At 63.8% G+C, this 57,671-nt stretch carries 48 protein-coding genes and 1 CRISPR repeat array (2 of these 49 cut by a window edge); of the genes, 35 read left to right on the forward strand and 13 right to left on the reverse strand.

Annotation, left to right across the window (positions count from 1 at the left end):
• From AWB78_RS12850 to AWB78_RS12880, 7 genes are all read left to right on the forward strand, one after another.
• Positions 1-706, forward strand: partial view of an ABC transporter substrate-binding protein gene (locus tag AWB78_RS12850; RefSeq protein ID WP_062604963.1) — the 3' portion only. It extends 503 nt beyond the left edge of the window; the window shows 706 of its 1,209 coding nt (coding positions 504-1,209); its start codon lies off the left edge, out of view; its stop codon occupies positions 704-706.
• A gap of 82 nt (positions 707-788) precedes the next feature.
• On the forward strand, positions 789-1,649 hold the full coding sequence (locus AWB78_RS12855; protein ID WP_062604964.1) for a branched-chain amino acid ABC transporter permease: 861 nt from the start codon (positions 789-791) through the stop codon (positions 1,647-1,649).
• Entirely contained in the window at positions 1,646-2,668 is a 1,023-nt protein-coding gene (locus tag AWB78_RS12860) for a branched-chain amino acid ABC transporter permease (protein ID WP_062604965.1), read from the forward strand. Before AWB78_RS12855 ends, AWB78_RS12860 begins: the two co-directional genes overlap by 4 nt.
• Complete coding sequence (locus tag AWB78_RS12865; RefSeq protein ID WP_062604966.1) at positions 2,665-3,432, forward strand: ABC transporter ATP-binding protein; 768 nt, start codon at positions 2,665-2,667, stop codon at positions 3,430-3,432. Before AWB78_RS12860 ends, AWB78_RS12865 begins: the two co-directional genes overlap by 4 nt.
• Positions 3,429-4,130 carry an ABC transporter ATP-binding protein gene (locus AWB78_RS12870; RefSeq protein WP_062604967.1) on the forward strand — a complete coding sequence of 234 codons (702 nt, stop codon included), beginning with the start codon at positions 3,429-3,431 and terminating at the stop codon, positions 4,128-4,130. The genes AWB78_RS12865 and AWB78_RS12870 overlap by 4 nt, the downstream gene beginning before the upstream one ends.
• 36 nt (positions 4,131-4,166) lie before the next feature.
• Complete coding sequence (locus tag AWB78_RS12875; protein ID WP_062604968.1) at positions 4,167-5,426, forward strand: Zn-dependent hydrolase; 1,260 nt, start codon at positions 4,167-4,169, stop codon at positions 5,424-5,426.
• Positions 5,423-6,904, forward strand: a complete 1,482-nt coding sequence (locus AWB78_RS12880; RefSeq protein WP_062604969.1) for a M81 family metallopeptidase — start codon at positions 5,423-5,425, stop codon at positions 6,902-6,904. The genes AWB78_RS12875 and AWB78_RS12880 overlap by 4 nt, the downstream gene beginning before the upstream one ends.
• 24 nt (positions 6,905-6,928) lie before the next feature.
• On the opposite strand, the gene AWB78_RS12885 is transcribed toward AWB78_RS12880, so the two are convergent.
• Together AWB78_RS12885 and AWB78_RS12890 are read right to left on the reverse strand one after the other, a co-directional pair.
• A complete protein-coding gene (locus AWB78_RS12885; RefSeq protein ID WP_062604970.1) occupies positions 6,929-7,744 on the reverse strand; it encodes a hypothetical protein in 816 nt (271 codons plus the stop codon).
• 94 nt (positions 7,745-7,838) lie between these two features.
• Positions 7,839-9,320, reverse strand: a complete 1,482-nt coding sequence (locus tag AWB78_RS12890) for a mannitol dehydrogenase family protein (protein ID WP_062604971.1) — start codon at positions 9,318-9,320, stop codon at positions 7,839-7,841.
• Between the two features lie 106 nt (positions 9,321-9,426).
• Here AWB78_RS12890 and manD point away from each other — a divergent pair, with 106 nt between their 5' ends.
• From manD to AWB78_RS49700, 6 genes are all read left to right on the forward strand, one after another.
• Positions 9,427-10,635: a D-mannonate dehydratase ManD gene (manD, locus tag AWB78_RS12895; protein ID WP_062604972.1), complete on the forward strand. Its 1,209-nt coding sequence runs from the start codon at positions 9,427-9,429 to the stop codon at positions 10,633-10,635.
• Positions 10,636-10,682: 47 nt separating this feature from the next.
• Positions 10,683-12,053, forward strand: a complete 1,371-nt coding sequence (locus tag AWB78_RS12900; RefSeq protein WP_062604973.1) for an MFS transporter — start codon at positions 10,683-10,685, stop codon at positions 12,051-12,053.
• A 67-nt stretch (positions 12,054-12,120) separates the two neighbouring features.
• On the forward strand, positions 12,121-13,158 hold the full coding sequence (locus tag AWB78_RS12905; protein WP_062604974.1) for an L-idonate 5-dehydrogenase: 1,038 nt from the start codon (positions 12,121-12,123) through the stop codon (positions 13,156-13,158).
• A gap of 89 nt (positions 13,159-13,247) precedes the next feature.
• Complete coding sequence (locus AWB78_RS12910; RefSeq protein WP_062604975.1) at positions 13,248-14,546, forward strand: MFS transporter; 1,299 nt, start codon at positions 13,248-13,250, stop codon at positions 14,544-14,546.
• 66 nt (positions 14,547-14,612) lie between these two features.
• On the forward strand, positions 14,613-15,419 hold the full coding sequence (locus tag AWB78_RS12915; protein ID WP_062604976.1) for a GntR family transcriptional regulator: 807 nt from the start codon (positions 14,613-14,615) through the stop codon (positions 15,417-15,419).
• A gap of 357 nt (positions 15,420-15,776) precedes the next feature.
• Positions 15,777-16,253 (forward strand): glycosyltransferase family 9 protein, encoded by a 477-nt coding sequence (locus AWB78_RS49700; RefSeq protein WP_062604977.1) that lies wholly within the window; start codon positions 15,777-15,779, stop codon positions 16,251-16,253.
• Between the two features lie 65 nt (positions 16,254-16,318).
• Here the strand turns inward: AWB78_RS49700 and AWB78_RS12925 are convergent, their stop codons facing one another.
• Entirely contained in the window at positions 16,319-17,404 is a 1,086-nt protein-coding gene (locus tag AWB78_RS12925; protein WP_062604978.1) for a tartrate dehydrogenase, read from the reverse strand.
• A gap of 251 nt (positions 17,405-17,655) precedes the next feature.
• Here AWB78_RS12925 and AWB78_RS12930 point away from each other — a divergent pair, with 251 nt between their 5' ends.
• The 8 genes from AWB78_RS12930 (at position 17,656) to AWB78_RS12965 (ending at position 24,820) form a co-directional block, all read left to right on the forward strand.
• Positions 17,656-18,864, forward strand: a complete 1,209-nt coding sequence (locus AWB78_RS12930) for an efflux RND transporter periplasmic adaptor subunit (RefSeq protein WP_062604979.1) — start codon at positions 17,656-17,658, stop codon at positions 18,862-18,864.
• Between the two features lies 1 nt (position 18,865).
• On the forward strand, positions 18,866-19,558 hold the full coding sequence (locus tag AWB78_RS12935) for an ABC transporter ATP-binding protein (RefSeq protein ID WP_062604980.1): 693 nt from the start codon (positions 18,866-18,868) through the stop codon (positions 19,556-19,558).
• 6 nt (positions 19,559-19,564) lie between these two features.
• The gene (locus AWB78_RS12940) at positions 19,565-20,719 is read left to right on the forward strand and encodes an ABC transporter permease (RefSeq protein ID WP_062604981.1); all 1,155 of its coding nucleotides are present in this window, start codon (positions 19,565-19,567) and stop codon (positions 20,717-20,719) included.
• A gap of 9 nt (positions 20,720-20,728) precedes the next feature.
• Positions 20,729-21,895 carry an ABC transporter permease gene (locus tag AWB78_RS12945; RefSeq protein WP_062604982.1) on the forward strand — a complete coding sequence of 389 codons (1,167 nt, stop codon included), beginning with the start codon at positions 20,729-20,731 and terminating at the stop codon, positions 21,893-21,895.
• Between the two features lie 123 nt (positions 21,896-22,018).
• Positions 22,019-22,411 (forward strand): tautomerase family protein, encoded by a 393-nt coding sequence (locus AWB78_RS12950; RefSeq protein WP_062604983.1) that lies wholly within the window; start codon positions 22,019-22,021, stop codon positions 22,409-22,411.
• A gap of 22 nt (positions 22,412-22,433) precedes the next feature.
• Positions 22,434-22,805: a GFA family protein gene (locus AWB78_RS12955; protein WP_062604984.1), complete on the forward strand. Its 372-nt coding sequence runs from the start codon at positions 22,434-22,436 to the stop codon at positions 22,803-22,805.
• Positions 22,806-22,948: 143 nt separating this feature from the next.
• Positions 22,949-24,415, forward strand: coding sequence for an alkaline phosphatase family protein (locus tag AWB78_RS12960; RefSeq protein ID WP_062604985.1), 1,467 nt, complete (start codon positions 22,949-22,951; stop codon positions 24,413-24,415).
• Positions 24,416-24,424: 9 nt separating this feature from the next.
• Positions 24,425-24,820, forward strand: a complete 396-nt coding sequence (locus tag AWB78_RS12965) for a hypothetical protein (RefSeq protein ID WP_232477687.1) — start codon at positions 24,425-24,427, stop codon at positions 24,818-24,820.
• 9 nt (positions 24,821-24,829) lie between these two features.
• Here the strand turns inward: AWB78_RS12965 and AWB78_RS12970 are convergent, their stop codons facing one another.
• A complete protein-coding gene (locus tag AWB78_RS12970; RefSeq protein WP_062605067.1) occupies positions 24,830-25,339 on the reverse strand; it encodes a GNAT family N-acetyltransferase in 510 nt (169 codons plus the stop codon).
• Between the two features lie 302 nt (positions 25,340-25,641).
• Here AWB78_RS12970 and AWB78_RS12975 point away from each other — a divergent pair, with 302 nt between their 5' ends.
• The gene (locus AWB78_RS12975) at positions 25,642-26,589 is read left to right on the forward strand and encodes a SphA family protein (protein WP_062605068.1); all 948 of its coding nucleotides are present in this window, start codon (positions 25,642-25,644) and stop codon (positions 26,587-26,589) included.
• Positions 26,590-26,607: 18 nt separating this feature from the next.
• On the opposite strand, the gene AWB78_RS12980 is transcribed toward AWB78_RS12975, so the two are convergent.
• From AWB78_RS12980 to AWB78_RS12995, 4 genes are all read right to left on the reverse strand, one after another.
• Positions 26,608-29,187 carry a fused MFS/spermidine synthase gene (locus AWB78_RS12980; protein ID WP_062604987.1) on the reverse strand — a complete coding sequence of 860 codons (2,580 nt, stop codon included), beginning with the start codon at positions 29,185-29,187 and terminating at the stop codon, positions 26,608-26,610.
• Between the two features lie 75 nt (positions 29,188-29,262).
• Positions 29,263-30,936: an arylsulfatase gene (locus tag AWB78_RS12985; RefSeq protein WP_062604988.1), complete on the reverse strand. Its 1,674-nt coding sequence runs from the start codon at positions 30,934-30,936 to the stop codon at positions 29,263-29,265.
• A gap of 45 nt (positions 30,937-30,981) precedes the next feature.
• Positions 30,982-32,058: an HAD family hydrolase gene (locus AWB78_RS12990; RefSeq protein WP_062605069.1), complete on the reverse strand. Its 1,077-nt coding sequence runs from the start codon at positions 32,056-32,058 to the stop codon at positions 30,982-30,984.
• Positions 32,059-32,101: 43 nt separating this feature from the next.
• Positions 32,102-33,328, reverse strand: coding sequence for a formylglycine-generating enzyme family protein (locus tag AWB78_RS12995; protein ID WP_374729463.1), 1,227 nt, complete (start codon positions 33,326-33,328; stop codon positions 32,102-32,104).
• Positions 33,329-33,600: 272 nt separating this feature from the next.
• On the opposite strand from AWB78_RS12995, the gene AWB78_RS13000 reads away from it, so the two are divergent.
• The 11 genes from AWB78_RS13000 to AWB78_RS13050 all read left to right on the forward strand — a co-directional run bounded on the left by AWB78_RS13000 (position 33,601) and on the right by AWB78_RS13050 (position 45,543).
• Entirely contained in the window at positions 33,601-34,560 is a 960-nt protein-coding gene (locus AWB78_RS13000) for an AAA family ATPase (RefSeq protein WP_062604989.1), read from the forward strand.
• A gap of 18 nt (positions 34,561-34,578) precedes the next feature.
• Positions 34,579-35,541, forward strand: a complete 963-nt coding sequence (locus AWB78_RS13005; protein WP_062604990.1) for a DUF58 domain-containing protein — start codon at positions 34,579-34,581, stop codon at positions 35,539-35,541.
• Positions 35,538-36,053 carry a DUF4381 domain-containing protein gene (locus AWB78_RS13010; protein ID WP_062604991.1) on the forward strand — a complete coding sequence of 172 codons (516 nt, stop codon included), beginning with the start codon at positions 35,538-35,540 and terminating at the stop codon, positions 36,051-36,053. Before AWB78_RS13005 ends, AWB78_RS13010 begins: the two co-directional genes overlap by 4 nt.
• Positions 36,040-37,059 (forward strand): vWA domain-containing protein, encoded by a 1,020-nt coding sequence (locus tag AWB78_RS13015; protein ID WP_062604992.1) that lies wholly within the window; start codon positions 36,040-36,042, stop codon positions 37,057-37,059. The genes AWB78_RS13010 and AWB78_RS13015 overlap by 14 nt, the downstream gene beginning before the upstream one ends.
• A gap of 1 nt (position 37,060) precedes the next feature.
• Positions 37,061-38,641, forward strand: a complete 1,581-nt coding sequence (locus AWB78_RS13020) for a vWA domain-containing protein (protein WP_062604993.1) — start codon at positions 37,061-37,063, stop codon at positions 38,639-38,641.
• On the forward strand, positions 38,638-39,951 hold the full coding sequence (locus AWB78_RS13025; RefSeq protein ID WP_074173435.1) for a BatD family protein: 1,314 nt from the start codon (positions 38,638-38,640) through the stop codon (positions 39,949-39,951). The genes AWB78_RS13020 and AWB78_RS13025 overlap by 4 nt, the downstream gene beginning before the upstream one ends.
• Before the next feature lie 38 nt (positions 39,952-39,989).
• Positions 39,990-41,075, forward strand: a complete 1,086-nt coding sequence (locus AWB78_RS13030; protein ID WP_062604995.1) for a linear amide C-N hydrolase — start codon at positions 39,990-39,992, stop codon at positions 41,073-41,075.
• Positions 41,076-41,195: 120 nt separating this feature from the next.
• On the forward strand, positions 41,196-41,882 hold the full coding sequence (locus AWB78_RS13035) for a DUF3348 domain-containing protein (protein WP_062604996.1): 687 nt from the start codon (positions 41,196-41,198) through the stop codon (positions 41,880-41,882).
• Between the two features lie 10 nt (positions 41,883-41,892).
• Entirely contained in the window at positions 41,893-44,292 is a 2,400-nt protein-coding gene (locus AWB78_RS13040) for a DUF802 domain-containing protein (protein WP_062604997.1), read from the forward strand.
• A complete protein-coding gene (locus AWB78_RS13045; RefSeq protein ID WP_062604998.1) occupies positions 44,289-44,936 on the forward strand; it encodes an OmpA family protein in 648 nt (215 codons plus the stop codon). Before AWB78_RS13040 ends, AWB78_RS13045 begins: the two co-directional genes overlap by 4 nt.
• Positions 44,929-45,543, forward strand: coding sequence for a DUF2894 domain-containing protein (locus AWB78_RS13050; RefSeq protein ID WP_062604999.1), 615 nt, complete (start codon positions 44,929-44,931; stop codon positions 45,541-45,543). Before AWB78_RS13045 ends, AWB78_RS13050 begins: the two co-directional genes overlap by 8 nt.
• Here AWB78_RS13050 and AWB78_RS13055 read toward each other — a convergent pair.
• From AWB78_RS13055 to AWB78_RS13075, 5 genes are all read right to left on the reverse strand, one after another.
• Positions 45,536-46,903 carry a DUF1996 domain-containing protein gene (locus tag AWB78_RS13055; RefSeq protein ID WP_062605000.1) on the reverse strand — a complete coding sequence of 456 codons (1,368 nt, stop codon included), beginning with the start codon at positions 46,901-46,903 and terminating at the stop codon, positions 45,536-45,538. The genes AWB78_RS13050 and AWB78_RS13055 overlap by 8 nt on opposite strands.
• Positions 46,904-47,145: 242 nt before the next feature.
• A complete protein-coding gene (locus AWB78_RS13060; protein ID WP_062605001.1) occupies positions 47,146-48,144 on the reverse strand; it encodes a transketolase family protein in 999 nt (332 codons plus the stop codon).
• On the reverse strand, positions 48,141-48,983 hold the full coding sequence (locus AWB78_RS13065; protein WP_062605002.1) for a transketolase: 843 nt from the start codon (positions 48,981-48,983) through the stop codon (positions 48,141-48,143). The genes AWB78_RS13060 and AWB78_RS13065 overlap by 4 nt, the downstream gene beginning before the upstream one ends.
• Positions 48,984-49,009: 26 nt before the next feature.
• A complete protein-coding gene (locus AWB78_RS13070) occupies positions 49,010-50,338 on the reverse strand; it encodes an MFS transporter (protein ID WP_062605003.1) in 1,329 nt (442 codons plus the stop codon).
• A 64-nt stretch (positions 50,339-50,402) separates the two neighbouring features.
• Positions 50,403-51,152, reverse strand: a complete 750-nt coding sequence (locus tag AWB78_RS13075; RefSeq protein ID WP_062605004.1) for an SDR family NAD(P)-dependent oxidoreductase — start codon at positions 51,150-51,152, stop codon at positions 50,403-50,405.
• A 365-nt stretch (positions 51,153-51,517) separates the two neighbouring features.
• A CRISPR array of direct repeats spans positions 51,518-53,107; the repeat unit is 28 nt; unit sequence GTTCGCTGCCGCGTAGGCAGCTTAGAAA.
• Positions 53,108-53,396: 289 nt separating this feature from the next.
• On the opposite strand from AWB78_RS13075, the gene cas1f reads away from it, so the two are divergent.
• Both cas1f and cas3f read left to right on the forward strand, forming a co-directional pair.
• Complete coding sequence (cas1f, locus tag AWB78_RS13080; RefSeq protein WP_062605005.1) at positions 53,397-54,389, forward strand: type I-F CRISPR-associated endonuclease Cas1f; 993 nt, start codon at positions 53,397-53,399, stop codon at positions 54,387-54,389.
• Positions 54,386-57,671 carry the 5' portion of a type I-F CRISPR-associated helicase Cas3f gene (gene cas3f, locus AWB78_RS13085; RefSeq protein WP_062605006.1) on the forward strand. It continues 266 nt past the right edge of the window, so only the first 3,286 of its 3,552 coding nucleotides appear in the window; the start codon lies at positions 54,386-54,388; the stop codon falls past the right edge of the window. Before cas1f ends, cas3f begins: the two co-directional genes overlap by 4 nt.

Here is a 57,671-nt window from a genome sequence, read left to right on the forward strand (position 1 = left end):
GAAGCGCTGGTACACGATCACGCCGCAATACGTGTTCGGCGACGGCCTCCTGTCCGCGGCGAAGAACATCTTCAAGGAGAAGGGCATCGAGCATGTGGGCAACAGCTATCACTCGCTCAATGAAAAGGAGTTCAGCGGTTATCTGACCAATGCGGTCGCCGCGAAGCCGGATGTCCTTCTCATCCTCAACTTCGGCTCGCAATCGTCAGACACCTTGCGTCAGGCCGTGAGCTTCGGTATGAAGAACAACTGCACGATCCTGATGGCATGGGCGTCGGGTCTGGAGCAATTCGAAGCGCTCGGTCCGGATATCTGCGAGGGCGTGTATTTCGGCGCGCAGTACTGGCATGCGATCGACACGCCGCTCAATCACGATCTCGTCAAGCGCGTGAATGCGGCCTATAAGTCGAACCCGAACTACAGCCTCGCGGGTTCGTATATCTGCACGAAGATTCTTCTCGATGGCATCGTGAAGGCGGGCACCGCCGATACGAAGAAGGTTATCGCCGCGCTTCAGGGCATGAAGTACGCGGGCCTGACCGGTCCCGAAGAGATTCGCGCCGGCGATCATCAGGTGCTGAAAAACTACTACCTGTTGAAGGGCAAGCCGAAGAGCAAGATGAAAGACAAGGACGATTACGCCGATATCGTGAGCTCGGGTCAATCGTTCCTGCCGCTCGACAAGACGCAGTGCAAGCTGGCCTGATCGGCTGATGTCCTGACGCGTCGCTCTCATGCGAATGCAGGCAAGGCCCGCATTCGCGCCGCCACTCTTCTGATGCAAGGCCATGAACGTTTATCTGTTGCAGGTCGTGAACGGCATCGGCGTGGGCATGTTGTATTTTCTGCTCGCGGTCGGTTTGTCGATCGTGTTCGGGTTGCTGCGCTTCGTGAACTTCGCGCACGGCGCGTTCTATCTGTTGGGCGCCTATTTCTGCTATCAGGCGATGCAGTGGTCGATGAGCTTCTGGGCCGCGCTCGTCGTCGTGCCCATCGTCGTCGGCGCGTGCGCGTGGATCGTCGAAAAGGCCGTGCTGCGGCACGTCTATGCGCAACAGCACGAGTTCCATATTCTCGCGACGGTCGGTCTCGCACTCGTGATACAGGAATGCGCGATCATCGCGTGGGGGCCGCTCGGCGATAACGTGGCCGTGCCCGACATCCTGAACGGCGTCGTGATGTGGGGCAGCTTCATCTACCCGAAATACCGCCTCTTCGTGATCGCGTTCACGGCCGTGCTGGCAGGCATCCTATGGTGGGTGCTCGAAGGCACGCGCCTCGGCAGCGCGGTGCGCGCGGGCAGCGAATCGAGCGAGATGGTCTCGTTGCTCGGCATCAACGTGACGCGCATCTTCAGTCTCGTGTTCGCGCTCGGCGCAGGCACCGCGGCGCTCGCGGGCGTGCTCGCCGCGCCGATACGCGGCGTCGATCCGTTCATGGGCATCGAAGCGCTCGGCGTTGCGTTCGTCGTCGTCGTGGTGGGCGGCATGGGCAACTTTCTCGGCGCGCTCGTCGGCGGATTGCTCGTCGGCATCGTGCAAAGCGTGATGAGCACGCTATGGCCCGAAGGCGCGCGTCTCATGATCTATGTCGCGATGGCGGCAGTGCTGCTGCTGCGTCCGAACGGATTGCTCGGGAGGACCGCGTGAATTCCAAACTCGATTCGAAAGCATTGGACGTGAGCGTGCCCCAACGATCCCTCAGGCATTCGCTGCATCGATATCGGTTCCTGCTGCTCGCGGCGATCGTCGTGTGCATTCTGCCGATGACGATGCGTTCCGGATCGCTCGCAACGGAAGTGCTCGTCTATGCGCTCGCCGCGCTCGGCTGCAATCTGCTGCTCGGGCATACGGGCTTGCTGTCTTTCGGGCAAGGCATCTTCTTTGGACTCGGCAGTTATAGCGCCGGCCTGATACTCACGAAGTCGGGATTGCAAGTCCCTGCTGCGTTGCTCGGTGCCATCGTGGTGGGCGCCGTCGCGGCGGCCATCGTCGGATGGTTCTCGATCCGTCAGCGCGGCGCGTACTTCGTGATGCTCACGCTCGCATTCGGGCAGATGTTCTACTTTCTCGCCTACACGACGCCCGATCTCACCGGCGGCGACAACGGTCTGCTCGATATCCCGCGTCCGGCCTTGTCGATCTTCGGTCAGCCGCTCGTATCGATCGCATCGCCGTGGCAGTACTACGCGTTCGTCGCGATACTGTTCCTGATCGCGTTCTGGCTGATGCTGCGCGTGTCCCATTCGGTCTTCGGCCGCACATTGCTCGCGATCCGCGACAACGAAGCGCGCGCCGCTGCCGTCGGCTACGACGTCAAGCGCTTCAAGCTCGCGGCGTTCGTCGTATCGGGCGCGGTCACCGGCCTGGCCGGCGCACTGCACGCGATGATGACGGGCATCGCGCCGCTATCGAACATCGACTATCACACGAGCGAGATGATTCTCGTGATGACGGTGATCGGCGGCACGGGCAACCTCTTTTCCTCCGTGCTCGGCGCGGCGTTCTATGTGTTGTTCGCCGACTGGCTTTCGACGCTCTGGCCGCGCTGGCTCCTGCTGCTCGGGCTCGTGCTGATCGCCGTGAGCCTGTTCATGCAGCGTGGCCTGTGGGGACTGGGTGAACGCATCTGGCGCGCGGTGAGGCGCAACGAAGGAGAGCCGGCATGAGCGCGTCGATACTGGAAGCGAAGGGCGTCGCGAAACGCTATGGCAAGTTCTCGGCGCTGACCGATGTGAATCTGCGCATCGTGAAGAATACGGTGCATTCGGTGATCGGCCCGAACGGCGCGGGCAAGACCACGCTCTTTCACGTGCTGACGGGCACGGTGCCGATCACGGCGGGCAACATCGTGTTCGATGGTCACGACGTAACGCATGAGCCCGATCACCGTCGCGTGAAGCGCGGCATCGCGCGCTCGTTTCAGGTGACGAGCCTCTTCACGAATCTCAGCGTGCGCGAAAACCTGCGGCTCGCCGCGCAAGGCGTCGACTCGAAGCGCGCGCTCAACGCATGGACGCCGCCGCGTGGCGCGCTCGAACATCGCGATACGGTCGATGGCGTTCTGGAGCGTCTTGCGTTGCAGCGCTTCGCATCGACGCAGGCGAGCGCGCTGTCGCATGGTCAGCAACGACGCCTCGAAGTAGGTATGGCGCTCGCCGCGCGGCCCAAGGCGATCTTTCTCGACGAGCCGACTTCCGGCATGGGCATCGACGATCTCGACGACATGAAGCATCTGATCCGCAGCCTGCGCGACGACTATACGGTCGTGCTGATCGAGCACAACATGGATATCGTCATGGATATCTCCGACACGATCACGGTGATGCAACAAGGCCGCGTGCTGGTCGAAGGCAAGCCGGCGGACATTCGCGGCGACGAACGCGTGCGCAGCGCCTATCTCGGCAACATGATCACCGGAGGCCGCGCATGATGCTCGATGTCGATAACATTCACGGCTATTACGGCAAGAGCCATATTCTTCAGGGGGTATCGCTCAAGATCGGTGAAGGCGAGACCGTTACATTGCTCGGCCGCAATGGGGCGGGCAAATCGACGACGCTCAAGAGCATCGCGGGCGTCGTGACAGCGCAGCGAGGCAGTGTGAAATTCAAGGGCGCCGAGCTCGCGAAGCTGCCGCCTCACAAGATCGCGGCGCGCGGCGTGTGCTTCGTGCCGGAGCATCGCGGCATCTTCAAGTTGCTGTCGGTGGAAGAGAATCTTCGGCTCGGCGCGCGCAAGGATTCGCCGTGGCAACTGGCCGATATCTATCGCATCTTTCCGCGCCTGAAAGAGCGGCGCACGAATGGCGGCGGCCAGCTTTCCGGTGGCGAACAACAGATGCTCGCAATCGGCCGCGCGCTGATGAATCATCCACGCCTGCTCATGCTCGATGAACCGGTGGAAGGGCTCGCGCCTGTGATCGTCGAAGAGATCGTCGCGCAATTGAAGCTGATTCGCAAAGCGGGCGTGACGATCCTGCTCGTCGAACAGAATCTCGAAGTCTGCACGCAGCTCGCGGATCGTCATTACATCATCGAGCAAGGGCGCATCGTGTACGAAGGTGCGAACGATGCGTTCATTGCCGATGAATCCATCAAGGACCGTTATCTCGGTGTCGGCGTCGTCTGACGCCGCGCTCGCCATTACCTAGCGAAGGAACCTCGAATGCAAGCTCACGATATGCCGGCGCAGGCCGGCTTGCGCATCGACGGTGCGCGTCTCTGGAACAGTCTGATGGAGCTCGCTCGAATCGGCGCGACGGAGAAAGGCGGCGTGTGCCGCCTCGCGCTCACCGAACTCGACAAGCAAGGCCGCGATCTCTTCGTCGCGTGGGCGAAGGAAATCGGCTGCACGGTGCGCGTCGATGCCATCGGCAATATCTTCGCGCGGCGCGCGGGTACGCGTGACGATCTTCCGCCAGTCGTGACGGGCAGCCATATCGACACGCAGCCGACGGGCGGCAAGTTCGACGGCAACTACGGTGTACTGGCCGGCCTCGAAGTATTGCGCACGCTGAACGACAACAATGTGCGCACCGCTGCGCCGCTCGAAGTCGCCGTATGGACCAACGAGGAAGGCTCGCGCTTCGTGCCGGTGATGATGGGCTCGGGCGTGTTCGCGGGCGCGTTCACGCTCGAGCATGCGCTCGCGCAAGTGGATCGAGAAGACGTGTCCGTGCGCGATGCACTCGCGTCGATCGGCTATGCGGGCGAGCGCGTTCCGGCACATGACGTGGGCGCTTATTTCGAGGCGCACATCGAGCAGGGGCCGGTGCTCGAAGCGAACGACAAGGTGATCGGTGTGGTGCAGGGCGCGCTCGGCCAGCGCTGGTACGACGTGACCATCGAGGGCATGGAAGCGCATGCAGGCCCGACGCCGATGGAGCTGCGCCGCGATGCGCTGCTCGTCGCGGCGGACCTGATTCGCACGGTCAATCGCATCGCGCTCGATCATGCGCCGCATGGACGTGGCACGGTCGGCTGGGTGAACGTGCATCCCAACTCGCGCAATGTGATTCCGGGACGCGTGAAACTGACCGTCGATCTGCGCGCCGCCGACGATGCCACGCTGCTCGAGATGGATCGCGCATTGCGCGACGCATGCGCGCAAGCGGGCTTGCCGGTGACGGTAGACGAAGTGGTCTACTTCGCGCCGCAACCGTTCGCGGACACGCTGGTGGCTTCGGTGCGCGAGAGCGCCGATGCGCTCGGCTTCACGTCGATGGATGTCGTGAGCGGCGCGGGACATGACGCCGTGTACCTCGCGCGCGTGGCGCCGGCGGCGATGATCTTCGTTCCGTGCAAGGACGGCATCAGCCATAACGAAATCGAGGATGCGCACGCCGATCATCTCGAAGCAGGCTGTAACGTGCTTTTGCGCGTGATGCTGCGCGCGGCGAATGCATCCGAAGGAGAGGCCGCATGAAGATTCTCATCGCGCGCATGAATCACGAGACCAACACGTTCTCGCCGGTAGCGACGCCGCTCGAAGCGTTCGGGCGCGACGGTCCCTGCTATGGCGACGATGCGTATCGTGAGAATGCGGGGATGCGCACAGCGATGTCCGCGTTCATCGATGCGGCGAAGCGCGAAGGGGCTGAGATCGTCACGCCGATATCGGCGTCGGCGAATCCGAGCGGACGTGTTGCCGCTGCCGCTTATGACGCGATCTGCCAGGCAATCGTCGAGGCAGCCGAAGGTTGCGATGCGGTGATGCTCGATCTGCACGGCGCGATGGTCGCGGAGAATTCGCCCGATGGCGAAGGCGATCTGCTCGAACGTGTACGGCGTGTGCTGCCGCATGCGCCCATCGCGGTATCGCTCGATCTGCACGCGAACGTCACGCAGAAGATGATCGACAACGCAAATGTAATCACGAGCTTCAAGACCTATCCGCACGTCGATATGGTTGAAAGCGGCGAGCATGCGGCGCGGCTGTTGCTCGATCTCATTCACGGCAAGGCCAAGCCCGTGATCGCATGGGCGCAGCCGCCGCTGCTCACGCACACGCTCAGGAGTTCGACCGCCGAGGGCGCGATGAAGCGCGCCGTCGATGCGGCGCGAGCCGCTGAGGGCGAGGACGGCGTGCTGGCCGTGTCGGTGCTGTCGGGCTTCTCGCTTGCCGATATCGCCGCGCCTTGCATCAGCGTCGTCGTCGTCGCGGATGGTGTGCGCGAGAAAGCGCAGGAGGTTGCGGATCGCATCGCGCGGCAGATCTGGGACGCGCGCGACGACTTCGTCTATCGCAGCGCGCCGCTCGCGCAGTCGATCGGCGAAGGTGCCGCACTCGCGCGCGAAACCGACAAGCCCGTGCTGCTGCTCGATCACGGCGACAACTGCATGTCGGGCGGAACGTGCGACACAACCGATGCATTCGAGGAAGCGTTGAAGCAAGGACTCGATGGCATCGTCGTCGGGCCGTTGTGCGATTCCGAAGCGGTGGCGAAGCTCTTTGAAGCAGGCGAGGGCGCGACCGTCACGGTTGGCATCGGCAACAAGCTTGCAAGCGTGGATGCGCGCGACAAGCAGCCGCTCGAAGTGACGGGCGTCGTGCGCGCGTTGACCGATGGCGAATACATCATCAGCGGCCCGACCTACACGGGACAACGCGCGTATATGGGGCGCGCGGCGGTGCTCGAAACGCCGGCGGCGCGCATTCTGGTGACGGAGCGCACGCACGAACCGTGGGATCTGGGCGTGTTCGAAAGCGTCGGTATCGATCCGCGTGGCGCGCGGTTTCTGATCCTCAAGTCGCGCATGTATTGCCGCCCGGTGTTCGTGCCGACTTCGGGCGGCCTCGTCGAATGCGATAGTCGTGGCGTCACGAGCTCCGACTATGGTCTCTTCTCGTTCGAGAACCTGAAGCGGCCTGTCTATCCGCTGGATTCGAGTATCGAGTATTGATCGAACCGGGACGCGGCGCGCCTGTCATTTCACGAGGCGCAGCCGCTTCGTCACGATCGTGCCTTCCTTGCGATCGATGAGCCACGCCGCATCGACGCTTCCATTCAGTGTCGATGTTCTGCGCGTGATGTCCGTGGGTTCTTCGTCGGTGGGCGCGCTGTGCTCGACGTCGTCCAGCAGATAGGGCGGCGCAAGGGTGCAGATGAGAACGATCGCGAAGTCGTCGTTGTCGTGCTCGTGATCGAACTTCGGCAGGAGCGTGCGGCCTCGTACCGTGGTCTTCATGCCGCCTTGCGGCCTCAACTGGATGATGTCGAAGGTCTGAACGAATCCCTTCGCTTTCGCCTCCGGCGCGACGACGAGCTTGCGGCCGCTTTGGCCCTTTACGGTCTCCTTGAGCAGAATCGCGTCCGGATTCTCCGGCGCCGCCAGCGACACGTTCACGGTGAGCACCTTCTTCTTCGACAGGTAGCGCACGCCGTAGGAAACCGGGATCACGAACGTGAACGTGCGATCCGCCCGCGCGTTCGTCTGCGTTTTCGATTGACTCGCACCGTCCGCCGCCGAAGCGCCTTGCTGCGATTTGCGGAACGGATGCGAAAGAAACGCCCGCACACGGTTCGTGATCGATGGCGCCTGGCCAGGCGCCGGGTGGCCCGCGAGCGCATCGCGAACGTGCTCGGGATCGTCACCGGTAAAGTTGGGCGGAAGCGCATCGGCGGACATGATCGCCGGCGCCGATGCGTCGCTCGCCGGGACCGCGAACGTGGACACCGGCCCGCACAGCAGCGCGCAGGCCACACATAGAGCGGCGCAACGTCGACATTTCAATAGAGACACCTGCCACTCCTGGCGCAAGAAGCCGAGGTCATGATGAAGTGGCTATCTTAAAACGAAGCGCACGGATCGGCATCTTGCATGCGTGATTATGAATTCAATCCATGCGGGCATACTCATCGATCGTCGCGAGCGCGCCGCCGCGCAGCTTCGTCGCGGCGCGCAGGAGCGCTTCGCGTAGCGCCGGATTACGCGCGAGCGATGCGGGGAAGACATCGCTCACGGCGAGCAGCGCATCGACGAGGTGCTCGGGCGTATCCGCGCGTTCGGCGGCTTGCGTGAGGCGTTCGGCGAGCGGATCGCTGATTGCATAGCGAGCGCCATCGTCGGCACGTCCGCGCAGAAATGCGAACCACGCCGCGACCGCGAGCGCGAGCCGTTCGATCGGCTGGCCCGCATCGAGCCGTGCCGCAATGGTCGACAGAATGCGCGGCGGCATCTTCTGGCTGCCGTCCATCGCGATCTGAGCGCAACGGTGCTTCAGCGCGGGGTTCGCATAGCGATCGAGCAGCGCGTCGCGGTATCCGGCGAGATCGAACGACGCGGGAACGGCGAGCGTCGGCGCGATCTCGCGCGTCATCATCGCGTGGATCAGGGTTCTGAGGGGCGCGTGGCCGACCGCGTCGCTGATGGTTTCGAAGCCCGTCAGCATCGACAGATACGCGAGCGTCGAGTGCGTCGCGTTCAGCATGCGCAGCTTCGCGATTTCGAACGGCGCGACATCGTCGACGAGCTGCGCACCCGCCGTTTCCCACGCCGGGCGTCCGGCCGGAAAACGATCCTCGATCACCCACTGGCGAAACGGCTCGCACGGCACGGGTATTTCGTCGCGCATGCCGAGGGCCGCTTGCGCGGCTTCGCGGTCGGCGTCGGTCGTGGCGGGGACGATGCGGTCCACCATCGTCGACGGAAAGGCAACCTCCGTCTCGATCCACGTGGCGAGCGCCGGATCGAGCCTGCGCGCGAACGAGCATACGGCCTGGCGGAGCGCGTCGCCATTGTGCGAGAGGTTGTCGCACGAGAGCACGGTGAACGGCGGCTTGCCCGCGTCGCGGCGCGCCTTCAGCGCGGCACAGAGAATGCCCGGCACAGTGGAAGGCGCGTCCGGATGCGCGAGATCGTGCGCGACGCCCGGATGGGCGAAGTCGGCGTCGCCCGTGCGCGGGTCGAGGCAATAGCCTTTCTCGGTGACCGTCAGCGACACGATGCGTACGCGCTCATCGGCGAAGCGTTCGAAGAGACGCGCACGATCGAACGGCATCGCCAGCACTTCACGCAATGCGCGCACGACCGTCACGCGCACGCCTTCGGGACCACGCTCGACGACGCTGTAGAGGCCGTCCTGTGCCATCAATGCATCGCGTTTGCTCACGTCGCCTTGCAGCGTGACGCCGCAGATGCCCCAGTCGCCGGCCTGCGCGAGCATCGCCTCTTCCGTATAGAGCGCTTCGTGTGCGCGATGAAAATTGCCGATGCCCAAATGCACGATGCCGATGGCGGGCTCATGCCACCCGGACGACAGGCAATGCGCTTCGAGCGCAGAAAGGGAAGAACGGGAAAGCGTTGATTTGTCAGTCATGTTCGATGGCATTTTGAATTCAGAATGGGGAAAACCCGTAATTGACGATGTAACATACTGGTATGGTAGTATCCGCCACATCGAATGCCCATTCAAGGAAATCCCTATGAAAATCATCCGCGCCGACGTGATCGTGACGTGCCCCGGCCGCAATTTCGTCACGTTGAAGGTGGAGACGGACGAGGGCATCCACGGTATCGGCGATGCAACGCTCAATGGCCGCGAACTGGCCGTCGCATCGTATCTGAAGGACCATGTGTGCCCATTGCTGATTGGGCGCGATGCGGGACGCATCGAGGATACGTGGCAGTTTCTCTATAAGGGCGCGTACTGGCGGCGCGGTCCCGTGACGATGACGGCGATCGCGGCTGTCGACATGGCGCTCTGGGATATTCTCGGCAAGGCCGCGAACATGCCGCTCTACAAGCTGCTCGGCGGTGCGTCGCGCGAAGGCGTGATGGTCTATGGGCACGCTACGGGCCGCGATATTCCCGAAGCACTCGACCGCTACGCCGAGCACGTCGAAGAGGGTTACAAGGCGGTTCGCATTCAATGCGGCGTGCCGAACATGCGTTCGGTCTATGGCGTCGCGAAGGGCAACGGCATGTACGAGCCTGCGACCAAGGGCTCGGTGGAAGAACAGAGCTGGTCCTCCGAAAAGTACCTCGATTTCGTGCCGAAACTCTTCGAGGCCGTGCGGGACAAGTTCGGCTTCGATACTCATCTCCTGCACGACGTGCATCACCGTCTCACGCCGATCGAAGCCGCGCGGCTCGGCAAATCCGTCGAGCCGTATCGACTGTTCTGGATGGAAGATCCGACGCCTGCCGAGAACCAGGCGGGGTTCCGCCTGATCCGCGAGCACACCGTGACGCCGATCGCGGTGGGCGAAGTGTTCAACAGCATCTGGGATTGCAAGCAGTTGATCGAGGAACAGCTGATCGACTATATCCGCGCGACGCTCACGCATGCGGGCGGCATCACGCATCTGAAGCGCATTGCGGATTTCGCGTCTCTGTATCAGGTGCGCACGGGTTGTCACGGTCCGTCCGATCTCTCGCCGGTCTGCATGGGTGCGGCGCTGCACTTCGATCTGTGGGTGCCGAACTTCGGCGTGCAGGAATACATGGGCTTCCCGAAAGAAGCGCTCGACGTGTTCCCGCATGCATGGTCGTTCGATCGCGGAATGATGCATCCGGGCGAAGCGCCGGGGCACGGCGTGGACATCGACGAGAAGCTGGCCGCGAAGTATCCGTACGACCCGGCGTATCTGCCCGTGGCGCGCCTCGAGGACGGCACGCTCTGGAACTGGTGAGCGCGCCTGGTTTTACGCATCCAAAACACAAGATTCCGGAGAGAGACATGGCAGACAGAGAAACCAGCGCGATGCTGCGCCGGGTGGCGGCGGCATCGACTATCGGCACGGCGGCGGAGTATTACGACTTCTTCGTGTATGGCACGGCGGCGGTGCTCGTGTTCGGCGCGAAATTCTTCCCGAGCCACGATCCGCTGATCGGCACGCTCGCCGCGTTCGCCACCTATGCGGTCGGCTTCGTCGCACGGCCTATCGGCGGGATCGTCTTCGGGCATTTCGGAGACAGGATCGGACGCAAGAAGGCGTTGATCGTCACGATTCTGATAGTGGGACTCGGCACGTTCGCCATCGGTCTGTTGCCGGATTATTCGCAGATCGGTATCTGGGCGCCGGCGGCGCTCGTGCTGATCCGCGTGCTTCAGGGTTTCGGCGTCGGCGGCGAGCAGGCCGGCGCGGTATTGCTCACCGCCGAATACGCGCCGCCGCGTGAACGCGGTTTCTTCGCGAGCCTCGTGCAACTCGGCGCGCCCGCGGGCTTTCTGATTCCGTCGGGCATCTTCGCCGTGCTCACCGCCGTGCTTACCCACGAGCAGCTGATGAGCTGGGGCTGGCGTCTGCCGTTCCTCGGCAGCATCGTGCTGGTCGTCGTGGGGCTCTATATTCGCTTGCGCACCGAGGAATCACCCGTATTCGCGGCGATCCGCGAGACCAAGGCCGTCGAGTCGCGCCCTGTCGTGGAAGTGGTGAAGCAGCACGGCGCGACGATCGCGAAGGGCGTCGGCGCGAAGCTGATCGAGGCGTGCACGTTCGCGATGTACACGATGATCGTGCTCGCCTACGGCCGCGCGCACGGCATCGCTGACGCGTTGCTCCTTCAGACGATCATCGTCGCGGTGCTGCTCGAACTCATCGCGATTCCGCTCGCCGGCGCGCTGTCGGATCGCATCGGCAGGCGCGCGACTTTTATTGCGGGCGCGGTCCTGCATGTGCTGCTCGTGGTGCCGCTCTTTCATGCGATCGACAGTGGCAGCCGCCTCGCGATTCAAACCGTGATGATCCTCGCGATCTCGGTCGGCCACAGCCTTTGCTATGCGCCGCAGGCGTCGCTCTTTCCTGAACTGTTCCCGGCGCGTGTGCGCTGCAGCGGTATCGCGCTCATCTGGCAGATCGGCTCGCTCATCGGCAGCGGCGTGCTCGGGCTCGTCGCGGTCAAGCTGATCCAGGCGACGGGCGGCAGCTCGATCGGGCTCATCGCTTATGTGGCGGTGCTCGGCATCATCTCGACGATTTCGCTCCTGCTGCTGCCCGAAACCGCGCCGGTGCGGCTCGGCGGCGATCTGCACGACTGGGGCGCGCCGCAGCATGACACCGTGACCGTCGAATCTCACGCAGCACCGGCGCTCGCCGCGCGCCGCTGAGTGCATGCAAAACGCTTCATACAAAACGCAATCCGCATATCCCAGCGCACAACCCAGGACACCGATCATGCTCGCAGCCGTTCTCCACGAACCGAAGAAACTCGTTATCGACGAGATCGACACGCCCGAGCCGCAGCCCGGCCAGGTGCAGATTCGCGTGCGCGCGGGCGGGATCTGCGGCTCGGATCTCTCGTATTACTTCAAGGGCAAGAGCGGCGACTTCGCGGTGCGCGAGCCGTTCGTGCTCGGTCATGAAGTGGCAGGCGAGATCGCCGCACTGGGCGAGGGCGTGACCGGCCTGCAGGTCGGCCAGCGCGTCGCGGTCAATCCCGGCCTGAACTGCGGCACGTGCCGCTTCTGCGTGAAGGGCATGCCGAACCATTGCCTGAACATGCGCTTCATGGGCAGCGCGTCGACGTTTCCGCACATGCAGGGGATGTTCCGGCAGTACATCACGGCCGCCGCGCGCCAATGCGTGCCGGTGCCGGACACGCTCGATTTCGCGCAGGCGTCGATGGCCGAACCGCTCGCCGTCGCGCTGCACGCGTTGAAGCTCGCCGGGTCGCTCGTCGGCGCGAAGATGCTGCTGGTCGGCTGCGGGCCGATCGGCTGCATTGTGCTGGCGGCGGCGCGTCGCGCGGGTGCGCATCGCATCGTCGCGCTCGATCTGGCCGAGAAGGCGCTCGCGATGGCCGCGTCGCTCGGCGCGGACGAAACCGTGCTCGCGAACGATCAGGCGCGCATCGACGGCTGGTCGCGCGAGCGCGGCACCTTCGACGTGGTGATCGAGGCATCGGGCAGCCCGGCCGGGCTCGACACCGCTCTGCGTTCGGTGCGCGCGGGCGGCACCGTGATCCAGCTCGGCAACCTGCCTGCCGGCCAGTCGCCTGTCGCCGCGAATCTCGTGATGGCGAAGGAACTGCGTTATCAGGGCTCGTTCCGCTTCACGGACGAATACGTGACCGCCGCCGACGAGATCGCCTCGCAGCGCATCGATCTTCGCCCCTTGATGACGCACGCGTTTCCGCTCGCGGAAGCGAACCGCGCATTCGAAGTCGCTTTGGATCGCAACCAGTCGATGAAAGTGCATCTGCAATTCGACTGATACCGGCGCCGTAAGGTGCATTCAAAATTCAACATTCATAAAACCGCCGGGCCGAAAGGACAGAAGAAGCGGTGCATCGGAGACTCGACATGATCAAAAGTCAGCGATGGTTCGTCGTCGGCCTGCTGTTCCTCGCGGGCGTCGTCAACTATCTCGACCGTGCGGCGCTATCCATCGCCGCGCCGCTCATCCAGAAGGATCTGCATTTCACGCACGCGCAGATGGGCGTCGTGTTCAGCAGTTTTTTCATCGGGTATGCATTATTCAATTTCGTCGGCGGCGTGCTGTCGGACAAGATCGGCGCCAAGAAAGTGTTCGGCGGCGCGATGGGCATCTGGTCGCTGTTTTGCGGCGCGACCGCGCTCGCGAGCAGCCTCGTCTCGTTGATCGTGCTGCGCGTGCTCTTCGGCATGGGTGAGGGGCCGTTCAGCTCGTCGAACAGCAAGATGGTGAACAACTGGTTTCCGCGCCGCGAAGTGGCGAGCGCGATCGGCGTCATCAGTTCGGGAACGCCGCTTGGCGGCGCGCTCGCCGGTCCGATCGTCGGCTATATGGCGATCCAGTTCGGCTGGCGCTGGGCATTCGTCATCATCATGCTGATCGGTTTCGCGTGGCTCGTGCTGTGGGTCCTGTCGACGACCGAGCATCCGCAGCAGAACAAGCGCGTCACGCAGGCCGAACTCGATCTGATCGTCGCGGGCCAGCAGGAAGGTGCGTCGATGGAGCACGGCGCGCACGGCAAACAGGCAAATCTCGGCTTCTATCTGCGTCAGCCGATCATCCTCGCCACGGCGTTCGCGTTCTTCGCGTACAACTACGTGCTCTTCTTTTTTCTCTCGTGGTTCCCGACCTATCTCACCGAAGCGCATCACATGTCCTTGCGCGACATGAGCTTCGCGACCGTCATTCCGTGGCTGCTCGGCAGCATCGGGCTCGCGGCGGGCGGCTTCATCACCGATGCGATCCTGCGCATCACAGGCAAGCCGCTGATGTCGCGCCGCATCGTGCTGACGGTGTGTCTCGGCATGGCCGCGCTGAGCGTCGCGTTCGCGGGGCGCGTGGAGAGCACGCAGAGCGCGGTGGCGTTGATGTCGGTCACGATCTTCTTCCTCTATGTGACGGGCTCGGTCTATTGGGCCGTGATTCAGGACACGGTGCGGCGCGAGAACGTCGGCGGCGTGGGCGGCTTCGTGCATCTGCTCGCGAACCTGGCTGGCGTGATCGGACCGGCGGTGACGGGCTTCATCGTCGAGGCGACGCACGGCGCTTATGGCAGCGCGTTCGTTCTGGCCGGCGCGATCGCGGTGCTCGGTGCGCTATGTTCGCTGATGTGGATCCGCGAGCCGAGAACGCGCAATAAACCCGAAAGCGCTGCAAGTGCTGCGTGATAGTATCGGGAAGCGGGGCACGCACAGGTGCCTCGCACTCTTCTCATAAGCGTTCAGGTTTCAATCATGCAAGACGGTATCGTGTCGAATGGTTCAGCAGCGGTGCGGCGTGCGCGTGCGCGCAGGCCGGTCGCATCGCAGAAGATCGAGCTGCCCGATCTGACGGCGCTGATTTCGCATGACTCGCACGAGCCCATCGGCAAGCAGATTTTTCGCGCGCTGCGTCAGGCCATCTTCGCGGGACAACTCGCGCCCGGCACGCCGCTCTCGGAGAAGGAAGTATCGGAAATGTTCCAGGTCTCGCGGCAGCCGGTGCGCGAGACCTTCATCAAGCTCGTCGAGGCGGGCGTGCTGCAAGTGCTGCCGCAGCGCGGTACCTTCGTAAAGAAGATCTCGCCTCGGCAGGTGCGGGAAGGGCGCTTCATTCGCGAGGCGATCGAAACGGCGGTGGCGCGCAAGGCTGCCGTCGCCATCACCGATTCCCAGCTCGACGATCTCGCCGCGAACCTGCGCGAGCAGAAGACCGCATCGAAGGTGAACGACACCAGCGCGTTCCTCGCGCTCGACGAGCAGTTCCACATGCAGATCGCGCAATCGATCGATTGCGTGGCCGCATGGGACACGATCCAGGATATCAAGGCGCAAATGGATCGCGTGCGCTATCTGAGCTTGCCCGATGTATCGCCGCTCGATCTGCTCATCAAGCAGCACGCGCGCATCGTGAGCGCGCTGAAGGCGCATGATCCCGATGGCGCCGAAGAAGCGATGCGCGCGCATCTGCGGGAGATTCTCGTGTCGCTGCATCCGATCGCGGAGCGCAATCCTGACTGGTTCGAGCCTGACGAGCCGGAACGCGTGGCATTGGGTTCGTGAAAAGGAGCGGCGCGGGCCGCTCTTTTTTACATGCGGGCATTGCAGGATGCATCGAAGCGAAACACTGAATCATTCATTTGCCTGAATCGAATACGGCTGTCGATCGCCAGAATTTTTTATCGCACGTGGTGACACGGATAACGAAACACCTCGATGCGTTTCACTGAGCAATCGGAACAGCAAGCACGATGCAGGAACAGCTTCCATCGATATACCGTCAGGCGGCCGACGCCTACAACGCGGATCAATGGCAAGCGGCTTTGCACTGGACCGAGCAGTGCATGAGCATCGCGCCGGATCACGCGGACGTCGTTCATTTGCGCGGTTTGGTTGCGTTAGTGCGGGAGGACGCCGCCGATGCCGAGCGCTGGCACCGGCCGCTCGAGGGCCACGCCTCCAGACCTGTCGATTCCGCAATGGAAAGGGGCGCCTGCTCGCGCCGACCGCGATCGTCTGCTGATTCTGAATGAGCAGGGCTTTGGCGATTCGCTGCAAAAGCCGGTGGACGATGCAAAGCATCTTCAGCCGCAACAGCGGGCGCTTGTCGTCGACTGGATGGATGAAATCGCGGATTTCGCCGATACCGCGGCGCTCGTCGCAGCGCTGGATCTCGTCATCTGCGTCGATACTTCCGTGGCGCATCTGGCGGGCGCGATGGGCAGGCGCGTATGGCTGCTCAATCGGCATCTGGGCTGCTGGCGCCGGCTGCGCGACCGTGAAGACACGCCGTGGTATCCGAACATGCGCATCTTCAATCAGAAAGCGCCCGGCGACTGGGACGAAGTGCTCGGGCGCGTGCTCGCGGAACTCGAATGGGGCGCGTGGCGGTCGTGAAGCGTGCCACGTAGCGTGCATCCGGCGCGCGGCCGGCCGGATTCCCCGATTCAAATGAAGTACCTTCAGGCAGCGGCCGCTTCCACCCGTTCGACGAACGCGCACACGGCGGCCGTCACTTGCGCGGTCGTCGCCTTGCCGCCCAGGTCGCCGGTATGCAGCGACGGGTCCGCGGTGACCGCTTCGACCGCGGCCATCACACGCTTGGCCGCCTCGAATTCGCCGAGATGCTCGAGCAGCATCACGACCGACCAGAACGTGCCGATGGGGTTCGCGAGACCCTTGCCCATGATGTCGAAGGCTGAGCCGTGGATCGGCTCGAACATCGACGGATAACGGCGCTCCGGATCGATGTTGCCCGTCGGCGCGATGCCGAGGCTGCCCGCGAGCGCGGCGGCGAGATCGCTGAGAATGTCCGCATGCAGATTGGTCGCGACGATGGTATCGAGCGTCGCGGGACGGTTGACCATGCGCGCGGTCGATGCATCCACCAGTTCCTTGTCCCACTTCACGTCCGGGAATTCCTTCGAGACCTGCAGCGCGACTTCGTCCCACATGACCATCGCGTGACGCTGCGCATTGCTCTTCGTGATGACGGTCAGCAGCTTGCGCGGCCGCGACTGAGCGAGTTTGAATGCAAAACGCATAATGCGTTCGACACCGGCGCGCGTCAGGATCGATACATCAGTCGCGGCTTCGATCGGATGCCCCTGATGCACACGGCCGCCCACGCCCGAGTATTCGCCTTCCGAGTTCTCGCGCACGATCACCCAGTTCAGGTCTTCGGGCTTGCAGCGCTTGAGCGGGGCATCGATGCCGGGCAGGATGCGCGTCGGGCGCACGTTCGCGTACTGATCGAAGCCCTGACAGATCTTCAGACGCAGGCCCCACAGCGTGATGTGGTCGGGCACGTCCGGGTCGCCGGCCGAGCCGAAGAGAATCGCGTCCTTGTCGCGGATCGCATCCAGGCCATCGGCGGGCATCATCACGCCGTGCTGGCGGTAGTAGTCCGCGCCCCAGTCGAAATTCTCGAATTTGAATTCAAAATTTTGCGTGCTGCGTGCCAACGCTTCGAGCACCTGCTGGCCGGCGGGCACGACCTCCTTGCCGATGCCGTCGCCGGGAATGGTCGCGATGCGGTACGTCTTCATGTCTCGTCTCCGTCTTCGATGTGTCGGGTGTATCTCGATGTGAGGCCACTCTACACAACTTCCAGCGCCGGAACCGCCAACGGACTCAAAGCATCTTTAACTTCGATTCACAAGTGGGCGGGATGCGCGAGGCCGTTTCAGCTGGCGGATGCACGGGAGTTTGCGGGCAGGAAGCAGGGAACGCGGCGCTATACTGACCATCCTTTCACCGCATCCCGACCGCGGGCTCATCCGAGGCGCAAGTCCACAAATTGGCTGAACACGACCTAGAAAAACTCAAAATCGACCGGGGACCGTCCGCCGCGATGCCGCGGCGCCGGCGCCACTGGTTGCGTTATGCGGTCATCGCCGCGATCCTGCTCGCGCTCGCCGCCGTGGCATTGCGCCTGACCGGCCCGCAGGCCGTGGAAACCGCCACCGTCACATCGGTTTATCCGTCGCAAAGCTATACGCTCCTGAACGCCACCGGTTATGTCGTGCCGCAGCGCAAGGCGGCGGTCGCGTCGAAGGGACAAGGGCGCGTCGAATGGCTCGGCGTGCTCGAAGGCACGCCGGTGAAGGAAGGCCAGATCATCGCGCGGCTCGAAAGCAACGACGTCACCGCGTCGCTCGCGCAGGCGCAGGCGCAGGTGAAGGTCGCGCGGGCCAATCTCGAACTGCAGCGCGCCGAACTGAAGAACGCGGAAGTCGATCTCAGGCGCTTCAGGATTCTCGCTCCGCAAGGCGCGATTCCGGCGACGCAGTATGACGCCGCGCTCGCCCGCTACGACAAGGCCAAGGCATCCATCAACAGCGACGAAGCCGCGATCGTGTCCGCGCAGGCCAATGCGCAGGCCGCGCAAGTGGCCGTCGATCAGACCGTGATCCGCGCGCCCTTCGATGGCGTCGTGCTCGAAAAGCACGCGAATGTCGGCGACAACATCACGCCGTTCTCGTCGGCGTCGGACAGCAAGGGCGCGGTCGTCACCATCGCCGACATGAAAACGCTCGAAGTCGAAGCCGATGTCGCCGAGTCGAACATCTCGCGCATCGCCGTCGACCAGCCGTGCGAGGTTCAGCTCGACGCGCTGCCCGACGCGCGCTTCGCGGGCCGCGTGTCGCGCATCGTGCCGACGGTCGATCGCTCGAAAGCCACCGTGCTCGTGAAGATTCGTTTCGTCGAGCGCGATGCACGCGTGCTGCCCGAGATGTCCGCGAAAGTCGCGTTCCTCTCGAAGCCCGTGCCGCCCGAAGAAAAGAAGGCGCTCGTCGCGGTGCAGCCGGCGGCGGTCGTCACGCGCAACGGCAAGCACGTGGTCTACCGGATCGAGCACGACACGGCGCGCGAAGTGCCGGTGTCGACGGGCGAGCGCATCGGCGAACTGATCGCGGTGCAGGGCGTGAAACCCGGCGACGTGGTCGTGCTGTCGCCCGGCGACAAGATCAAGGACGGCGCCAGAGTCACTCTGGCGAAGAAATAGCGTGAGCGCGCCGCCTCTGGTCCAAATCAGTCACGTCGTGAAGTCGTATCGGCGCGGCGTGCAGACGGTGCCGGTCCTGACCGACATCACGCTTTCCATCGGACAGGGCGATTTCGTCGCGCTGATGGGCCCGTCCGGTTCCGGCAAGAGCACGCTGCTCAATCTGATCGCGGGCATCGACAGGCCCGACAGCGGCGAGCTGCTGGTCGGCGGGCTCGACATCACGCGTCTGCCCGAAGCCGCGCTCGCGGACTGGCGCGCGGCGAACGTCGGCTTCATCTTCCAGTTCTATAACCTGATGCCGGTGCTTTCCGCGTTCGAGAACGTCGAATTGCCGCTGATGTTGACGCGCCTCACGCGCCACGAGCGGAAGGAGCGTGTCGCGATGGTGCTCGACATGGTCAACATGGCCGACCGCATGAGCCACTATCCGTCGGAGCTGTCGGGCGGGCAGCAACAGCGCGTCGCGATCGCGCGGGCGCTGATCACGGACCCGAAGCTGATCGTCGCCGATGAACCCACCGGCGATCTCGACCGCAACTCCGCCGCCGATGTCCTCGCGATGCTGCAACGCCTCAACGACAAGCTCGGCAAGACCATCATCATGGTGACGCACGATGCCCACGCCGCGAGCGCGGCGAAGGCGCTCGTGCATCTGGAGAAGGGCGAACTGATCGATGGAACGCCGCGCTAAGCCATCATGTACGTGCTCAAGCTGATCCTGCGCAACGCGCTGCGCCACAAGCTGCGCACCACGCTGACGGTGCTCGGGTTGACCATCGCCGTGCTCGCGTACGGCCTGCTGCATACGGTCGTGGATGCGTGGTACGCGGGCGCGGCGGCGGCATCGAATGCGCGGCTCGTCACGCGCAATGCGATCTCGCTCGTGTTTCCCTTGCCGCTCGCCTACGAGAACCGCATTCGCGGCGTCGATGGCGTGACGATCGTCGCGCGCTCGAACTGGTTCGGCGGGGTCTATCGCGATCCGAAGAACTTCTTCGCGCAGTTCGCGGTGTCCGAGAACTATCTCGATCTCTATCCCGAGTTCATCGTTTCCCAGCAGGCGCGCGCCGATTTTCGACGCGATCGCAAGGGCGCGCTCATCGGCCGGCAACTCGCGGATCAATACGGCTTCAAGGTCGGCGACGTGATTCCGCTCAAAGGCACGATCTATCCGGGCACATGGGATTTCGTCGTGCGCGGCATCATGGAAGGACGCGACGAATCGACCATCACGCGGCAACTGATCTTTCACTGGGAGTATCTGAACGAGACGATCCGCAAGACGACCAAGCGCAACGTCGATCAGGTCGGCGTGTATGTGGTCGGCATCGAGGACCCGGACGAGGCCGCGGCCGTCTCGCGCAATATCGACGATGTCTTCAAGAACTCGCTCGCCGAAACGCTGACCGAAACCGAGCAGGCGTTTCAACTCGGCTTCGTCGCGATGTCGAATCAGATCATCGCGGCGATACGCGTCGTGTCATATGTGGTGATTCTGATCATCATGGCGGTAATGGCGAACGCGATGGCGATGAGCGCGCGCGAGCGCATCACCGAGTACGCGACGCTGAAGGCGCTCGGCTTCGGCCCGGTGTTTCTCTCCGTGCTCGTGTTCGGCGAATCGATGGCGATCTGCGCGATCGGCGGCGGCATCGGCATACTCGCGACGCCGCCGATGGCCGAAGTCTTCAAGCACGCGACGGGCGGCGTGTTCCCGGTCTTCATGGTCTCGCACGAGACGATGCTTTTGCAGGCCGCGTGCGCGTTCGTCGTGGCGCTCGCCGCGGCGATCGTGCCGGCGGTGCAGGCGAGCCGCGTGCGGATCGTCGAAGGCCTGCGGGCGATCGGCTGAGGACGCGCAATGGCGATTCCCGTTTCCTACGTCGCACGCAATCTCTGGGCGCGCCGTCTCACGACGATGCTCACCGCGGGCGGTCTCGCGCTCGTCGTGTTCGTGTTCGCGACCGTGCTGATGCTCGACGCGGGCCTGAAGAAAACGCTCGTGTCCACCGGCGAGCGCGATAACGTCGTCCTGATCCGCAAGGGCGCGGAGACGGAGATCCAGAGCGCGATCGACCGCGCGCAGGCCAATGTGATGGAGATGCATCCATCGGTCGCGATGAACGGCGACGGCGCGCCGCTCGCATCGAAGGAAACCGTGGTGCTGATCTCGCTCACCAAGCTCGGCGCGAACACGCCCGCGAACGTCGTGATTCGCGGCGTCTCGCCGATGGGCGTGCAACTGCGTCCGCAAGTGACGCTCACGGAGGGACGCATGTTCAGACGCGGATCGTCGGAGATCATCGTCGGGAGCAGCATCGCGAAGGGCTTCGGCGGCACGCGCATCGGCGATCACTTGCGATTCGCGCAGCGCGACTGGACCGTGGTCGGCCACTTCGACGCGGGCGGCAGCGGCTTCGATTCGGAAATCTGGGGCGATGTGGATCAACTGATGCAATCGTTCCGTCGCACGAGCTTTTCGTCGATGGTCGTGCGTCTCGCGCGCAGCGATGCGTTCGAGCGCTTCAAGGCGGACATCGACGTGGACCCGCGCCTCGCCGACGAAGCCAAGCGCGAGCAGGTGTTCTATGGCGATCAGTCGAAGGCGCTGTCGACGTTCATCAATATTCTCGGCTTCACGCTGTCGACCATCTTCTCGATCGCGGCTATGATCGGCGCGATGATCACGATGTACGCGTCGGTGGCGAATCGCGTCGCGGAGATCGGCACGCTGCGGGCGCTCGGGTTCAAGCGCTTCGATGTGCTCGGCGCGTTCCTGCTCGAAGCATTGTTGCTCGGGCTGGTCGGTGGTGTCGCCGGGCTCGGCTGTGCCGCGCTCATGCAGTTCGCTTCGTTTTCCACGACCAATTTCCAGACCTTCGCGGACCTGTCGTTTCGCTTCCTTCTGACGCCTTCGGTCATTGCGCAGACGCTCGGCTTCTCGCTCCTCATGGGTTTGATCGGCGGATTTCTGCCGGCGTTGCGGGCTTCGCGGATGAATATCGTCGACGCCTTGCGGGCGCGATGATTCGATTTCATCGAACGATCGATGCAGAACTATTCGATATTCAGCACCGATAGCGCGGCGTAGAGTGGACTCACCCGGCGATTTACTTATCGCTTTCGATTCCGCTTCGAAGGAGCATCCATCATGCCGCTCGTCCGCATCTCACTCGTGAAAGGCAAGCCGCGCGACCACATCCGCGCGATCTCGAACAGCGTGCACGATGCGCTCGTGGAAGCGTTCAAGGTTCCCGCCGACGATCGCTTTCAACTGATCGAGCAGCACGACCGCGAAGACTTCATCTACGATCCAGGCTATCTTGGCGTCGAACGAAGCGATGACCTCGTGTTCATCCACATCACCGCGAGCGACTGGCGCGACACCGCCACGAAGAAGGCGTTCTACAGGACGCTCGCCGCGAAGCTCGCGGCATCGCCGGGCTTGCGGCCCGAGGATGTGCTGATCGCGCTCGCGCCGAATCGCCGCGAAGACTGGTCGTTCGGCCACGGGCTCGCCCAATATGTGGAGGACGCGGCCTGAAAAACGAAAGGAGAGACGCACGATGAGCCCCACGACCCTGAAAGGCGCGTGTCATTGCGGCACGGTCACGTTCGAAGTCGATACGCCGATCGAACCCGCCGTGCGCTGCAATTGCAGCCTTTGCCGGCGGCGCGGCGCGGTGATGTCGCCGCCGTTTGCGGCGGACAGACTGCGCATCCTTTCAGGCGAGGGCGAACTCGCGATGTATCGGTTCAACACGCACGTCGCGAAGCATTTCTTTTGCAAGCGCTGTGGGATTTACACGTTCCATCAAACGCGGACGAATCCGGCGGAGTGGCGCGTGAACCTCGGCTGCATCGAAGGCGTCGATGCCTATTCGCTCGATGCGCCCGTCGCGGACGGCGCGAGCAGCTCCGTCGTGACGAGTCCATAGCCTGCTGCCGTGTGAGTGAAAGGTGTTAGGAATGGCAAATGCTATATCCCGGCACCCACAAGCCGTTCGCCTCCGAGGTCCTGTAGCGCAACCGCGTTTCAGACGAGCGGCGTCCGATAACTACACTCACACGGAGCGCCGTCATGGCCCAGAAACCTTCGAACGAACCCGATGCGGTACGCCGCCGTCTGCTTGCCGCGCTCGCCAGCACGGCCATGCTGTCCGCATGCGGCGGCGGTGGCAGCGACGACAAATCGGGCACGGTCACGCCGACGAGCCCCATCGGCAACATTCCGCCCGATCGCGCGAACCTGCCGCGGCCTGCGCTGCCGGCACCGGCGACATCGGGCATCGATCACATCGTGCTGGTCACGATGGAGAACCGTTCGTTCGATCATATGCTCGGCTGGGTGCCGGGCGCGGAAGGTCAGCAGGCGGGCAGGCAGTTCACCGACGCCTTCGGTGAAACGCATCCCACGTTCGCGCTGTCGGCCAACGCGGCCTATGGTTTCCAGGGTTGCCAGTTCGCGGACCCGGATCATGAATACGACGCGGGCCGCACGCATCTCGCCAATGGCGCGATGAACGGCTTCCTGCTCACGCCGGGCACGAACAAGACGCGCGGCGATCTGCTGCCGATCGGTTATTTCACGGGCAGCGATCTCGAGTTCTATCGTCAGGCGGCCGCGCAATACACCGTCTGCGACTACTACATGAGCGGCATTCTCGCCGATACGTTTCCGAACCGCGTCTATCTGCACAGCGGCGAGACGGACCGGCTGAGCGACACGCTCGATACCTCGTCGCTCTCGACGATCTGGGACCGTCTCGACGCAAAGAACGTGTCGTCGACGTACTATTACAACGACGTGCCGTTCACGGCGCTCTACGGCACGCGTTATGTCGGGCGCTCGAAGCGCTTTTCCGATTTCGTTTCCGATGCGGCCGGGGGCAATCTGCCGTCGTTCTGCATGGTCGATCCGAGCTTCGGCGGCGAGGCGAACGGCACCTCCAACGACGATCATCCGCACGCCGATGTGCGCAACGGTCAGGCGCTGCTCGGGCAGATCTACGAGGCATTGCGCACGGGCCCGAACTGGAGCAGCACGCTCATGATCATCGTCTACGATGAATGGGGCGGCTTCTTCGATCATGTCGCGCCGCCGGTGAGGCCGCTGACATCGGCTGAGCAGAAGCTCGGCAACGACGGCCGCCTCGGTTTTCGCGTGCCCTGCATGTTGCTCGGGCCGCGCGTGCGCGCGAACAACGTGGCGCGCTATCCGTTCGATCCGAGCTCGATCCATCAACTGCTGGCCTGGCGCTTCGGGCTCGATCCGCTGGGCGTGCGCGCGAGCGATCCCAGCACGTTCAACATGGCCTATGCGCTCGATCTGAACGCCGCGCCGCGCACCGATGCGCCCGCACTCGCGGTGCCGCAAGGGCCGTTCGGACTCGAATGTTCGAACACGCCGGCGATCGGCACGGGCCTCGGCACCGTCGACAAATCGCAGATCGCGAAGGCGGCAGAGGGCGCATCGCAAACGCCGACACCCGGCGGACGTTTCGCCGACCTGCGCGCCAAGGCGACGGCGCTCGGCTTTCCCTCCTGACGCACAGGCGTGGCACGCGCCGGTCGAGTCGCAACAAGCGGCTCGGCCGGAAAGATATCGAAAGTTTTCTCTTGCCCTTGTGACGCACGCGCTGCGGGCGCCGAATGCTATCGTGCCTTCACATACGATTCTTACAAGGGCGCCATGCGCAGCACATGGATCAGAGGCACGGTCAGATCGCAGCTCGACGCGCAGATCATGGCGTTCTTATCGAAGCATGCGCGCGCGACGAAGCCGCTCATCGACATGCGGGTGGCCATCAGAAATGAAAACGGAGAGATTTACCGGCTGATCATCGCGGACGGCGTGATCGAAATGATTCGCGCGGACAAGTTTCTCGTCAGCATTGGCTGCATCGAAGAAAGCACGGACGAATTCGATAGTCTCTTTCGCGTGCCTCTTTGAACGGACGGATCATTCGAAACGCAGCGTCATGAACACCGAATCGTGATACGTACCGCCGATCTTCAGCGCGCGCGGCTCCCGCGCGTATTCGACGAATCCCGCCGCGGCGTATAGCTTGATCGCCGCGAAGTTATCGGGTGCCACTTCGAGCTTGATTTCACCGACGACACCGCGCGCGTGCGCGAGCACGCAATCGAGCAGCGCTTGCGCAAGTCCCGTGCCGCGCGCGCTTTCGCGCACATACATGCCCCACAGCATGCCTTTGTGCCTGAGCTTCGCGCCCGGCGGCACGAGAAGTCCGGCTACACCGGCAAGCGTTCCGTCGCTCGCATAGCCGCCGAATACCGCGTGATCCGCGATACGTGCGCGAAACCATTCGAGCGCTTGCGTGTGTTCATCGTCGTAGGAAGCGCCGAACGACGCGGGATAGCGTTGCAGGCCTTCGAGACGGATGGCGCGAAATGCTTCGGCATCGGCGGGTGTGAGGCGGCGAAACAATGGCGCTAATGTTTTCGGCATGATGCGCTGTGGGCGAAGCGGAATTGAAACGTCCATCATAGCCGAGCTTCGAAATCTCACTGAGGCAATGATCTCCATCGACGATTACTAATAAAACCTTGAACCATGAGTCGATGAATTTCGTTGAGTAATGCTGACCGCGCAGATCAACATAGCGCACGCCGTACCGCGCTTTACAAAGCCGATGAATTCCAATATTGATAAGAAGCGGCTTTCTGACCTTCGGGTCGATCGGATTCGGGCTTCCACCGCGCGGAGGTGAAGACATGGCAACGCGGACAAACGCGCGACGGCATCGCTCGATCAAGCGCGCACAGGCGACGCTGCTCGCGCTGGCTTCGATATTCGTCGCGGGCAACGCTTCTGCGACGGAAGGCGCGTTGGGACGCCCTGTCGCGGGGACGAGCGTGCTGTCCGGCGTCGGCATCGTGCCGACCGAACCGGTGTGGATCGCGAGCCTGCAGACCGTCTATCTCGATGGCTCCATCGGTGCCAGCCGTCCGGTGCCCATCGGGGGACAGACTTCGCTGGGCCTGAACGGCGAGCTGTCGCTCACGCTCGCGAGCCTCCTGAAAGTATGGGGAAGCTACGGCGGCTGGGCGTTCGCATCGGGCATCACGCTGCCCTACATCTGGGAGAAGGTGACGGGCAGCTTCGCCACCGGCCAGTTCATCAGTACGACGAGCGATCGCGCGTCGAATCTCTATGACATGCTCTTCACGCCGATCGAAGCGGGCTACCAGATTTCGGAGACCGATCACATCGCGCTGTCCTTCAACATCTGGGCGCCGACGGGCAATTACGAAGCGGGCGCGCTCGCGAACCCGAGCCTCAACAACTGGACCTTCGTGCCGACCGTCGCCTATACGAAGCTCGTGCCGAAGTACGGCCTCGAGTTCGACGCGGTGATGGGCTTCCAGTTCTACACGCGCAATACCGCGACGAACTACCAGAACGCGCCGCTCTTCACGCTCGACGTGATGGGCCTCAAGAAGTTCGCGAACGGCTTCGGCATGGGCGTGGTGATGGGCACCGTGCAGCAGCTCGGCAACGACACCGGCCCGACCGCCGATCGCCTCAACGGCTTCGTCGGGCATGACTTCACGGTCGGCCCGATCGTCACCTACGAGACGAAGATCGGCGGCAAGGCGCCGCTGTCCGCGAGCGTGCGCTGGGTGCCCTCGGTCACGAGCACCAACCGGCTGAAGAGCACGAAGACCTTCATGGCGACGGCCACGCTCGTGTTCTGACGCACTTCCACTTCTGTTTCATTCCGCCTTGCCGATCACCCAGCGATAGTACGGATTCGCGCGATCCGCCTGCAGCACCGCGCCGATATCGCTCGTCCATGCCTCACGATCGCCGCGATACGCATCGAGCCCAGCGCGATAAAACGCGTGCAGCGTGCGGCGCTCGGCGGCGAGCGTGTCGATGAAGGCCGGGTCCGCGTTCGTGAGCGGCGGCGCGCTTTGCAACGCGAGCATGTGCGAGAGCGTCGCGGGAAAATCGCCGCGACGCACCCACGGCGCATATTCGATGCGCGGATCGTCGTCCGTGACGGGGCGCGCGTCTTCTGCGTAATAGGCGAGGGCGGAGCGGTCCGCGATCCACGTCGCCGCCAACGCTTCCGGCGACGCGATGCCGACTTCGCGCAACGCACGCGCGACGTCGGGCTGCGCGAAACGCGCGCGCAGGCGCGGCACGTCGAGCGGCATCGGCTGCATCGAGCCGACGAGCATCATCTCGTGAAACTCGGTCGTCCAGAGGGCCGCATGCGGAAACACCTGCAGGAAGCTCTGGATGAGCGAGCGCGTCTGATCCTCGTTCTGCGTCGCGAGCGGCAGCCATTGCGCGACGATGCCGCCTTCGTTCAGACGTGCCGCCGCGAGGCGATAGAAGTCCGTCGAATACAGATTGACGACGCCCGCCGCGGACGGCGGCGGCGGCTCCAGCGTGACGAGATCGTAACGTTCGCCGCGCGACAGCAGTTCGCGGCGGCCATCGGCGACACGCACATCGATGCGCGGATCGGCGCTCATGCCGAAATTGCCGTCGAAGCGCGACGACGCGCGCACGACCGCGGGCAACAACTCCGCGACGACGCGCTTCTCCAGTGTCGGCCACGTGAGCAGCGCGCCGCCGGTGATGCCGGTGCCAAGGCCGATGACCAACGCAGAACGCGGCGTGCCGGCATGCACCATGAGCGGCGCGAGCGCCTGCAGACGCATGTAGCGGCGCGAGGTCATCGCATCGCCGGAATTCGACACGCCTTGTATGTAGAGCCGGCGAAAGCGTTGCGCGCCATCGCCCTGATCGAGCACCGCGACCGTGCCGCCCGCGCTTTCCTCGTAATACGCGAGACTGCCGCCGTGCGAAGTCGCCAGCAGCGCGCCGAGGCGATCGGCGGGCGTGACGATCGCGACGATCGACGAGAGCGCAGCGATCGACGCGCACACGACGATGCCCGCACGCCGCGCGATGCCGCCGCTCAGCGCCGCCGACAAGCCGATCAGACCCGCCGCGACCGCAAGCACGCCGAGCGAGCGGATGAGCCCGAGCGACGGCACCAGCTCGAAGCCCGCGAACAGCGTGCCCGCGATGCCGCCCGCCGTGTTGAGCGCGAGCACGCGCCCGACATCCGCGCCGATGCCCGAGTTCGTATCGCCCGCGCGGCCGTTCGCGGCCATGCGCAGCGCGAAGGGGAAGGCGGCGCCGAGCAGCAGCGTCGGCACGAGCACGATCGCGCAGGCGGCCACCGCGAAGCTCGCGCACATCGACGTGAGCAGATTGCCGGTCGCGGCGAGCGCGAGCGCCGATGCATGCCGTTGCGCGTCCATGAGCCAGCCGCCCGCGCCCGCGACGCCGCCGAGCGCGCAAAGACCCGCCATGCCGACGAGCACGCCGAACGCGCTCCACGGATCGCGCACGCGGTCCGCGTGGCGCGCGGCGATCGCGCTGCCGAGCGCGAGCCCGAGGAGGTAGGTCGCGAGCACGATCGAGAACGCGAAGCTGCGCGTGCTGATGAACTGCGCGATCGCTTGCGACCACACGACTTCATAGCCGAGCGCGATGCCGCCCGCGACCGCATACAGCGCGACCGCGATGCGCGCGTGCGCCGCATCGGGCGACGATTGCGCCCGCGGCGCATCGGCGGCGATGGATGCGGCCAGACCCGGCCGTGGCTGACGCGAGATCGCCACGGCGCCGAGCGCCGCGACGGCGTTCAACGCGCCTGCGGCGAGTGCGCTGCCTTGCACGCCGAGCAAGGGAATCAGCACGAAGGCGGGCAGCAGCGCGCCCGTGATCGCGCCCGCGGTGTTCGCGGCATAGAGCCGTCCGCCCGTGCCGCCGACGCCCTGTCGCGATGGCGCGAGCGCGCGCGTGAGCACCGGCACCGTACCGCCCATCGCGATGGCGGGCACGCCGACGAGCGCGAAGGGCAGCGCCCACGCGAGCGGACCGGCGCTCGCCTGAAACGCGGCGAACAGCGCGGCGCTGTGCGCGAGTGCCTGCGTCGCGCCGATGCCGAGCAGAAGTGCCGCGATCTCCAGGGCCGCATAGAACAGGAAGGGCCGTCCGGCGCGATCGGCGAGCTTGCCGAAAAGCCATCCGCCGAGCGCGAGGCCCGCGAAGAACGCGCTGATCGCGATCGTCACCGCCTGAACTTCGATGCCCACGACGAGCGTGAGCTGCTTCACCCACAACACCTGATAGATGAGCGCCGCCGTGCCGGATGCGAAGAGCAGCAGCGCGGGCCACGTGAGACGCATGGCCGGCGCGGCATGACGTGCCTGGCGGCCTGCACGGTGACGGATCGGTTTCGTATGCCCGGCGCTGAGATGGCTCATCGCTTGCAAGTTCCGAGGAGAACCCGCTGCGTCTTCCGATGCAGCGGGCATGGTCATCGAACGATCGTGGGCGGCCTAGTTGCCGGTCGTGTTGAGGCTCTTCATCAGCGAGTCGGTCATCTGGTCGATGCTGAAGCTCGCGGGACGCTGGCTCGGCGGGTACTGCTTGAAGGTCGCAAGGAACGGCGCGACCTTGGTCACCGCGTATTGCGCGAGATAGACGTTCTTCGTGCTCCAGTCGTAATACTGGTCGGACACGATATCCGCGCGTTCATACGGGTCCATGCGCAGATTGAAGATCTTCGGCACGCGCAGACACGTGAACGGATTGGCCCAGACCTGGAACCCGCCCGGCGCGCGCTGCTCGCAGAAGACGAACTTCCAGTTGTCCTGGCGCATCGCGACGAGCAGGCCGTCGTCGTCGAAATAGAAGAACTCGTGGCGCGGGCCTTCCTTCGCCTGGCCGGTCAGATAGGGCATGAAGTTATAGCCGTCCAGATGCACCTTGAAATTCTTGCCGCCGACCGCCGCGCCTTTCAGCAGGCGTTCGCCGATGTTCGCGTCGCCCGCGGCGGCGAGCAGCGTCGGGAACCAGTCGAGGCCGGACATCATTTGCGTCGATACGGAGTTGGCCTTGATGTGTCCCGGCCATCGGACCATCGCGGGCACGCGGAACGCGCCTTCCCAGTTGGTGTCTTTCTCGCTGCGGAACGGGGTCGTCGCCGCATCGGGCCAGGAGAACTGGTTCGGGCCGTTGTCCGTCGTGTAGACGACGATCGTGTTGTCCGTGATCTTGAGATCGTCCAGTGTCTTGAGCAGCTTGCCGACATCGCCGTCGTGCTCGATCATGCCGTCCGCATATTCGTTGCCCGGCATGCCGCTTTGCCCTTGCATCGAAGGCCGCACGTGCGTGAAGAGGTGCATGCGCGTGGTGTTCATCCACACGAAGAAGGGCTTGTCCGCCTTCGCCTGCTTTTGAATGAAGTCGATCGCGGCTTGCGTCGTTTCGTCGTCGATCGTTTCCATGCGCTTGCTCGTGAGCGGGCCGGTGTCCTGAATCTTGCCGTCCGCGAAGGAATGAATCACGCCGCGCGGTGCGTTGGCTTTCACATAGGCCGCATCGTTCTTCGGATAGTACGGACGCTCCGGCTCTTCCTCCGCGTTCAGGTGATACAGGTTGCCGAAGAACTCGTCGAAGCCGTGCGCGGTGGGCAGATATTCGTTGCGGTCGCCGAGGTGATTCTTCCCGAACTGGCCCGTTGCGTAGCCGAGCGGCTTCAGCGCCTGCGCAATCGTGATGTTCGCCGCCTGCAGTCCGACCGGCGCGCCCGGCACGCCGACCTTCGACAAGCCCGTGCGCAGCGTCACTTCACCCGTGATGAACGTCGAGCGGCCCGCCGTGCAGCTGTTCTCCGCGTAGTAATCGGTGAAGATCATGCCTTCGTTGGCGATGCGGTCGATATTCGGCGTCGTATAACCGACCACGCCCTTGCTATACGCGCTGATATTGGTCTGCCCGATATCGTCGCCGAAGATCACGAGGATGTTCGGCTTCTTCGAGCTCTGATTGCCGGCGGGCTTCGCATTGTTCTGCGCGGGCGCGGGCGGCTTCGCGGGCGCGGCGGGCTTCGCGTTGTTCTGCGTCTGCGCGGTCGAGACCATCGGCGGCACGATGAGCACGCAGATGGCCGCGATCGCGGCGAGTGCGCCGGTGAGATACCGGACGCGTCGAAGATTCGGCTTTGTCATTGTCGTTCTCCTTTCGCGATGCACCCGCACGCCTCAGAGAAACCGCTATTGCTTCGCGTCGCGCGGATAGATGGTGCTCCACTCGTCCTTCATGCTCACGACGATCCAGCCTTTCGCGAGTGCTTCGTCCCATGCGTGATCGAGCTTGCCGACCTTCGATTGCCGGTCATAGGCGAACTCGCGCGCGGCATCGTCGTGATGCACGATGAGCGCGAGATGCGGACCGGGCTGCGCGGCGGTGTATTCGAGCATCTGCTGGTCGCCGTCCGAGTTGCCGAATGCGAGCACCGGCTTGCGCCCGATTTGTCGATAGATACCGACGGGCTTGCCCGGTCCGTCATCGACGAAATCGAGCTTCGGCTGGCGCACGAGCGCGGGCTTGCCGTCGCGCATTTCGTAACTCACGGCCTGGCTCGAGCCGATCACCTGCTCGGGCGGAATGCCGTAGACACGATCGGCGAATGCGCGCATGAATTCGATCGTCCCGCCCGACACGATGAACGTCTTGAAGCCGTTGGCGCGCAGATACGCGAGCAACTCCAGTTGCGGCTGATAGACGAGCTCGGTATAAGGCCGATGGAACTTCGGATGCCTGGCCGTGGCGAGCCATGCGCGGATCGTGCTGTCGTATTCATCGACGGTCATGCCGCTGTTCGCAATGCCGATGAGCTTCATCAACGCCTTCTGCTGACCCGCGAGCGCTGCCTGATCGTGCGCGGCGAGCGCGCGGAACGCCGGATCGTTGCGCCACTCGGGATGCTTCGGCGCCGCGGCCTTCACCTGGTCCAGCAGGAACATGAACTGAAAGTACAGCGGCTGTTCGCTCCAGAGCGTGCCGTCGTTGTCGAACACCGCGATGCGATCGGCGGGCGGCAGGAACGAGGGCGAGCCTTCGCGCGTCACGTCGTCGACGAACTTGATGATCGCCTCGCGCGCACGGCCATCGCGCCACGAGGGCAGTACCGCGGCGGCGGCCGGTGCCGTGGCTGTTGCCTGCGCGCCGGCGGTGGGCTGAACGCTCGTGCTATCGACATGACTCGCACATCCGGCGACGAACGCCGCGGCAAGCAGCGTCGCCGTACAGCCGCGCAGACGTTCGAACGGCCTGCGCGCCCCGTGCATGGTTTTTTGTTCTTCGAATTTCAAGGTATTGCTTCCTTTCTGCTCAACGAGCGGTTGTTACAAAATCGTCGTGCGTCCGGTTCCAGACGTCCTTGTCCATCACGAGCCGGAATCCCAGATGCGACATGCTGTTGTACGGGTCGGTGCCGCGCCGCGCGCTCGGGCGATAGCTCAGGCAATAGGCTTCGTTGCATAGAAAAGAGCCGCCGCGCGTGACGCGCTTGGGCGCCTGCACGGGCACGCCGGGATCGGCGGGGTCCCATGAATCGGACGGGCCCTTGGGTTCGTCGACCACGCCGCCGATCGACGCCTCGCGTCTGAACTGGTCCGCGCGATACCAGTCCGCGGTCCATTGCCAGGCGTTGCCGGTCATGTCGGAGAGACCGTAGCCGTTGGCCGGAAAGCTGCCGACAGAGCTCGTGCCCGCCGCGCCGCCCGCCTTTGCATTGACGACGGGGAACGGCTGCGCCTGTTGCCCTTGCCAGACGTTCGCCATTTGCTTGCCATCGGGCGTGAACCGATCGCCCCACGAATAGGTGGCCTGCTCGAGGCCGCCGCGCGCGGCGAATTCCCATTCGGCTTCGGTGGGCAGGCGCTTGCCGGCCCATTTCGCATAAGCCTCGGCATCTTCATAAGAGACCTGCACGACAGGATGATCGTCCTTGCCCACGATGCTGCTCGCGGGTCCGGTCGGATGCCGCCAGTCCGCGCCGGGCACGAAGCGCCACCAGCGCGAATAGTCCTGGAGCGGGACTTGCTCCGCAGTGCCGACGAACACCATCGCGCCGGGCACAAGCTTGCTGTCGGGCGGGCGCGGCGTGCCGGGCGGCAACTGCACTTCGAGGGTGTGCCAGTCGGGCTTCTTCTCGGCGGTGGTGACGTAGCCCGTCGCCTCGACGAACTTGCGGAACGCCGCGTTGGTCACGTGATGCTCGTCCATCCAGAAGCCATGCACGCGTACCGCGTGCGCGGGGCGTTCGTTGGCTTGCGCGAGCTTGCTGTCGCTGCCCATCAGGAATTCGCCGCCGGGCACCCACGCCATGCCTTTCGGACCATGCACGCCGTCGCCGAGGACGATGCGGACCGATGGCTTCGCGTGGCTGGTCATCGCCCGACTGACCGCATAGCCGACGAGCGCGGGGCACAAGAGAAGCAGCACGGCCCATAGCGCGACGCGGCGCACACGCGAGCCGCGCACGGCTGGCGGCGATACGGGTGTCGAGTTCTGCTCGCGCGTCGCGTGCTTGCGCATCGTCGACTCGTTGCTCATGCGCGTCCCTCCACTTGTGGCTCGGCGGCGTTCGGACCCACCAATATACGAACGCTTACGCGTTTTCAACCTTTTTTAAGCGGCGCCGAAAAGGAATGCAGCGCCGCTCGCGATTGAGCAATATAGCTTTCATTGCAGCGCCGAGGGTTTCAAAAAATGTAGCAATGCGATGCTTTGACGAAAACGCCGAGGTCCAGTAACTTGTCGCTCACGCGGGCCTATAGCGTCACGAGGCGGAACATAAGATAGACGACCATCGGAAAGAGCCAGTCATGCGCGATACCATCCGGCGTTTCGAAGCGAGCATCGGAGAAGCGGTCGTGGGGCAGGAAGCCGTCGTGCGGCAGATCCTGATCGCGCTGCTCGCCGATGGCCACGTGCTGCTCGAAAGCCTGCCCGGCCTCGCGAAGACGCGTACCGTGAAGGCCATCGCGGCGCGCCTCGCCGCGACGATGAAGCGCATCCAGTTCACGCCCGATCTGCTTCCTTCCGACATCACCGGCGGCGAAACGCTGCTGCAATCGGGCACCGAGCGCACGCTCACGTTCCAGCCCGGCCCGATCTTCGGCAATCTGATTCTCGCGGACGAAATCAATCGCGCGCCCGCGAAGGTGCAATCCGCGTTGCTCGAAGCCATGGAAGAGCGGCAGATTTCCGTGGCCGGCAAGACGCATGCAATGCCCGATCTCTTTCTCGTCATGGCGACGCAGAACCCCATCGAACAGGAAGGCACGTATCCGCTGCCCGAAGCGCAGATGGACCGCTTTCTGTTGAAGGTGCTGATCACGTATCCGTCGCCGCAAAGCGAATGCGAGATGCTGCGTCTCCTGCGGCGTGAGACCGAAGGCGACAGGACGCGCTTCGACACGCTCTCGCAAGAGGACATCTTCGCGGCGCGCGAGGCGGCGCGCCGTGTGAGCGTGGCGCCGGCCATCGACGAATACATCGTGTCGCTCGTGAATGCAACCCGGCATGGCGAGACCATCGACGCCGATCTCGGCAAGTGGATCGAAGTGGGCGCGAGCCCGCGCGGCGCGATCGGTCTCGATCGTGCGAGCCGCGTGCACGCATGGCTCGACGAGCGCGCGTTCGTCACCCCCGACGATGTGCGCGCGGTGATTCATCCGGTGCTGCGTCATCGGCTGCTGCTGTCCTACGATGCGAACGCGGACAACATCGGCGCGGACGCGGTGATCGACCGGCTGGTGGAGAAAGTGGCCGTGCCTGCCTGATTCCGGAGGATTGTTTCGATGGCGGCGAGCGCAGAGGATTCGATCGGAAGCGTGTATGTCGATGCCGCGCATCTCGCGCGGCTCGAATACCGTGCGCGCGGCCTGAGCTTTCTCGCGCCCGCGCCGGTGTCGAGCATTCTGTCGGGCAGACATGCATCGCGCATGCGCGGGCGCGGTCTGAACTTCGAGGAACTGCGCGGCTATTTGCCCGGCGACGATATCCGTCACCTCGACTGGCGCGTGAGTCTGCGCACCGGCAAGCCGCATGTGCGCGTGTACACCGAGGAACGCGATCGTCCCTTGCTCGTGATGGTCGATCAGCGCATGAGCATGTTCTTCGGATCGAGCCGCGCGTTCAAGTCGGTCGTCGCGGCCGAAGCGGCCGCACTCGCGGTATGGATGGGTTTCGCGGCGGGCGATCGCGTGGGCGGCGTCGTGTTCGGCGACGACGAGATGGTGCGCGTGCGGCCCTTGCGCAGCAGAACGCGCATCGAGATGCTGTTCGGCGCGATCGGCCGCATGAATCGCGCGCTCGCCGCCGACAGTCCCGCGCGCACGAACTACGCGCAACTGAACGCCGCGCTCGAAGGCGTGCTGCAGATCGCGGGGCATGATTTTCTCGTCTGCATCATGAGCGATTTCGCCGGCGCCGATGAGCGCACGCGCCAGCTCTTGCGCCAGCTCGCGGCCCATAACGATGTGATCGCCGCGCTCGTCTTCGATCCCATGTGGCAGCGCATGCCGGAGCATCGCGCGCTCGTCGTGAGCGAAGGGCGCCTGCAGGTGGAATTGCGCATCGAGAACGAACGCGTGCGCGCGCCGCTCGCGAGTCTCTTCAAGGGACGCGCCGCCGAAATCGCGGACTTGCTGCGCGCGAGCGGCGTGCCGTTGATGGCGTTATCGACGGCGGAGCCGGTTGTCGATCAGGTGCGCCGGCTGTTCGGCGAACGGCCGCGTCATGCCCTGCGAGGCGGCCTATGAGCGACGTGCTCGTTCCGCATGACACGCCGGCCGCGCTGCAAGCGCTGCGCGAGTTGCCGTTGCCCGCGCCGGTTTCGTATGCGCCGCAGACCATCGGCTGGGCGTTCGTTGCGTTGCTGCTGATCGTGATCGCGCTCGTCGTCGCGTGGTTCGCGTGGCGTCGTCATGAGAAGTCGCGTTATCGGCGCGAGGCGCTTGCCGAACTCGCGCGCATCGAAACGAAGCTGCGCGATGAATCGACGCGTGCCGCGGCGCTCGCCGACATCGCGCCGCTCATCAAACGCACGGCGCTCGCCGCCGCGCCGCGTGGAAAGGTGGCCGCATTGAGCGGCGCGTCATGGCTCGCGTATCTGAAGAAGACGCACGGCGCGTTCGACGACGAAAGCGGCGCTTTGCTCTATGCGGCCAGCTATGCGCCCGCCGGGCAGTTGGCGGCCATCACGCGCGAGAAAGCGGAGCGCGTCGCGCGAGCCGCACGCGACTGGATCGAGCATCATCATGTGGAAGCTTGAATTCCCGTGGATGTTCCTGCTCCTGCCGCTGCCCGCGCTCGTGTGGTGGCTCGTGCCCGCATACCGCACGACGGCGTCGGCCGTGCGCATGCCGTTCTTTCAGGAAATGGCGGACGCTGCGGGAGAAAAGCCCGCGCCCGGCGGCGTGCGTCTGCGCAGCAACTGGCTTCAGCGCATGCTGATGCCCTTGCTCTGGGTGCTGCTGCTGATTGCGGCGGCGCGCCCCGTGTTCGTCGAAGCGCCCGTCACGCGCGACATGCCGGCGCGCGATCTGCTGCTCGCGATCGATCTGTCGCAGTCGATGAGCGAGCGCGATTTCATCGACACCGCAACGAACGAGCGCATGGATCGCCTGAGCGCGGTGAAGCGCGTAGTCGCGGATTTCATCGCGAAACGCAAGGGCGATCGCATCGGTCTCGTCGTGTTCGGCGATGCCGCGTACCCGCAAGCGCCTCTCACGCTCGATCACGACAGCGTGCTGATGCTGCTCGACGCGATGCGCATCGGCATGGCGGGGCCGCGCACGGCGATCGGCGATGCGATCGGTCTTGCCGTCAAGCTGATGGAGAACACGCCCGCGCAGGAGAAAGTGCTCGTGCTGCTCACCGACGGCAACGACACCGCGAGCGCGATTCCGCCGGAGCAGGCGGCGCGCATCGCGAAGCGGCACGGCATCGTCGTGCATACGATCGGCATCGGCGATCCGGATACGCAAGGCGAGGACAAGGTCGATCTCGACGCGCTCGCGCGCATCGCGAAGACGACGGGCGGCAGCGCGTTTCATGCGCTCGGCCGCGAACAGGATCTCGCCGCCGTGTATGCGGACATCGACAGGATGACGCCGGAGAAGATCAAGCGCGAGATTTATCGTCCGCAGCGCGCGTTTTATTGGGTGCCGCTCGCGCTCGCCGTGTCGATGCTCACGCTGTATCACGTGCTCGCGTATCTCATCGCGATGTTGCGTGCGCCGCGCCGCGCGACGCCGATGGACGAGGCGGAGGCCTGACATGGCCATCGATCTCACCGCGTTCCATTTCTTGCGGCCGGTGTGGCTTCTTCTGCTGATTCCCGCCGTGCTGCTGCCTTTCGTCTGGCTGCGCCGCAACGATGTGCGTGCGCGCTGGCGCAATATCATCGCGCCGGACTTGCTCGATCATCTGATCGTCGGCGAAAAGACGCGGCGCCGCGTGCAGCCGGTGCATGCGCTGTCCGCGCTGATCGCGCTCGGCGCGATATCCGTTGCGGGACCGACATGGCAGCAGGAGCGTCCGCCCTTCGATCAGGACAAGGCGCCGCTCGTCGTCGTGCTCGAACTCGCGCGTTCGATGGATGCGGCCGATATCGCGCCGACGCGCATCGAGCGTGCGAAGCAGAAGGTGCTCGATCTCGCCGCGGCGAGAAAGGGCGCGCGCACGGGGCTCGTCGTGTTCGCATCGAGCGCGCATCTCGTCGTGCCGCCGACGGAAGACCCTGCCATGCTCGAACTCTATGTGCCCGCGCTCGCGCCCGAGCTGATGCCGCGCGATGGCAAGAACGCGGCGGCGGGCCTCGCGATGGCGGAGCGCATGCTGCAAAAGACCGAAGCGGCGGGCACGATCGTCTTCATGAGCGACGGCTTCGACGAAAGCGGCACCGATGCGTTCGTGCGTATCGCGAAGGCGTCGAGGCATCAGCTGCTATGGCTCGCAGTGGGCACGGAAAACGGCGGTCCGATACGCAAATCGAACGGCGAACTCGCGATGGACGATGCGGGCCATCCGCTCACCGGCACCTTCGATGCCGCCGCGATCCGCAAGATCACGCAGGCGGCATCCATTCCGCTCGCGAGCATGCGCGCCGATGACGACGATATCGAATGGGTTCAGCGCCGCGCGCAGGTCTATCTTGAGGCGGCGCAGGAAGCGAAGATCGTGCCGCGCTGGAAGGAGAGCGGCTACTGGCTCGTCCTGCCGATACTCATGGTCGCGCTCTATTGCTTCAGGCGCGGATGGACGGTGAAGTGGCTGCCGGTCATATTGATTGCGCTTGCAACGACCGGCGTGCCGACACAGGCGCGCGCGGCATCGTTCGAATGGCTCGACCTCTTCGCGACGCACGATCAACAGGGCCGATGGAGCTTCGAGCACGGCGATTACAAGCGCGCCGCGCAACGTTTCGACGATCCGATGTGGAAAGGCCGCGCGCAATATCTGGCGGGCGATTATGCGGATGCGCTCGAAACGTTCTCGCGAATGGATACGGCACAGGCGTATTTCTACATCGGCAACACGCTTGCGCATCTGAAGGACTATGAAGGCGCAGTGAAGGCATACGACAACGCGCTTGCCCGTCGCGCCGATTTCGCCGATGCGCGCGCGAACCGCGATCTGGTGCAAAAGCTCATCGAGGACGACAAGGACGAGAGCGACGAATCGACGACGCTGAAACCCGATCAGATCGACCTGCAAAAGAAGAAGGGCAAAGAAGGCAAGCGAGTGCCCGTACAGGGGCAGCGTCCTTCCGAAGAAGCATGGATGCGCAACCTGAACACATCGCCGGCGGCGTTCCTGCATCAGCGGTTCGCTCAAGAAGCGGGAGGCGGACCATGATGCGCCGCATCGTCGCGATGCTCTGCATGTGGCTCGCATGCTCGTTCGCATGGGCCGACGATGCGCCACGCACGATGCTGCGCGCGCATCTCGAACCATCGGGGCCGGTCGTGGCGGGCAGCGCGGTGAAGCTCGTCGTCGATGCGCTGACGACGACCTGGTTCACCGCCGCGCCGGACTGGCCGCTCTTCGAGATGCGCGATGCATTCGTCACGCTGCCCGATGACAACGCGCTGAATCTCAATGAGACGATAGACGGCGTGCGATGGTTCGGCGTGAGCCGTGTCTATCGCATCGTGCCGCGCGCGTCGGGCGCGTTCGATGTGCCATCGTTTTCGATTACGCTGCATCCGGGCGGCATGGACACGCTGGTCGCGCTGCAAACGCCGCCGCTCGGCTTCACCGCGACGCTGCCGCCCGGCGCCGAAGGCATGGCGTCATTCTTTCCCGCGCCCAAGGTCACGGCGACGCAGCGCATCGAGCCTGGCGACGGCGCGCTCGAAGTGGGCGGCACGGTGACGCGCATCGTCACGCAGCGCGCCGATGCGACCGAGTCGATGCTGATCGCGCCGGTTCCGTTCGGTGAGATCGAAGGCTTGCGCCGTTATCCGAAGCCGCCCGCCACGCGCAATATCTCCGACGACAGGACGGGGCTCGTCGCGGGCGAGCGGACCGATACGGTCACGTATGTCGTGAACAGGCGCGGGCGTTATGAACTGCCGCCGATCGACATCGAATGGTGGAACACGGCGGCGCATCGGCGCGAAACGATTCATCTGCCTGCGGTACATTTCACTGCACGCGCGGCTCACGAGAAGCCGCTATGGGAGATTCCTGCCGATGCGCTCGCAGGCGCGGCGCGTCACACGGTGATCTTCCTGAATGCGCGCGACATCGTGTATGCGTGCATCGTGCTGGCGTGCGTGGCGGCGGGCGTGTGGTTCTATCCGCGCATGAGAACGTGGCTCGAACGGCTGTCGCGCTGGTGGATCGCGGCGCGCAGGAAGCGGGCGGAAGGCGAGTTCGCCGCGTGGCGCGCGTTGAAGCAAGCCGTCGATTCGGGCGCGATGAAGCGCGTGATTCCGGCGCTTTATCGATGGATGGATGCGAACCCGCGCTTCGCGCATCCCGCGCGGCTCGACGAACTCGATCGCGATGCGGAGCCTGCGCTGAAGGAAGTCGCGAAGGCCGTCGAATCGTATTACGAAGGCACGGACAGCGCCCTGAGCGTGACGCTGCATCGCCGGGCGCGATGGATGCGAGCGCGTCGCACGCGCGGCCCGGCGCTGCCGCCGCTCAATGAAGGATGACGCAGGCATTTCAATCATCGACGGGAGGAGAAACGGCCATGACTCGACTGACTCGGAAGCTCGCGTGCATCGTCGCGCTCGCATTACTGTCCACGTCGCTTGCGCTGGCTTGTACGCGGGCGCTTTATGTCGGCGATAAAGGCCTCGTCATCACGGGCCGCTCGATGGACTGGTCCGAGGACATGCGCTCGAATCTCTGGGTGATGCCCGCGGGCATCGAACGCGATGGCAACGCGGGGCCGCGCTCGATCAAATGGAAATCGAAGTATGGGAGCGTCGTGGTGTCGGGCTATGAGATCGGCACGGTGGATGGCATGAACGAGCGCGGGCTCGTCGCCAATGCGCTCTATCTCGCGGAGACCGACTACGGCAAGCCCGACCCGAAGCGCGATCCGATGTCGATCAGCCTGTGGGCGCAATACGCGCTCGACAACTTCGCGACCGTCGGGCAAGCGGTCTATGTGATGTCGCGCGAGCCGTTCCAGATCATCGCGCCGCCTTTGCCCAACGGCAAACCGCTCACGATTCATCTTTCGCTTTCGGATGCGCGCGGCGATTCGGCCATTTTCGAATACATCAACGGCAAGCTCATCATTCATCAGGGCAAGAAGTACAAGGTCATGACGAATTCGCCGATCTACGACGAGCAGCTCGCGATCGACACGTACTGGAAGAGCGTCGGCGGCATGGGCTTTTTGCCGGGCACGAATCGCGCGGCGGATCGCTTCGTGCGCGCGTCGTTTCTGCTCGATGCGATCCCGAAGCAGGCCGATGCGAACTACATGGCGGGCGTGCCGCAGAAGTCGTATGCGTTTCAGGCGGTGGCGAGCGTGATGAGCGTCATGCGTTCGGTGAGCGTGCCGCTCGGCATCAGCGCGCCGGAGCAGCCGAACCTGTCATCGACGATATGGCGCACGGTCTCCGATCAGCAAAACCTCGTCTATTACTTCGATTCGGCCACGCGGCCCGATACCTTCTGGGTGTCGCTGAAGAAGCTCAACCTGAATCCGGGCGCGCCGGTGATGAAGCTCACGATCGATGCGGGACAGGTATTTTCGGGCGAGGCGGCGGGCAGCTTCGTCGCGGCGCCCGCGTTCGCTTTCATGCCCGCGAAAGCGCCTTGACGGGCGCCTCGAGGGGCGCGCTCGCCGCCGCGTCGCCATGACTCGACACGAAACGAGGCAGCGACTTCGCCGGCGAAGGTAAAATACTGTCCTTTTGCCCCCGGTGATCCTGTGCAAGGCATGAAGCGCACGGCATTCAGCGGCCCGGCGCTCGTTCGCCTGCTGGCACATTTTGCCGATCTCGACGTTCAAGAACCCGCTCAATCGCTGTCGGACCGCCTGAGCCAATGGCTCGGCTGGACCGATGCGATCGCGCTGTCCACCGCGCTCGCGACCGATCCGCCCGCCGCATTCGGCGCGCGATCCGCCGCGCCGGGCGTGGAAGAGGAGTGCGCGCGCGTGCGGTCCTCGCTCGCGGGCGCCTTCGCGCGCGAGGAAGCAGCCGCGCGCCGCAGGCATCGTGCGGCCGTGCAGCCGTCGCCGGATGAGGCGCCGCCCGACTACGCGGACTTTCGCCAGCGCTATGTGTCGCTGCAGCAGGCGATGGAGTCCGACATCGGCGCGCTGCGCGCACGGCTGCGGGCGATGCTCGCGGCGAAGTCGCAGGACATGGCGCGCCTCGCCGTCGTCGATGCCGTCATGGAACAGGCATTGAGCGCGCGCGAGCGCACGCTGCTCGCCAACGTGCCCGCATTGCTCGGCAAGCACTTCGAGCGCTTGAAGCGCGTCCACGCTTCGCAGGAAGCATCGACGCCCAACGCATGGCTCGATGTGTTTCGCAAGGACCTGCAAAGCGTGCTGCTCGCCGAACTGGATATTCGTTTTCAACCGATCGAAGGCTTGCTCGCGGCTCTTCGCACCCGCTAACTGGCTCGCTATGCCCCGAAATCTTTTGAACATCGTTGTTTTCTCGATTGGCCTCGCCGCGGTTCTCGGCATCGGCATCGCGTATATCGCGTCGAATGCAATCGCGTTCGCCGTCACGCTCGTGATCGCCGGATGCTATCTCGCGGGCGCGGCCGAACTGCGTCGCTATCAGCAGATCACCGTCACGCTCGAACAGTCCGTCGCGCAACTCGCGAGCGCACCGCGCAGCCTCGCTGCGTGGCTCGATACGCTGCATCCGAGCCTGCGCAATGCGGTGCGTCTGCGCGTCGAAGGCGAGCGCGCCGCTTTGCCCGGACCGGCACTCGCGCCGTATCTCGTCGGCCTGCTCGTGCTGCTCGGCATGCTCGGCACGCTGCTCGGCATGGTCGCGACCTTGCGCGGCACCGGCACCGCCTTGCAAAGCGCATCGGATCTGACGGCGATCCGCGCGTCGCTCGCCGCGCCGGTCACGGGCCTCGGCTTCGCGTTCGGCACGTCGATCGCGGGCGTCGCCACGTCCGCGATGCTCGGCCTTTTGTCCGCGCTATGCCGCCGCGAACGCGTGCAGGTCACGCAGCAGCTCGACATGAAGATCGCGACGACGCTGCGCGCTTTCACGCAGGCGCATCAGCGCGAGGAAACGTTCAAGCTGCTGCAGCTTCAGACGGAATTGATGCCGAAGCTCGTCGACCGTCTCCAGTCGATGACGCTCGCGATCGAGCAGCAGAGCATCGCGGCGAGCGAACGGCAGATCGCGAGTCAGGACGCGTTTCATGCGAAGGCGGAAACGTCGTACCGGCGGCTCGCGACATCGGTGGAGCTGTCGTTGAAGCAGAGCGTCGCTGACAGCGCGCGTGCTGCGAGCGCCGCGCTGCAGCCGGTCATGCAGGCGACGATGGACGGCATCGCGCGCGAAGTGACGACGTTGCACGGTAACGTCGAGCAGGCGGTCGCGCGTCAGCTCGAAGGATTGTCGAGCGGCTTCGAGACATCGTCGGCGAAAGTCGCGGAGATCTGGAGCCAGTCGCTTGCGAAGCACGCGCAGTCGAATGCGGCGCTCGTCGACGAGATGAGCGGATCGCTCGACCGCTTCGCGCTGACATTCGATCAGCGCGCGACGAACCTCGTCGATGGCGTGTCCGCGCAGATGGATCGCGTGTCGGGCGGGCTGGCGTCGTCGGTTGCGAAGCACGAGCAGTCGAGCGATGCGCTCGTCGCGCGCATGGATGCATCGCTGGAACGCTTCGCGCAGACGTTCGAAACGCGCGCGACGAACCTCGTCGATGGCGTGTCCGTGCAGATGGATCGCGTGTCGGGCGGGCTGGCGTCGTCGGTTGCGAAGCACGCGCAGTCGAGCGATGCGCTCGTCGCGCGCATGGACGCATCGCTGGAACGCTTCGCGCAGACGTTCGAAACGCGCTCGTCAAGCCTGATCCATGACGTCACCGCGCGCCTCGAAACCTCAACCGGCAACCTGTCGCAAGCCTGGAATGAAGCGCTCGCGCAGCACGCGCGCGCGAACGAACATGCAGCCGAACAGAATCAGAGCGCATTGACCGCCGCCGCAGCGAGCTTCGGGCAACACGCGGCATCGCTCGTGCAATCGGTCGACCGCTCGCACGCGGACCTGCGCGCGGAGCTCGCTCAACGCGGCGAAGAACGTCTCGCGGCATGGAGCAACGCGCTCGATACGATGACCGCTTCGCTGCGCGATCAATGGCAGGAAACGAGCACGGTGGCCGCGAATCGTCAAAAGGACATCTGCGATGCGCTCGCGCAAGCCGCGCACGACATGTCCGCGCAATCGCAGGCGCATGCGAGCGCGACCGTCGCGGAGATCGAGCGTCTCGTGCAGGCCGCATCGGAAGCACCGAAGGCCGCGGCTGAAGTGGTCGCCGAGATGCGTCAGAAGCTCTCCGATTCGATGGTCCGCGATACCGCGATGCTCGAAGAGCGCAGCCGTCTGCTCGCCACGGTCGAGACCTTGCTCGATGCCGTGAATCTCGCATCGAACGAGCAACGCGCCGCGATCGACGCACTGGTCGATACCTCGGCGACATTGCTCGAACGCGTCGGCACGCAGTTCACCGGCACGGTCGAAAGCGAGGCCGGCAAGCTCGGCGCGATGGCCGCGCAAGTGACGACGAGCGCCGTCGAAATGGCGAGCCTGTCGGACGCGTTCGGCGCGGCGGTGCAGTCCTTCGGCGCATCGAACGACAAGCTCGTCGCGCATCTCGAACGCATCGAAAGCGCGCTCGACAAATCGCTCGCGCGCAGCGATGAACAACTCGCGTACTACGTGGCGCAGGCGAAGGAAGTGATCGACCTGAGCATGATGTCGCAGAAGCAGATCGTCGAGGACTTGCAGCATATCGCGGGTCAGCGCGTGGCCGGAGCGCGGGCGGCATGAACGAGGAAATCGACGGCGGCGCGGAACACGCTGCGCCGATCTGGGCCGCGTTCGCCGATCTGATGTCGGTGCTGCTGGGCGCGTTCGTGCTGATACTCGTCGGCGTGATCGGCGTGCAGTTGCAGCTCGAAAACAAGCTCGACGAAGAAGTGAAGCATCGGCAGCAGGAAACGCAGCGCCGCAAGACGCTGGAGCAGGCGCTCGCGGGACCGCTCGCGTCGGGACGCGTGACGCTCGTGAACGGGCGCATCGGCATCAGCGGCAATGTGCTTTTCGCGCTCAACTCCGATCAGTTGCAGCCGCAGGGCCGCGACGTGCTGAAGAGCCTCGCCGGGCCGCTCGACAGCTATCTGCGCGCGCATGAGGAGATTCTCATGGTGAGCGGTTTCGCCGACGATCAGCAAGTGCACGAAGGCAACCGCCGCTTCGCGGACAACTGGGAGCTTTCCGCGAAACGCGCGTTGACGGTGACCCGCGCGTTGATCGATGCGGGCGTGCCGTCGTCGTCGGTGTTTGCCGCTGCGTTCGGCTCGGAGCAGCCCGTGAGCTCCAACGCCGACGAAGGCGGGCGCGCGAAGAACCGGCGCGTGGAAATTTCCGCGGTGCCGCGGCCATCGAACGATGCGGTGAAGGCGCATGAGTAGCGCGGCATCGGCACGCGCGTTGCTCGACGCATGGCGCGCGAGCGGCGACGATCGTGCGAATCCCGTGCGCTTCCATCTCATCGATGCATTGGACCGGCGCGCAGCCGCGTATGAAGGCGAGGCGCGACGCATGCTCGATGAACGTGTCGCGCAATTGCTCGATGCGTATCGGCGCGATATCGAACGTGCCGCTGCGAATAGCGCCGAAAGCAAGGACGCTTCCGAACGCGGACCGCTGGCGATGCTCGTCGAAGACATCGCGAAGGCGTCTTCGATGCATCAGACATCGCATGTGGAATTGCTCGATTATTTTCGCGCGGTGTGGTCGAAGGTCAGCGCGGAAAAGCAGTTGCGCGATTCGTTCGCACAGGTGCCGAAGAACGCCGGGCCGCTCAATTCGAGCAGTCTCGTGCACCGGTCGCTGTCGCTGATGCGCGAGGTATCGCCGGGCTATCTCGAGCAGTTCCTCGCCTACGCCGATGCGCTTTCGTGGATGGAAGAGATGGTGGCCGGAAGCGGCGGCACGGCCGCGAAGGACGCGCCCCGCGCCGCCGCCACGAAGAAAGGCGGGCGCGGCAAATCGCGCCCGGCCGATCGCGCTACTTGAGATACAGCGCCGGCGCGTACGTGCCTTCACGCGACGAGAACACGACGGTCTTGCCCGTGGTGTTGCGCACGCAAATACCGATCATCGCGCTGCCGGACGCGATGCTGCTGCGGATATAGTTCGTCACGTCGTTGAGGCGCGGCTGATCGACATTGTCGAGATAGATTCCGCCGATGGACTGCTGCGTGCAATCGCCAGCCTGCGGCATGGGGCTGGTTTCGGTCCAGTCCGTTTTAGCCGCGTAGAGGCTCAGCATGATCGCGCTCGAATCCGTCACGTTCTGCCCCTTCGTTTGCAGCTTCGCACCGGACCACGGATAGTCCGTCGTGTTCACAGGCGTCGGGAACTTCATCAGGATCGTATCGCCGGGACCGACCTGCAATTGCGTGTCGGTGGCCGAGACGGCGCCCGTCGAACTGATCCACGCGTCCGCCGTCGCGGGCGAGTAGTAGGTGGGAAGGTTGCCGGCGCAGCCCGTGTTCGCGTTGCTGCATTTGTCGACCGCGTACTTCATGGTGTCCTCCTTCCATGCGGAGATGAAATCCGCGTGGGCCGTATAGAGCGATCCCCATTGCGGCACCCATGCGCCATCGACAAACTGCGGGTCCATCGAGAGCTGGGCTGTCGACAGGTCCGGGTCCTGGTCGAGCGAGTACTGGATGTTCATCTGCAATTCGGGAATCTTCACCGGGAAGTCTGCCGGGCAGGTGCCGTCCTTATTCCGATAGGCCATGTAGCCGATGAACGCCATGGGTCCGGTGTGGCCGGAGCCGGTCATGCGCGGCGGCGTCGTGTCCTTGCCATTCCAGCAATCCGGAAAGTGAATCGAAATGTTGAGCTGCGCGTAGGTGCCGTTCGAATCGGTGACGACGGGACACGATGTCGGTGCGGTCGTCGTGTAGCCGCTGCCGCCGCGGCAGAGATAGTTGATCTGCGGATTCGGGCCGGTGCCCCTGTGATCGCCAGCCAGCATCTGCAGGCCGGGCGGAATCGGGCTGACCGGCATGACGGGCTGATCGTTCTTGTAGTACGTCTTCGCGAAGTCCGGCACGATGATGCCGGATGCGCGCTTGAGCTGCGGCGCCCAGTAAGCGGACACATCACCGCTCACGTCGCAGGTCGTCAACTTGTTGGCGCTCAGGGTCGAGTAGTCGCTATACGCGTCCGTGCCGGTATTGCCGAAGAAATCGTGCTGCATGGCCGTTCCCGGCAGACCGTAGCGGACGATGGAATCGTCCGGTTTCGTGTGCGAGTATTTGCAAGAGACAGAGAAAGTGCCGGCGGCGAACACGGACGGCGAATAAATCGTCAAGGCGAATAAAGCGCTAAGCAGTAAAACAAAAGAGGCCTTCGTTTTCATGATGTCCTGGGTCTCCGCACGCGCTCGATTGGGGTGCCTAGAGCAATAGATCATTCACCGGCACTTCTCAATCAGATAAGCAAAACGAAGAAACTCAGGAAGCGCATCGGAGACCGGAAGCGAGTGGCTTCACTGTTTCGGTTTCATGTGGCAGCTCGAGCGCCGCATGGAATGCCGAGGGCCGTACACGACGAAACGCCATCCGCGATACACGGATGGCGTTTCGTTTGCAGGAGATGAAACTACGCGAGCCAGCCTTTGATCGTGTTCGCCATGACATTCGTCGAGATGCCGTAGCGATCGTGCAGCGTGGGCAACGCGCCCGCATCGAGGAACGCATCGGGCAGCGCGATCTGACGATAGGTGGGCGTCACGCCCGCGGTGAGCAAGGCGGTCGCGACTGCCTCGCCCAGGCCGCCGATCACCGTATGGTTCTCGGCCACGACCACGAGACGTCCCGAACGCTGCGCCTCGCGGATGATCGTTTCGGTGTCGAGCGGCTTGATCGTCGGTACGTGCAGTACGGCCACGTCGACGTTGTCGGCTTGCAGCGCCTTCGCGGTTTCGAGCGCGCGCATCGTCATGATGCCCGACGAGATGATCAGCACGTCGCGGCCATCGCGCACGAGCTTCGCCTTGCCGAGCTCGAACTGGTAGTCATATTCATCGAGCACGGCGGGCACGTTGCCGCGCAACAGACGCGCATACACCGGACCTTTGTGCGCGGCGATCGCGGGCACCATCTGCTCGATATCGAGCGCATCGCACGGATCGATCACGGTCATGTTCGGCATCGCGCGCATCAGCGCGAGATCTTCCGCCGCCTGATGGCTCGGGCCGTAACCGGTGGTGAGCCCCGGCAGCGCGGCGACGATCTTCACATCGAGATTGTCTTCCGCGATCGTCTGATGGATGAAGTCATACGCACGGCGCGTCGCGAACACCGCATACGTCGTGACGAACGGTTGCGCGCCTTCATGCGCGAAGCCTGCCGCCGCGCCCATCAGCAGTTGCTCGGCCATCCCCATCTGATAGTAACGCTCGGGAAATTCCTTCGCGAAGATATGCAGGTCCGTGTACTTGCCGAGATCGGCCGTCATGCCGATGATGTTCGTCTTCGTGCGCGCCTCTTCCACGAGGGCGTGGCCGAACGGTGCTGAACGCGTGAGCTGGCCTTCGCCTGCAATCGACGCGATCATCGCGGATGTCTTCAGACGCGGCTTCTTCTCGATGGTGCTCATGCTTGTCTCCCTGCTTCGAGTGCTTCGAGCGCCAGTTGCCATTCATGGGCATCGACGCGGATGAAATGGTTTTTCTCGCGCTGTTCGAGGAAGGGCACGCCGCAGCCCATCTTCGTATCGCACACGATGATGCGCGGCTTCGCATCCTTCAGGTTGCGCGCATTGTCGAAGGCTTCTTTCACGGCGTCGATATCGTTGCCGTCCACGCGCTGCACATACCAGCCGAATGCTTCGAGCTTCTCGACGAGCGGCTCGAACGACATGATCTGCGTCGAAGGGCCATCGGCTTGCTGATTGTTCACGTCGACCATCGCGATGAGGTTGTCGAGCTTCCAGTGCGCGGCGGACATGAGGCCTTCCCAGATCGAGCCTTCGTCGAGCTCGCCATCGGAGAAGAGCGTGTAGACGAAGGACTTCGAGCCTTTGCGCTTGAGGCCGAGGCAACGTCCCACCGCGATGGTGAGCCCTTGACCGAGCGAGCCGCCGGACATCTCCATGCCGGGCGTGTAGCTCGCCATGCCGGACATCGGCAGGCGGCTGTCGTCGCTGCCGTAGGTTTCGAGTTCTTCCTGCGGCAGGATGCCCGCTTCGAACAGCGCGGCGTACAGCGCGATTGCATAGTGACCGTTAGACAGCAGGAAGCGGTCGCGGCCTTCCCATTCGGGATCTTCCGGGCGATAGTTCATCGCGCCGAAGTACGCGACGGCCAGCACGTCGGCGATATCGAGCGCCTGGCCGATATAACCCTGGCCTTGCACTTCGCCCATCAGAAGCGCGTTGCGGCGGATGCGGTAGGCGCGCTCGGCGAGCGTCACCTCCTCGATGACGGGAGTACTCATGCGTTGTCTCCTTGAATGAATTGGAATCAGCGATTGACGGTCCTGGCGGGCACGAAGAACACAAGTACCGCGCCCAGCACCACAGCCACAGAGATGAAGATCAGGCCCGCGGTCGATTTGCCCGTGAGGTCATTGAGCCAGCCGACGATGGCCGGCGAGAAGAAGCCCGCGAGATTGGCGAAGCAGTTCACTGCCGCGATACCCGCCGCCGCCGACATGCCGCCGAGCACGGCAGTGGGCAGCGACCAGAACTGCGACGACGACGCGAGAATGCCCGCTGCCGCGATGCTCACGCAGACGATCGAGGCGCCCACGCCGCCGAGCATCGGCAAGGTGGCGAAGCCTGCTGCGGACACGAGCATCGGAATCGCGAGATGCAGGCGGCGTTCGCGGCGCTTGTCGGCACTCGCACCGATCAGCGGCAGCGCGATGATGGCGCAGATATACGGAATCGCGGTGAGGATGCCGACCCACAGCGGGTCCGCGACGCCGGTGCGGCGGATGATCGTCGGCAGCCAGAAGGTGAGCCCGTATTGACCCAGCACGACGCAGAAGTAGATCGCGGCCATGAGCCACAGACGACGATCGCCGATGAACGCGCGGATCGACACGTGCTTGACGGTTTGGGCGTTGTCCTTTTCCACGTTGCGCTTGAGCAGCGCCTTTTCTTCGTCGCTGAGCCACTTCGCACCGGCGATGCCGTTGTCGAGATAGAACAGGATCGCGACGCCGAGGAAGAGCGAGGGCAGAGCTTCGAGCATGAAGAGCCACTTCCATCCGGCGAGCCCGTGCACGCCCTGGAACGCATGCATGATGTAGCCGGAGAGCGGTCCGCCGACGATGCCCGCGAGCGGAATCGCCATGAAGAACAGCGAGAGCGCTTTTGCGCGGCGCGCGGCGGGGAACCAGTACGTGAGATAGAGGATCACGCCCGGTGCGAAGCCCGCTTCGGCGACACCGAGCAGAAAGCGCAGCACATAGAAGGTGGTCGGCGACTTCACGAACACGAAGCTCGCGGAGATCACGGCCCACGTCAGCATGATGCGCGCGAGCCAGTTGCGCGCGCCCACTTTATGCAGGATCACGTTGCTGGGCACTTCGAACAGGAAGTAGCCGAGAAAGAAGATGCCGGCGCCGATGCCGTATACCGTTTCGCTGAAGCGCAGATCGTTGAGCATCTGCAGTTTGGCGAAGCCGACGTTGACGCGATCCAGATACGCGCCGAGATAGCACAGCATCAGGAAGGGAATGAGGCGGCGTCCGACCTTGGCATAGGTCTTGGATTCGAAGCTGCCTGCATCGTCCGACGATGCGAATACAGCGCTTGCCGCCGGTGTGGCGAGTTTGGATTTCATCTGAGTCTCCTACCATATTGCTGGCAAGGCGCCTCGGTTATGCCGAGTGCGCCGGTGCGTGCGATCAGTGAATCAACATGCCGCCGTTCACATCGAGCGTGACGCCCGTGAGATATGACGACAGATCGCTCGCAAGAAACAGGCACGCGTTCGCGATATCCGCTGCATCGCCGAGCCGGCCGAGCGGAATGCCCTTGATGATGTCGGCGCGCATATCGGGCGTGAGCTTGTCGCCGGTGATATCGGTCTGGATGAGGCCCGGCGTGATCGAATTGACGCGGATGCCGTCGCCGCCGAACTCGCGCGCCATCGCCTTCGCGAGACCGAGCACGCCGGCTTTCGCCGCGCTGTAATGCGGCCCGCCGAAGATGCCGCCGCCGCGCTGCGCCGACACCGACGACATGCACACGATGCTGCCGCTCTTCTGCTTTTTCATCTGCGGAATGACGGCTTGCGACATGTTGAGCGTGCCGCGCAGGTTCACGCCGATGACGGCATCGAAGTTATCCGCGCCGATTTCCAGCGTCTTGATCGGCTGGGTGATGCCCGCGTTGTTGATGAGCACGTCGATGCGCCCGTATTTCTCGATCGTCGCGCTGGCGGCGGCGATGCACGCGGATTTGTCGGTGACATCGCAGGCGAGGCCGAGATGACCGTTGCCCAGATCGTTCGCGGCGCTTTGGGCGTCGGCTTCCTTCAGGTCCAGCACGACGATGCGCGCGCCTTGCGCGGCGAGCGCTTTGGCGGTTGCCTTGCCGATACCGCGCGCCGAAGCCGCGCCCGTGACGATCACTACTTGGTTCTCGAGCAACATCGTTGTCTCCGTGGATTTGTTTGGGTGTGGACGCAGTTTGTGCGTCTTCGACCTGAGGATCAACGGAGTTTGGTTCAGGTATTGCTGAGAAATTTTCAGGTGTGGGGGTGTCTGGGGTGGGGCGAGCGGTGGAGGCGGGCAGGTTGGGCGGTGGGGTGCTGGGGGGCGGTGTCTGATAGAGTGCTGCGAGCCCGGGCGGGAGTTTCAGTGGCGAGGGATCGGCGGACGTGGCATTACCCTTTTTTCGGGCGCGTTTCTGTGGCTATATGAATCAACGACTTAGACGCGGGGCGGGAATTTTGGGTCGGGTGTGAGAAAAGGGAGTTTTTCTCGATGAATCAAGGGGTTGCGGTTTTTATTGGCTAGTTCGCTGCCGCGTAGGCAGCTTAGAAAGCGCGCAAGGCGAGCGGTTGTCGCAACTGGATGTTCGCTGCCGCGTAGGCAGCTTAGAAATTCCCCATGAACGTGGAGCGCACCGCGAGCCAGTTCGCTGCCGCGTAGGCAGCTTAGAAAACCTGACCAACAACAGCGGCGGCCCGGCGCTCGTTCGCTGCCGCGTAGGCAGCTTAGAAAATTCGCGCGCACGTATTCCGCCCACGACACCGGTTCGCTGCCGCGTAGGCAGCTTAGAAACTCGACGCGCGCCACCCTGTTACACGCCGAGTGTTCGCTGCCGCGTAGGCAGCTTAGAAATGCATAGCGAGACGAAACTCCGCGAAATTAAGGTTCGCTGCCGCGTAGGCAGCTTAGAAAGGCGCGGGGGGCTGGTGACGCGGATTGGACGCGTTCGCTGCCGCGTAGGCAGCTTAGAAAAGTCGCGCACGGTGCGCTCGGAGCGGCGCAGGGTTCGCTGCCGCGTAGGCAGCTTAGAAATTCTTTTGCTCGCGATCGAAAACGAGATGCGCGTTCGCTGCCGCGTAGGCAGCTTAGAAACCGAAGATCGTGGCGGCGGTGAAAGGCGCGGGGTTCGCTGCCGCATAGGCAGCTTAGAAAATACCGCGGCGGTTACGACCCGCTCACCGTCTGTTCGCTGCCGCGTAGGCAGCTTAGAAAATGCTCGAGACCGTGTTCTGTGAGTTCGCTGTGTTCGCTGCCGCGTAGGCAGCTTAGAAATTGTCGTCGAAACGGTACGACGTTGCTTGTTCGTTCGCTGCCGCGTAGGCAGCTTAGAAAGCGTCGCACGGGCAGTCACCTTCGCAGCAGTCGTTCGCTGCCGCGTAGGCAGCTTAGAAAGGTCGAGCCGGAAGTAATCGACGAACTGGCGCGTTCGCTGCCGCGTAGGCAGCTTAGAAAAACACGGCGATCATCGGGCAGACGGGCGCGGGGTTCGCTGCCGCGTAGGCAGCTTAGAAATTCGTATCGACGCCGCCCTGCTTGTCGTAGAGGTTCGCTGTCGCTTAGGCAGCTTAGAAAGCGACGCTTTCGCGTTGTGCTTTCGTCACTTGGTTCGCTGCCGCGTAGGCAGCTTAGAAAGATCCCGGCTCGCGGCAGTCGCCAGCGGAGCGAGTTCGCTGCCGCGTAGGCAGCTTAGAAACCTCGAAAGTTGATCCACCGCACGTAAAGCGTGTTCGCTGCCGCGTAGGCAGCTTAGAAATTCGCCGAATTTCTGATGAACGAAAGGCATCAGTTCGCTGCCGCGTAGGCAGCTTAGAAAGTGCGCAAGAACTCGCTAGAGGGTTTCCGCGTGTTCGCTGCCGCGTAGGCAGCTTAGAAAGTCCAGCGGCTTTGACCGAGCGCCCACAGGTAGTTCGCTGCCGCCTAGGCAGCTTAGAAACGCGACTGCGCAGCTTCCGATCATGCTCATCCCGTTCGCTGCCGCGTAGGCAGCTTAGAAAAGTGGGACAAGGCGCACGCCGAGTTCTTCGCGGTTCGCTGCCGCGTAGGCAGCTTAGAAACGATTGCCGTTTGAGTTGGTGCGCCATCCTTCGTTCACTGCCGTCGAAGCAGCTTAGAAACTCACCGTGTCCAACGTGGCCCAACTAACTCGCCCAATTCACTGCCACACGGCACATTCATAAATCACAGAGCAGCTAACAATCTTCGTCGCCATGATTCGCGGCCGCATATCGCATAAGAGATTGAGTTATGTCATGAACCGGTCCCGGTCGCTTTATCTCATATAAATTCGCTGATAGATTTCCCCGTTTGTTTTGGATTACGAAAGTAGCTGAGTGATAAATCAAGATTTCTCACTCAATTTAGACTCCCGCTCGATCTCTCCACCATAAAAACCAAAAAAAACAAATGGACCAAATCCACGCCTCCGATCTGAAAACCATCCTCCATTCCAAACGCGCCAACCTCTACTACCTCGAACACTGCCGAGTGCTCGTAAATGGCGGCCGCGTAGAGTACCTAACCGACGCCGGCAAAAAAAGCCTCTACTGGAACATCCCCATCGCGAACACGACGAGCATCTTGCTCGGCTCAGGCACATCCATCACGCAGGCGGCGATGCGCGAACTGGCCAAGGCCGGCGTGCTGGTCGGCTTTTGCGGCGGAGGTGGCACGCCGCTGTTCAGCGCTGCTGAAATCGATATCGAAGTAGCGTGGATGTCGCCGCAAAGCGAATACCGGCCCACCGAATACCTGCAGGCATGGGTGCGCTTCTGGTTCGACGACGATCTCCGCTCTCACGCCGCCAGACACTTGCAAACGAAGCGTCTCTCGCGACTCCAGCAAGCCTGGAACACGCGCACATTGCGCGAAGCCGGTTTCACGGTGGACACCGACCGCCTCCAGTCGCTCGTGCAGCAATTCAGCGCACAGATCGCCGGTGCGCCCGATGCGGCCGCGCTTTTAATCATCGAGGCGCGGCTCACGAAGGCCCTGTTCAAGCTTGCGGTGGACACGGTCGGCTATGGCGACTTCACGCGCGCCAAGCGCGGCAGCGGAACCGACGCCGCCAATCGCTTCCTCGATCACGGCAACTATCCGGCCTATGGCCTCGGTGCGACGGCGACGTGGGTACTCGGCCTGCCTCATGGACTGGCCGTGCTGCACGGCAAAACGCGACGCGGCGGCCTCGTGTTCGATGCAGCCGATCTGATCAAGGACGCGGTCATCCTTCCGCAAGCCTTCCTCTCGGCCATGCGCGGCGACGACGAACAGCAGTTTCGCCGTCAATGCATCGAGGCGATGACGCGTGACGAGTCGCTGGACTTCATCATCGATACGCTCAAGGCCATTGCCGCCGAGACAGCCGCGCGAGCACCCGCAACGGATGCCCGTCCATGAACGTGCTATTCGTCGCGCAGTGCACGAAACGCGCACTGAACGAGACCCGGCGCATTCTCGATCAGTTTGCCGAGCGACGCGGCGAGCGCACCTGGCAGACCCCAATCACACAGGCGGGGCTGGACACGGTGCGCAAGCTGCTGCGCCAGAGCGCGCGCAAGAACACGGCGGTCGCCTGTCACTGGATACGCGGACGAGACCATAGCGAGTTGATGTGGATCGTCGGCGACGCGCGGCAATTCAATGCGGAAGGCGCCGTACCGACCAACACCACGACGAACGATGTATTGCGCGTCGAGGATGAAAGCACGTGGCATCGCCTGCCCGCAATGTCGGCCCTCGCTGCGCTGGCCGCGTTGCTGCACGACCTGGGCAAGGCCACGCAGGCCTTTCAGGAGCGGTTGCGCAAGCCTTTCGTGCAGGAGCGCAATCATTACCGTCACGAATGGGTATCGGTGCGGCTGTTTCAAGCCTTCGTCGGCGATGCGCGCGACGACGCCGACTGGCTGAATCGGCTCGCATCATGCGCGAACGCGGAGTCAAATTCAAAGACGTTCGAGGCGCAGTGGCTCGACCATCGATCAGGCCGCTTGCTGCGCGACGGGCTGGACGAGCCGCAAGCCAGGCATCGCCTGCCGTTCGCGACGCTGCCGCCGTTGGCGCAGACCGTGGCCTGGCTGATACTGACGCATCACCGGATGCCTTGCATGCCTGTTCGGCAACCGGACCAACGCACCGATGCTGACCTGGACCAGCCGCAACGTCAGTGGCGGCGGTTCGGCGCGCACATCAGCAGCGTCAACCGGCATCAGTTGATGAATCTGCTGTCGAAGGTCGATGCGGACTGGAACGAACCGCGCGATGCAGCAGACGCCGCCACGATAGCGAAGCATTGGCGTTTTCCGTGCGGTCTGCCGGTCGCCACGTCTTCATGGCGAAAGCAGGCGGCACGCTATGCGGGCAAGCTGTTGGCGCTATCGAACCCGGCGATGATTCCCGCCGCGCTGGATGATCCGTTCGTCATGCACGTGTCGCGGCTATGCCTGATGCTGGCGGACCATCATTATTCCAGCATCGAAGACGAGGCGCGTCGCAAGCCCTTCCTCAATCCGGACTATCCTCTGTATGCCAACACGCGGCGTCAGCGGAGTCTCTATCCATCGTCGCCGGCGGTTTCGACAGCATCGTTCAATCAGACGCTCGACGAGCATCTGCTCGGTGTGCAAGCTCATGCGTCGCTGGTCGCGCGTTCACTGCCGACGCTCACGCGCAGCCTTCCTGCATTGCAGAATCATCGCGGGCTCAAGAAGCGCAATCAGGAGGCACGTTTCCATTGGCAGGACCGCGCGGCTGACCTCGCGGCCGGCATACGGATGCGCGCGGCCGAGCAGGGCGCGTTCGTGGTCAACATGGCATCGACGGGCTGCGGAAAAACGCTGGGCAACGCTCGCATCATGAATGCGCTGGCAGATCCGAAACGCGGCATGCGTTGCGCGTTTGCGATCGGCTTGCGCACGCTCACGATGCAAACCGGACGCAGCTTTCAGCGCGATCTCGGATTGAACGACGATCAACTGGCGATCAAGGTGGGTGGTGCGGCCAGCCGCGCATTGTTCGATTACTGGGAAGGCCAGGCCGAAGCCACCGGTTCGGCGTCGAGGCAAGGTTTGCTCGACGAGGGCGGTCAGGTGCTATTCGAAGGCAATGACCAGCATCCGCTGCTCCAGCGATTGACCGACGATCCACAGGTGCGCTCCCTGATCGCGGCGCCGTTGCTGGTCTGCACCGTCGATCACCTGACACCCGCCACCGAAAGTCTGCGAGGCGGACGGCAGATAGCACCGATGCTGCGGCTGATGACCGGCGATCTGGTCCTCGACGAGCCGGATGATTTCGACATGGCCGATCTGCCCGCGCTGACCCGCCTCGTCCATTGGGCGGGGCTGCTGGGCGCGCGCGTATTGTTGTCGTCCGCGACGTTGCCGCCGGCGCTCGTGCAGGGGCTGTTTCTCGCCTATCTCGATGGCCGCGATCACTATCGGCGCAATCGCGGCGAACGTCCGGACGATGCGCCATGCGTCGCGTGTCTATGGGTCGATGAGTTCGCGCAAACTCACGCCGACTGCGCCGATGGTGGCAGCTTCGAACGTGAGCACGATGCGTTCGCGCAAAAGCGCTGCGAGCGGCTGGCCAAGGCGGAAATCCGTCGACGAGCCGAACTGGTGGAACTGCCCGTGCCGGCGTGGCGGACGATGCTGACGAGCCACCGCCGCGAAGCATTCGCAACACGCGCGTTGCAGTGTGCGTGGACGTTGCATAGGGATGAGCAGAATCACGTCGTCGATGGGGCCAGCGGCAAGCGCGTGAGTCTGGGGCTGATTCGGATGGCGAATATCGGCCCCTTGTTCGATGTGGCGCGGGCGATGTATCGGCAAGGTGCGCCCGTGCGTGACGTGCGCGTGCATTTGTGCGTTTATCACTCGCACTTTCCGCTGCTGGCGCGTTCGCACATCGAGCAACAGCTCGACGGTGCGTTCGATCGTCGGTCCGCAGTAGACGGACACGATCCGGCGTTGGGGCATGCTTCGGTGCGAGCGCTGCTCGATGCATATCCCGAGCCGCATCATATGTTCATCGTGCTGGCTTCGCCGGTGTGCGAAGTGGGAAGAGACTGGGATGCGGACTGGGCGGTTGTAGAACCCTCGTCGATCCGTTCGCTGATCCAGCTTGCGGGACGCGTGCGGCGGCATCGCGCGGGTGCGGTGGCGCGGGCCAATATCGCCGTGTTCGATACGAATCTGCGCTATTTCGAACGAAGCGATGAGCACGCAGGTCCGGTGTTCTGCACGCCTGGGTTCGAAATGCCTCTGGCACAGCCAAACAAGAACGATCCGTTTCCTTCAAAGCAGTTGAATTCGGATGTGTACTTTCATTTGAAGTCTCATCGATTGAGCGGCCTGCTGAATTTGCCCGAAGGCCAGCGACAGTGGCCGATCGATGCTCGGCCTCGTATCTGGTTTGCCGATTCGCCGAAACCGAATCGTAGTCTCATCGAATTGGAGCACGGCCGAATGCGCGACACGATGCTGCCGCGTGACGACAACAGTAAGCTCTTTACGCCGGCGTCGCGCGATGCGACGCGGCATTGGTACGTTCGTGATCCGGAGCACGTTCGAATTTGGCTCACGGGTGTGCTCCCGCAGTTGCAGCGCTTTCGCCATGATCCGCAGGCACGGGAAGAAGCAGCGTTTCTGCCTTCGGAGGATGAGGATGAGTTACTGC

Source organism: Caballeronia calidae (assembly GCF_900044055.2).
GTDB lineage: Bacteria > Pseudomonadota > Gammaproteobacteria > Burkholderiales > Burkholderiaceae > Caballeronia > Caballeronia calidae.

Coding starts and splice junctions, on each gene's coding strand:
- AWB78_RS12855 (WP_062604964.1), top strand. CDS start 789: ATGAACGTTTATCTGTTGCAGGTCGTGAACGGCATCGGCGTGGGCATG.
- AWB78_RS12865 (WP_062604966.1), top strand. CDS start 2,665: ATGAGCGCGTCGATACTGGAAGCGAAGGGCGTCGCGAAACGCTATGGC.
- AWB78_RS12870 (WP_062604967.1), top strand. CDS start 3,429: ATGATGCTCGATGTCGATAACATTCACGGCTATTACGGCAAGAGCCAT.
- AWB78_RS12875 (WP_062604968.1), top strand. CDS start 4,167: ATGCAAGCTCACGATATGCCGGCGCAGGCCGGCTTGCGCATCGACGGT.
- AWB78_RS12880 (WP_062604969.1), top strand. CDS start 5,423: ATGAAGATTCTCATCGCGCGCATGAATCACGAGACCAACACGTTCTCG.
- AWB78_RS12890 (WP_062604971.1), bottom strand. CDS start 9,320: ATGACTGACAAATCAACGCTTTCCCGTTCTTCCCTTTCTGCGCTCGAA.
- manD (WP_062604972.1), top strand. CDS start 9,427: ATGAAAATCATCCGCGCCGACGTGATCGTGACGTGCCCCGGCCGCAAT.
- AWB78_RS12900 (WP_062604973.1), top strand. CDS start 10,683: ATGGCAGACAGAGAAACCAGCGCGATGCTGCGCCGGGTGGCGGCGGCA.
- AWB78_RS12905 (WP_062604974.1), top strand. CDS start 12,121: ATGCTCGCAGCCGTTCTCCACGAACCGAAGAAACTCGTTATCGACGAG.
- AWB78_RS12910 (WP_062604975.1), top strand. CDS start 13,248: ATGATCAAAAGTCAGCGATGGTTCGTCGTCGGCCTGCTGTTCCTCGCG.
- AWB78_RS12915 (WP_062604976.1), top strand. CDS start 14,613: ATGCAAGACGGTATCGTGTCGAATGGTTCAGCAGCGGTGCGGCGTGCG.
- AWB78_RS49700 (WP_062604977.1), top strand. CDS start 15,777: ATGCCGAGCGCTGGCACCGGCCGCTCGAGGGCCACGCCTCCAGACCTG.
- AWB78_RS12925 (WP_062604978.1), bottom strand. CDS start 17,404: ATGAAGACGTACCGCATCGCGACCATTCCCGGCGACGGCATCGGCAAG.
- AWB78_RS12940 (WP_062604981.1), top strand. CDS start 19,565: ATGTACGTGCTCAAGCTGATCCTGCGCAACGCGCTGCGCCACAAGCTG.
- AWB78_RS12945 (WP_062604982.1), top strand. CDS start 20,729: ATGGCGATTCCCGTTTCCTACGTCGCACGCAATCTCTGGGCGCGCCGT.
- AWB78_RS12950 (WP_062604983.1), top strand. CDS start 22,019: ATGCCGCTCGTCCGCATCTCACTCGTGAAAGGCAAGCCGCGCGACCAC.
- AWB78_RS12955 (WP_062604984.1), top strand. CDS start 22,434: ATGAGCCCCACGACCCTGAAAGGCGCGTGTCATTGCGGCACGGTCACG.
- AWB78_RS12960 (WP_062604985.1), top strand. CDS start 22,949: ATGGCCCAGAAACCTTCGAACGAACCCGATGCGGTACGCCGCCGTCTG.
- AWB78_RS12970 (WP_062605067.1), bottom strand. CDS start 25,339: ATGCCGAAAACATTAGCGCCATTGTTTCGCCGCCTCACACCCGCCGAT.
- AWB78_RS12980 (WP_062604987.1), bottom strand. CDS start 29,187: ATGAGCCATCTCAGCGCCGGGCATACGAAACCGATCCGTCACCGTGCA.
- AWB78_RS12985 (WP_062604988.1), bottom strand. CDS start 30,936: ATGACAAAGCCGAATCTTCGACGCGTCCGGTATCTCACCGGCGCACTC.
- AWB78_RS12990 (WP_062605069.1), bottom strand. CDS start 32,058: ATGCACGGGGCGCGCAGGCCGTTCGAACGTCTGCGCGGCTGTACGGCG.
- AWB78_RS12995 (WP_374729463.1), bottom strand. CDS start 33,328: ATGAGCAACGAGTCGACGATGCGCAAGCACGCGACGCGCGAGCAGAAC.
- AWB78_RS13000 (WP_062604989.1), top strand. CDS start 33,601: ATGCGCGATACCATCCGGCGTTTCGAAGCGAGCATCGGAGAAGCGGTC.
- AWB78_RS13005 (WP_062604990.1), top strand. CDS start 34,579: ATGGCGGCGAGCGCAGAGGATTCGATCGGAAGCGTGTATGTCGATGCC.
- AWB78_RS13010 (WP_062604991.1), top strand. CDS start 35,538: ATGAGCGACGTGCTCGTTCCGCATGACACGCCGGCCGCGCTGCAAGCG.
- AWB78_RS13015 (WP_062604992.1), top strand. CDS start 36,040: ATGTGGAAGCTTGAATTCCCGTGGATGTTCCTGCTCCTGCCGCTGCCC.
- AWB78_RS13020 (WP_062604993.1), top strand. CDS start 37,061: ATGGCCATCGATCTCACCGCGTTCCATTTCTTGCGGCCGGTGTGGCTT.
- AWB78_RS13025 (WP_074173435.1), top strand. CDS start 38,638: ATGATGCGCCGCATCGTCGCGATGCTCTGCATGTGGCTCGCATGCTCG.
- AWB78_RS13030 (WP_062604995.1), top strand. CDS start 39,990: ATGACTCGACTGACTCGGAAGCTCGCGTGCATCGTCGCGCTCGCATTA.
- AWB78_RS13035 (WP_062604996.1), top strand. CDS start 41,196: ATGAAGCGCACGGCATTCAGCGGCCCGGCGCTCGTTCGCCTGCTGGCA.
- AWB78_RS13040 (WP_062604997.1), top strand. CDS start 41,893: ATGCCCCGAAATCTTTTGAACATCGTTGTTTTCTCGATTGGCCTCGCC.
- AWB78_RS13045 (WP_062604998.1), top strand. CDS start 44,289: ATGAACGAGGAAATCGACGGCGGCGCGGAACACGCTGCGCCGATCTGG.
- AWB78_RS13050 (WP_062604999.1), top strand. CDS start 44,929: ATGAGTAGCGCGGCATCGGCACGCGCGTTGCTCGACGCATGGCGCGCG.
- AWB78_RS13055 (WP_062605000.1), bottom strand. CDS start 46,903: ATGAAAACGAAGGCCTCTTTTGTTTTACTGCTTAGCGCTTTATTCGCC.
- AWB78_RS13060 (WP_062605001.1), bottom strand. CDS start 48,144: ATGAGCACCATCGAGAAGAAGCCGCGTCTGAAGACATCCGCGATGATC.
- AWB78_RS13065 (WP_062605002.1), bottom strand. CDS start 48,983: ATGAGTACTCCCGTCATCGAGGAGGTGACGCTCGCCGAGCGCGCCTAC.
- AWB78_RS13070 (WP_062605003.1), bottom strand. CDS start 50,338: ATGAAATCCAAACTCGCCACACCGGCGGCAAGCGCTGTATTCGCATCG.
- AWB78_RS13075 (WP_062605004.1), bottom strand. CDS start 51,152: ATGTTGCTCGAGAACCAAGTAGTGATCGTCACGGGCGCGGCTTCGGCG.
- cas1f (WP_062605005.1), top strand. CDS start 53,397: ATGGACCAAATCCACGCCTCCGATCTGAAAACCATCCTCCATTCCAAA.